Source organism: Pseudarthrobacter sp. MOO13 (assembly GCF_058267655.1).
Window position 1 is genome coordinate 340,997 of the sequence record NZ_CM177848.1, and the last position, 56,040, is coordinate 397,036.

The 56,040-nt window shown below is 67.6% G+C and carries 53 protein-coding genes and 3 pseudogenes (2 of these 56 only partly in view); 31 read left to right on the plus strand and 25 right to left on the minus strand.

Annotation, left to right across the window (positions count from 1 at the left end):
• From AC4EEO_RS01475 to AC4EEO_RS01500, 6 genes are all read right to left on the minus strand, one after another.
• On the minus strand, positions 1-30 hold the 5' end (the start) of the coding sequence (locus AC4EEO_RS01475; protein ID WP_491339712.1) for a DUF3100 domain-containing protein. 1,347 nt of this gene lie to the left of the window's left edge; 30 of the gene's 1,377 nt are visible here — the first part of the coding sequence; the start codon lies at positions 28-30; the stop codon falls past the left edge of the window.
• A complete protein-coding gene (locus AC4EEO_RS01480) occupies positions 27-1,256 on the minus strand; it encodes a M20 family metallopeptidase (protein ID WP_491339713.1) in 1,230 nt (409 codons plus the stop codon). The genes AC4EEO_RS01475 and AC4EEO_RS01480 overlap by 4 nt, the downstream gene beginning before the upstream one ends.
• Before the next feature lie 7 nt (positions 1,257-1,263).
• A complete protein-coding gene (locus AC4EEO_RS01485; RefSeq protein WP_491339714.1) occupies positions 1,264-2,811 on the minus strand; it encodes an aldehyde dehydrogenase family protein in 1,548 nt (515 codons plus the stop codon).
• A gap of 37 nt (positions 2,812-2,848) precedes the next feature.
• On the minus strand, positions 2,849-3,760 hold the full coding sequence (locus tag AC4EEO_RS01490) for an NAD(P)-dependent oxidoreductase (protein ID WP_491339715.1): 912 nt from the start codon (positions 3,758-3,760) through the stop codon (positions 2,849-2,851).
• 61 nt (positions 3,761-3,821) lie between these two features.
• Positions 3,822-4,685 carry a MurR/RpiR family transcriptional regulator gene (locus tag AC4EEO_RS01495; RefSeq protein ID WP_051083420.1) on the minus strand — a complete coding sequence of 288 codons (864 nt, stop codon included), beginning with the start codon at positions 4,683-4,685 and terminating at the stop codon, positions 3,822-3,824.
• Between the two features lie 215 nt (positions 4,686-4,900).
• Complete coding sequence (locus tag AC4EEO_RS01500) at positions 4,901-5,359, minus strand: hypothetical protein (RefSeq protein ID WP_491339716.1); 459 nt, start codon at positions 5,357-5,359, stop codon at positions 4,901-4,903.
• Positions 5,360-5,587: 228 nt separating this feature from the next.
• Here AC4EEO_RS01500 and AC4EEO_RS01505 point away from each other — a divergent pair, with 228 nt between their 5' ends.
• Both AC4EEO_RS01505 and AC4EEO_RS01510 read left to right on the plus strand, forming a co-directional pair.
• Positions 5,588-7,213: an HNH endonuclease signature motif containing protein gene (locus AC4EEO_RS01505; RefSeq protein ID WP_491339717.1), complete on the plus strand. Its 1,626-nt coding sequence runs from the start codon at positions 5,588-5,590 to the stop codon at positions 7,211-7,213.
• 274 nt (positions 7,214-7,487) lie between these two features.
• A complete protein-coding gene (locus AC4EEO_RS01510; RefSeq protein WP_491330664.1) occupies positions 7,488-8,528 on the plus strand; it encodes a hypothetical protein in 1,041 nt (346 codons plus the stop codon).
• 75 nt (positions 8,529-8,603) lie between these two features.
• Here AC4EEO_RS01510 and AC4EEO_RS01515 read toward each other — a convergent pair whose 3' ends face one another.
• Entirely contained in the window at positions 8,604-9,077 is a 474-nt protein-coding gene (locus tag AC4EEO_RS01515) for a GNAT family N-acetyltransferase (RefSeq protein WP_491330663.1), read from the minus strand.
• A gap of 189 nt (positions 9,078-9,266) precedes the next feature.
• Here AC4EEO_RS01515 and AC4EEO_RS01520 point away from each other — a divergent pair, with 189 nt between their 5' ends.
• On the plus strand, positions 9,267-10,244 hold the full coding sequence (locus tag AC4EEO_RS01520; RefSeq protein WP_491339718.1) for a patatin-like phospholipase family protein: 978 nt from the start codon (positions 9,267-9,269) through the stop codon (positions 10,242-10,244).
• 73 nt (positions 10,245-10,317) lie between these two features.
• On the opposite strand, the gene AC4EEO_RS01525 is transcribed toward AC4EEO_RS01520, so the two are convergent.
• Positions 10,318-10,842 (minus strand): flavodoxin domain-containing protein, encoded by a 525-nt coding sequence (locus AC4EEO_RS01525; protein WP_018760947.1) that lies wholly within the window; start codon positions 10,840-10,842, stop codon positions 10,318-10,320.
• Between the two features lie 97 nt (positions 10,843-10,939).
• Between AC4EEO_RS01525 and AC4EEO_RS01530 the strand changes: the two genes are divergently transcribed.
• Positions 10,940-11,284, plus strand: a complete 345-nt coding sequence (locus AC4EEO_RS01530) for a hypothetical protein (RefSeq protein WP_491339719.1) — start codon at positions 10,940-10,942, stop codon at positions 11,282-11,284.
• Positions 11,285-11,341: 57 nt separating this feature from the next.
• Here AC4EEO_RS01530 and AC4EEO_RS01535 read toward each other — a convergent pair whose 3' ends face one another.
• Positions 11,342-11,701 (minus strand): VOC family protein, encoded by a 360-nt coding sequence (locus AC4EEO_RS01535; protein WP_491339720.1) that lies wholly within the window; start codon positions 11,699-11,701, stop codon positions 11,342-11,344.
• A gap of 47 nt (positions 11,702-11,748) precedes the next feature.
• Between AC4EEO_RS01535 and AC4EEO_RS01540 the strand changes: the two genes are divergently transcribed.
• Entirely contained in the window at positions 11,749-12,054 is a 306-nt protein-coding gene (locus AC4EEO_RS01540; RefSeq protein WP_109045674.1) for a hypothetical protein, read from the plus strand.
• Here AC4EEO_RS01540 and AC4EEO_RS01545 read toward each other — a convergent pair.
• A complete protein-coding gene (locus tag AC4EEO_RS01545; RefSeq protein WP_491339721.1) occupies positions 12,051-12,785 on the minus strand; it encodes an EAL domain-containing protein in 735 nt (244 codons plus the stop codon). The two genes, AC4EEO_RS01540 and AC4EEO_RS01545, sit on opposite strands and share 4 nt — an antisense overlap.
• Before the next feature lie 176 nt (positions 12,786-12,961).
• Between AC4EEO_RS01545 and AC4EEO_RS01550 the strand changes: the two genes are divergently transcribed.
• The 3 genes from AC4EEO_RS01550 to AC4EEO_RS01560 all read left to right on the plus strand — a co-directional run bounded on the left by AC4EEO_RS01550 (position 12,962) and on the right by AC4EEO_RS01560 (position 15,725).
• On the plus strand, positions 12,962-13,276 hold the full coding sequence (locus tag AC4EEO_RS01550) for an ArsR/SmtB family transcription factor (protein WP_491339722.1): 315 nt from the start codon (positions 12,962-12,964) through the stop codon (positions 13,274-13,276).
• On the plus strand, positions 13,273-13,680 hold the full coding sequence (locus AC4EEO_RS01555) for an SRPBCC family protein (protein ID WP_018760952.1): 408 nt from the start codon (positions 13,273-13,275) through the stop codon (positions 13,678-13,680). Before AC4EEO_RS01550 ends, AC4EEO_RS01555 begins: the two co-directional genes overlap by 4 nt.
• A gap of 101 nt (positions 13,681-13,781) precedes the next feature.
• On the plus strand, positions 13,782-15,725 hold the full coding sequence (locus AC4EEO_RS01560; RefSeq protein WP_491339723.1) for an ATP-binding protein: 1,944 nt from the start codon (positions 13,782-13,784) through the stop codon (positions 15,723-15,725).
• A gap of 74 nt (positions 15,726-15,799) precedes the next feature.
• Here AC4EEO_RS01560 and AC4EEO_RS01565 read toward each other — a convergent pair whose 3' ends face one another.
• From AC4EEO_RS01565 to AC4EEO_RS01600, 8 genes are all read right to left on the minus strand, one after another.
• Positions 15,800-16,477 (minus strand): response regulator, encoded by a 678-nt coding sequence (locus AC4EEO_RS01565; RefSeq protein WP_491339724.1) that lies wholly within the window; start codon positions 16,475-16,477, stop codon positions 15,800-15,802.
• Positions 16,474-19,194, minus strand: a complete 2,721-nt coding sequence (locus tag AC4EEO_RS01570; RefSeq protein WP_491339725.1) for a DUF4118 domain-containing protein — start codon at positions 19,192-19,194, stop codon at positions 16,474-16,476. Before AC4EEO_RS01570 ends, AC4EEO_RS01565 begins: the two co-directional genes overlap by 4 nt.
• A gap of 30 nt (positions 19,195-19,224) precedes the next feature.
• Positions 19,225-19,836 (minus strand): K(+)-transporting ATPase subunit C, encoded by a 612-nt coding sequence (gene kdpC / locus AC4EEO_RS01575; protein WP_018760956.1) that lies wholly within the window; start codon positions 19,834-19,836, stop codon positions 19,225-19,227.
• An 8-nt stretch (positions 19,837-19,844) separates the two neighbouring features.
• The gene (gene kdpB, locus AC4EEO_RS01580; RefSeq protein ID WP_491339726.1) at positions 19,845-21,980 is read right to left on the minus strand and encodes a potassium-transporting ATPase subunit KdpB; all 2,136 of its coding nucleotides are present in this window, start codon (positions 21,978-21,980) and stop codon (positions 19,845-19,847) included.
• Complete coding sequence (gene kdpA / locus AC4EEO_RS01585; protein ID WP_109045682.1) at positions 21,977-23,644, minus strand: potassium-transporting ATPase subunit KdpA; 1,668 nt, start codon at positions 23,642-23,644, stop codon at positions 21,977-21,979. The genes kdpB and kdpA overlap by 4 nt, the downstream gene beginning before the upstream one ends.
• A 7-nt stretch (positions 23,645-23,651) precedes the next feature.
• The gene (locus AC4EEO_RS01590) at positions 23,652-23,750 is read right to left on the minus strand and encodes a potassium-transporting ATPase subunit F (protein ID WP_018760959.1); all 99 of its coding nucleotides are present in this window, start codon (positions 23,748-23,750) and stop codon (positions 23,652-23,654) included.
• Positions 23,751-24,295: 545 nt separating this feature from the next.
• Positions 24,296-26,116 (minus strand): DUF5671 domain-containing protein, encoded by a 1,821-nt coding sequence (locus AC4EEO_RS01595; protein WP_491330650.1) that lies wholly within the window; start codon positions 26,114-26,116, stop codon positions 24,296-24,298.
• On the minus strand, positions 26,053-26,517 hold the full coding sequence (locus AC4EEO_RS01600) for an LpqB family beta-propeller domain-containing protein (RefSeq protein WP_018760962.1): 465 nt from the start codon (positions 26,515-26,517) through the stop codon (positions 26,053-26,055). Before AC4EEO_RS01600 ends, AC4EEO_RS01595 begins: the two co-directional genes overlap by 64 nt.
• Positions 26,518-26,677: 160 nt before the next feature.
• Between AC4EEO_RS01600 and AC4EEO_RS01605 the strand changes: the two genes are divergently transcribed.
• The 12 genes from AC4EEO_RS01605 (at position 26,678) to AC4EEO_RS01660 (ending at position 39,741) form a co-directional block, all read left to right on the plus strand.
• A complete protein-coding gene (locus tag AC4EEO_RS01605; RefSeq protein ID WP_018760963.1) occupies positions 26,678-27,283 on the plus strand; it encodes a helix-turn-helix domain-containing protein in 606 nt (201 codons plus the stop codon).
• Between the two features lie 164 nt (positions 27,284-27,447).
• Positions 27,448-28,779, plus strand: a complete 1,332-nt coding sequence (locus tag AC4EEO_RS01610) for an MFS transporter (RefSeq protein ID WP_109045684.1) — start codon at positions 27,448-27,450, stop codon at positions 28,777-28,779.
• Between the two features lie 11 nt (positions 28,780-28,790).
• On the plus strand, positions 28,791-30,188 hold the full coding sequence (locus tag AC4EEO_RS01615; protein WP_109045685.1) for an FAD-dependent oxidoreductase: 1,398 nt from the start codon (positions 28,791-28,793) through the stop codon (positions 30,186-30,188).
• Positions 30,185-31,444: a CaiB/BaiF CoA transferase family protein gene (locus AC4EEO_RS01620; protein WP_133831770.1), complete on the plus strand. Its 1,260-nt coding sequence runs from the start codon at positions 30,185-30,187 to the stop codon at positions 31,442-31,444. The genes AC4EEO_RS01615 and AC4EEO_RS01620 overlap by 4 nt, the downstream gene beginning before the upstream one ends.
• Entirely contained in the window at positions 31,441-32,274 is an 834-nt protein-coding gene (locus tag AC4EEO_RS01625) for an enoyl-CoA hydratase-related protein (protein ID WP_018760967.1), read from the plus strand. Before AC4EEO_RS01620 ends, AC4EEO_RS01625 begins: the two co-directional genes overlap by 4 nt.
• 13 nt (positions 32,275-32,287) lie before the next feature.
• Complete coding sequence (locus tag AC4EEO_RS01630; RefSeq protein WP_240617778.1) at positions 32,288-33,241, plus strand: dihydrodipicolinate synthase family protein; 954 nt, start codon at positions 32,288-32,290, stop codon at positions 33,239-33,241.
• Positions 33,241-34,041, plus strand: a complete 801-nt coding sequence (locus tag AC4EEO_RS01635; protein WP_018760969.1) for an SDR family oxidoreductase — start codon at positions 33,241-33,243, stop codon at positions 34,039-34,041. Before AC4EEO_RS01630 ends, AC4EEO_RS01635 begins: the two co-directional genes overlap by 1 nt.
• A 22-nt stretch (positions 34,042-34,063) precedes the next feature.
• A complete protein-coding gene (locus AC4EEO_RS01640; protein WP_133831769.1) occupies positions 34,064-35,536 on the plus strand; it encodes an aldehyde dehydrogenase family protein in 1,473 nt (490 codons plus the stop codon).
• 4 nt (positions 35,537-35,540) lie between these two features.
• A complete protein-coding gene (gene fdxA, locus AC4EEO_RS01645; protein ID WP_026264379.1) occupies positions 35,541-35,861 on the plus strand; it encodes a ferredoxin in 321 nt (106 codons plus the stop codon).
• A gap of 270 nt (positions 35,862-36,131) precedes the next feature.
• On the plus strand, positions 36,132-37,502 hold the full coding sequence (locus AC4EEO_RS01650) for an MFS transporter (protein WP_491330648.1): 1,371 nt from the start codon (positions 36,132-36,134) through the stop codon (positions 37,500-37,502).
• 84 nt (positions 37,503-37,586) lie between these two features.
• Entirely contained in the window at positions 37,587-38,843 is a 1,257-nt protein-coding gene (locus AC4EEO_RS01655) for an aminopeptidase P family protein (RefSeq protein ID WP_133831767.1), read from the plus strand.
• Positions 38,844-38,904: 61 nt separating this feature from the next.
• Positions 38,905-39,741, plus strand: coding sequence for an IclR family transcriptional regulator (locus AC4EEO_RS01660; RefSeq protein ID WP_018760974.1), 837 nt, complete (start codon positions 38,905-38,907; stop codon positions 39,739-39,741).
• A gap of 52 nt (positions 39,742-39,793) precedes the next feature.
• Here AC4EEO_RS01660 and AC4EEO_RS01665 read toward each other — a convergent pair whose 3' ends face one another.
• Positions 39,794-40,543, minus strand: coding sequence for a VOC family protein (locus tag AC4EEO_RS01665; protein WP_133831765.1), 750 nt, complete (start codon positions 40,541-40,543; stop codon positions 39,794-39,796).
• Positions 40,544-40,932: 389 nt separating this feature from the next.
• On the opposite strand from AC4EEO_RS01665, the pseudogene AC4EEO_RS01670 reads away from it, so the two are divergent.
• A pseudogene (locus tag AC4EEO_RS01670) lies at positions 40,933-41,495 on the plus strand (dihydrofolate reductase family protein).
• A 71-nt stretch (positions 41,496-41,566) separates the two neighbouring features.
• On the opposite strand, the gene AC4EEO_RS01675 reads toward AC4EEO_RS01670, so the two are convergent.
• A complete protein-coding gene (locus AC4EEO_RS01675) occupies positions 41,567-43,177 on the minus strand; it encodes a PucR family transcriptional regulator (protein ID WP_491339727.1) in 1,611 nt (536 codons plus the stop codon).
• 106 nt (positions 43,178-43,283) lie between these two features.
• Here AC4EEO_RS01675 and AC4EEO_RS01680 point away from each other — a divergent pair, with 106 nt between their 5' ends.
• The 3 genes and pseudogenes from AC4EEO_RS01680 to AC4EEO_RS01690 all read left to right on the plus strand — a co-directional run.
• On the plus strand, positions 43,284-44,834 hold the full coding sequence (locus AC4EEO_RS01680) for a purine-cytosine permease family protein (RefSeq protein WP_491339728.1): 1,551 nt from the start codon (positions 43,284-43,286) through the stop codon (positions 44,832-44,834).
• Between the two features lie 63 nt (positions 44,835-44,897).
• Positions 44,898-45,845, plus strand: a complete 948-nt coding sequence (locus AC4EEO_RS01685) for a polysaccharide deacetylase family protein (RefSeq protein ID WP_491339729.1) — start codon at positions 44,898-44,900, stop codon at positions 45,843-45,845.
• A 55-nt stretch (positions 45,846-45,900) separates the two neighbouring features.
• A pseudogene (locus AC4EEO_RS01690) lies at positions 45,901-46,746 on the plus strand (amidohydrolase); the annotation flags it as partial.
• Here the strand turns inward: AC4EEO_RS01690 and AC4EEO_RS01695 are convergent.
• On the minus strand, positions 46,639-47,475 hold the full coding sequence (locus tag AC4EEO_RS01695) for a helix-turn-helix transcriptional regulator (protein ID WP_109045697.1): 837 nt from the start codon (positions 47,473-47,475) through the stop codon (positions 46,639-46,641). The pseudogene AC4EEO_RS01690 and the gene AC4EEO_RS01695 sit on opposite strands and share 108 nt — an antisense overlap.
• 85 nt (positions 47,476-47,560) lie before the next feature.
• Here AC4EEO_RS01695 and ilvD point away from each other — a divergent pair.
• Positions 47,561-49,421 (plus strand): annotated as a pseudogene (gene ilvD / locus AC4EEO_RS01700) (dihydroxy-acid dehydratase).
• 75 nt (positions 49,422-49,496) lie between these two features.
• Here the strand turns inward: ilvD and AC4EEO_RS01705 are convergent.
• Positions 49,497-49,775 (minus strand): hypothetical protein, encoded by a 279-nt coding sequence (locus AC4EEO_RS01705; RefSeq protein WP_491339730.1) that lies wholly within the window; start codon positions 49,773-49,775, stop codon positions 49,497-49,499.
• Here AC4EEO_RS01705 and AC4EEO_RS01710 point away from each other — a divergent pair.
• The 6 genes from AC4EEO_RS01710 (at position 49,774) to AC4EEO_RS01735 (ending at position 53,817) form a co-directional block, all read left to right on the plus strand.
• Complete coding sequence (locus tag AC4EEO_RS01710) at positions 49,774-50,292, plus strand: hypothetical protein (RefSeq protein ID WP_231369844.1); 519 nt, start codon at positions 49,774-49,776, stop codon at positions 50,290-50,292. The two genes, AC4EEO_RS01705 and AC4EEO_RS01710, sit on opposite strands and share 2 nt — an antisense overlap.
• Before the next feature lie 85 nt (positions 50,293-50,377).
• Positions 50,378-51,196 (plus strand): oxygenase MpaB family protein, encoded by an 819-nt coding sequence (locus tag AC4EEO_RS01715; protein ID WP_018760984.1) that lies wholly within the window; start codon positions 50,378-50,380, stop codon positions 51,194-51,196.
• Positions 51,189-52,085 carry a DUF817 domain-containing protein gene (locus tag AC4EEO_RS01720; protein WP_133831757.1) on the plus strand — a complete coding sequence of 299 codons (897 nt, stop codon included), beginning with the start codon at positions 51,189-51,191 and terminating at the stop codon, positions 52,083-52,085. The genes AC4EEO_RS01715 and AC4EEO_RS01720 overlap by 8 nt, the downstream gene beginning before the upstream one ends.
• A 163-nt stretch (positions 52,086-52,248) precedes the next feature.
• Entirely contained in the window at positions 52,249-52,923 is a 675-nt protein-coding gene (locus AC4EEO_RS01725; protein ID WP_491339731.1) for an MFS transporter, read from the plus strand.
• A complete protein-coding gene (locus AC4EEO_RS01730; protein ID WP_491339732.1) occupies positions 52,872-53,381 on the plus strand; it encodes an MFS transporter in 510 nt (169 codons plus the stop codon). The genes AC4EEO_RS01725 and AC4EEO_RS01730 overlap by 52 nt, the downstream gene beginning before the upstream one ends.
• A gap of 40 nt (positions 53,382-53,421) precedes the next feature.
• On the plus strand, positions 53,422-53,817 hold the full coding sequence (locus AC4EEO_RS01735) for a (R)-mandelonitrile lyase (protein WP_491339733.1): 396 nt from the start codon (positions 53,422-53,424) through the stop codon (positions 53,815-53,817).
• A 79-nt stretch (positions 53,818-53,896) separates the two neighbouring features.
• On the opposite strand, the gene AC4EEO_RS01740 is transcribed toward AC4EEO_RS01735, so the two are convergent.
• The 3 genes from AC4EEO_RS01740 to AC4EEO_RS01750 all read right to left on the minus strand — a co-directional run.
• Complete coding sequence (locus AC4EEO_RS01740) at positions 53,897-54,319, minus strand: universal stress protein (protein WP_026264383.1); 423 nt, start codon at positions 54,317-54,319, stop codon at positions 53,897-53,899.
• Positions 54,320-54,432: 113 nt separating this feature from the next.
• Entirely contained in the window at positions 54,433-55,812 is a 1,380-nt protein-coding gene (locus tag AC4EEO_RS01745) for an LLM class flavin-dependent oxidoreductase (RefSeq protein ID WP_491339734.1), read from the minus strand.
• Between the two features lie 61 nt (positions 55,813-55,873).
• Positions 55,874-56,040: the 3' end of an ABC transporter ATP-binding protein gene (locus AC4EEO_RS01750; RefSeq protein WP_491339735.1), read on the minus strand. The gene runs 604 nt beyond the window's last position; 167 of the gene's 771 nt are visible here — the last part of the coding sequence; the start codon falls outside the window, past its right edge — the gene reads right to left on this strand; its stop codon occupies positions 55,874-55,876.

Here is a 56,040-nt window from a genome sequence, read left to right on the forward strand (position 1 = left end):
ATCGGTCCGGGCTGTTGTGACAGTGCTCATGATGCGCCTTCCTGGGTGAAAGTACGACGGCGGTACGCCGCTTGGGTGAAGCGTTGACGTTGGGAGGGGGTTGAGGCAGCCGCGGCAACGGTCCAGGCCAGCGCGGTGCCGGCCTCGAACATCACCCCGTACGCCTGCGGAGTGTCCGCCAGTGCGGCGAACGCGTGCGAATGGATGGGAACGTCCGCACCGGGAATGCTCAGCCACGGGTGCAGGGACGGGATGACCTGGGAGATGTTGCCCATGTCCGTGGAACCGCCGCTCAGGCCTGCCGCAGGGGAGGTGTCCTTGCCGAACGCGTCCATCGCCGCCGTCCAGTGCGCGGCGAGGTCGTCATCCTGGATCAGCGGTTCGTACAGCGGTTCGGTGTCCTCGAACGCCAGCGTGGTGCCGGTGGCCAGCGCCGCCCCTTCGAAGGAGCGCCGCACCCGCACCAACAGCGCCTCGAACTCGGGCAGGGTGAAGGCCCGGCACTCGAACTCCACCACGGCTTTCTCCGGAATGATGTTGGTGACGTGGCCGGCCTCCGCCACAAAACAGGCGATCCGGTGGTCGGACGGGATCTGTTGGCGCAGCAGCCCGATCGCCACTTGGCTCAGCACCGCCGCATCGGCGGCGTTCACGCCCAGGTGCGGGGCCGCAGCCGCGTGAGCGGCCTTGCCGGTGAACGTCGCCTTGTAACGGCCCACGGCTTGGGCGCTGGTCCCGGCCGGGTTGTAGGTGACCCCGTCCTGGACCGGGTGGACCATCAAAGCCAGCCCCACGCCGTCGAACGCTCCCTGCTCCAGCATCAGCGCCTTGCCGCCGCCGTGCTCCTCCGCGGGGGTGCCGATGGCCTTGAGCGTGATGCCCAGCTCATCCACGTACGGCTGCAGCGCAAGGGCCGCGGCCACCGACGCGCCGGCGATCAGGTTGTGCCCGCAGGCGTGCCCGATTCCCGGCAGCGCGTCGTATTCCACGCAGAGCGCCACGGTCAGGTCGCCGCTGCCGGCGGTCGCCGTGAAGGCGGTGGGCAGCCCGGCGCTGCCGTGCTCCACCTCGAAGCCGCCCTCAGCCAGCAGCGTGGTGATGGCCTCGGCAGACTTCACTTCCTCGAAGGAGAGTTCCTTGAAGCCGTGGATGTCCTTGGCCAGCGCCTCAACGCGCGGTTTCCAGCGTTCGACGCCGTCCGCCAAGGCAGTGCGCAGCGCACCTGCAGCGGGGGTTGTTGTGTCAGTCGTATGCACGGGTCTCCTAGTAGGACAGTGACGGGAAGGGGGATCCGGCGGCGCGCGTTGGCACCCACACGGCCTTGGTCTGGGTGTACTCGTCCAGCACGCCCGGGCCGGAAGAACGTCCGTGGCCGGAATCGCCGAAACCGCCGAAGGGGACTGCCACGTGGATGGTCTTGTAGGAGTTGATCCAGAACGTGCCGGCCTTGACCTCGCGGGCCACGTGGTGGGCGCGGGACACATCCGAGGTCCACACCGCTCCGGCCAGGCCAAAGCTGGTGTTGTTGGCGCGGGCGATGGCCTCGGCCTCGGTATCGAATGCGTCCGCGCCCACCACGGGGCCGAACACTTCGGTGGTTTCCAGCCGGTTCGCCGGGGTGACGCCGTCCAGCAGCGTGGGCATGACCCAGTGGCCGCCTTTCAGCGCCGAGCCGCTCAACGCCTCCGGCAACGCTGACCCGGTCAGGCGACGGCCGCCGTCGTCCATTCCCGCCTCGATCAGGCCGGTAACGGTGGCAAACTGCTGCGCGGTGATGATGGGGCCCACCTCGGTGTCTGCGCTGAGCGGATCACCCACCCGCAGCAGGGCGGCCTTGGCGGCGACCATCTCCACGAACTGGGCGTGCACTCTGCGCTCCACCAGGAGCCGCGACCCGGCCACGCAGGACTGGCCCGCACCCGAGAAGATGGCGGAGATGGCGCCGTCCGCGGCGCGGTCCAGGTCGGCGTCGGCGAAGACGATATTGGCGCTCTTGCCGCCGAGCTCCAGCAGGGCCGGGATACCCGCCTGGGCTGCGGCCACGGCGACACGGCGCCCGGTGGGGACCGAACCGATGAAGCTGACTTTGCCCACCCGCGGGTCGGTGGTGAGTGCCGCGCCCACGGTCTGGCCCAGGCCCGCGGCGACGTTGAAGACGCCCGCCGGCAGGCCCGCTTCATGGGCGATCTGGGCCAGCCGGACCGACGACGCCGGGGTGAATTCGCTGGGCTTGATGATCACCGCGTTGCCAGCGGCCAATGGGGCGGCAGAGTTCCAGCCGGCGGTGAACAGCGGTGCGTTCCAGGGCGTGATGGCGACGACGACGCCCCACGGCACGCGCTCGGTGTACGTGTGCCAGTTGCCCGGAACGGGGATGGTCTGCCCGGTGAGCTTGTCCGCCCACCCGGCGTAGTACCCGAACATTTCGGCCACCTTGGCCGCCTCTGCCCGGGCGTCCCGGATGGGCTTGCCGGTGGTGGCGGACTCCAGGATGGCCAGTTCCTCAGCGTGCTGCTCCACGGCGCGGCTGACGTTCCGGAGGATGGCGGCCCGCTCGAAGCCGTTCAGCGCGCCCCAAACCCGGGCGCCCGCCGTCGAACTTTCCAGGATGGCGTTGGCACCCTCGGCGCCGGGGTCCGCGTAGGTGGCGAACGGCTCGCCGGTGGCCGCTGCGGTGAGCGTGATGCTGTCTCCGCTGCCGGTGGCGACGCGGCCGTCAACGAACGCGCCGAGGCCCGCCGGGAAGGCGGCGTCCAGGACCGACTTGGCGGTGGCCGTGGAGGAGGAGGTGGGTGCTGTGGTGATACTCAAGTTCTTGTTTCCTTTGGGGATGTTGACGCCGGTGGCTCTAGGCCGCGGAGTTGGAGGCCGGGGCGCCGGCCGGGGTGATGGCGGGGGCCACGGTGCGGGCGATCTCGGTGAAGTCAGCCCGTGGGCCAAGGACTGCCAGGGCGTCCTGCCACTGGTTGGCGACGGCGGCCAGGAGCGCGGGCTTCTCGCCGATCTGGGCGGCAACGTCCACGGCAAGGGCGGCGTCCCGGGCCATCAGGCCCATGGAGAAGCCCGAATCGTGCGTGCCGGTGAGGACCCAGTTGGGGTACATGGCGGCCGAGACTTTGCTGCCGCCGGAGGCTCCGCTGATGCTGGCCGCTGCCGTGGCGGGGTCGATGCCGTAGGCCTTGGCCACGCCCAGCGCCTCGCCCACGGAGGCGAGGTTCGCAGCGGCCAGGACGTTGTTGAGGAGCTTGACCACGTTGCCGCTGCCGGGGCCGCCGATGTGGCTGTAGTTGCCGCCGGTGAGCGCCAGCAGAACTGGTTCGGCGGCTTTCAGAGCGGCGTCCGTGGCCCCCACGAAGGCGCTGAGCGTTCCCGTTGCGGCGCCGTCGCGGCCACCGGAAACGGGGGCGTCGATGAATGCCGCACCGGCGGCCTCCGCGAGCTGGGCCATGTGCTTGCTGGTGGCGGGCTCGGAGGTGGTGGTGTCAATGATGGCGACCGTTCCCGGGCTGGCCAGAAGCTGCGGCACGGTGGTTTCGACGATGCCGGCAGCGGGCAGTGAAAGGACTGCGTAAGGTGTTCCGGCCAGGCTGGACAGGGTGTCCGTGGTGCCGATGCCGGTTTCTGCGGCTGCTTGGCGGGCGGCTTCCGAGGGGTCGAAGCCGGTGACGTCCCAGCCCGCCTTGTGCAGGGTGGCGGCCATGGCTCCGCCCATGGCGCCGAGGCCGATGACGGCGACGCGGTTGTTTTGTGGCTCGTTCATAGAGGTACTCCTGGTGGCTGTTGGTGGTTCTGCGTGCCGCGGTTTTGTATTTGCGGCGCAGCTAGTCGAGGTAGATGTCCAGGTCTTTCCAGAGCTGCTGGGTGCGGCGGATGGTGGCCCGGCTGCGCTCCGGATGTGCTGCCTCCATGCCCGCGAGCAGACCGTAGACCAGTGAGTTTGCGGCGGTGACGGACTGGAAGAAGGAGATGCCTTCGGAAGCGACCACCAGGAGGTGGTCCGCGGCGGTGGCCAGGCGGCCGCGGCGCAGGTCGCTGATGGCAACAACCGTTGCGCCTGCCTCTTTCGCGGCTTCGGCGGCGATGATGATCTGCTTGACGGAGCGCCACATGTTGATCACCACCAGGACATCACCGGGCCCAAGGCTGTTGGTGCTGGACGCCAAGTGGGGGCCGGCACGGTTTTCCAGGCTGATCGGGTAACCCATGGTGGAACCCAGGTGGGCCATGACGCTGGCGGGGCCGGCAAAGGAGCCGATGCCGACGACGGTGATGGACTTCGCTGACGCCAGCGCGGCGATGGCCGCCTCGGCTTCCTCGGGGGTATTCGAGTCCAGCGTCAGGCGGAGGTTTTCGATGTCGTGGGTGATGGCTTCGTACAGCGGGCTGCGGGTTTCGCCGTGCTCGGTAAGGGTGTCCTCGGTGGAGATCATCACCAGGTAGCGGGACCGGAGTTCCCGCTGCAGGTCAGGCCAGCCGCGGTAGCCCAGGTGTTGTGCCGTGCGGACCACGGAGGAGCTGTTCACGTCCGCGCGCTGGGCAATCTCGGCGATGTCCGCGTAGGAGGACAGCTGCGGGTTGCGGCGGATGACCTCCACCACGCGGCTCTGGGCCTTGGTCAGCGCAACGTCCGGCAGGGCATCACCAAGCCACGCGTGGGAGCTGATGCCGGAGCCGTTGCCGTCAATGTCGGCGGCGCGCCCGGGTGCCGGCTCTGCTGCTGACACTGCTGCCGGCTGGGGTGCCTGCCCTGGTGCCTGCTCTTCTGCCTGCTCTGTGGAAGCGCTGGGGTTCACGCTGGTGCCCGTCCTGTAACGCAGATCACTCTGCAAGTTCAATTGCATCTAATGTACTCTGCAATTTCGTTTGGCGAACAGTGTTTTGCGTTTCGGGGATGTAAAACCTAGCCTGTTGCGGCCCTTTCAACCGACAAGAGCCTCGCGTAGTTCAAGCACATGCTCGCGCCCTCGTTGGCCGGAACCCTGTTCCCGTCCACGCTTACGTGGTCCCCGTGGGTCAAGACCGAGCCGTCCGGCAAAACCGCAGCCTCCCCGTCCAGGCTGGTGCCCGCCGGAAAGATCAAGGTCCAGTCGGTGCCGTCCTTCCCGAGCAGGATGAGGCAGCCGGCGCCATCCCTGGACACCTGCCCCGCCACCGTGGCTTCCACCCGCGGCCCTGACGGTGCACTCTCGACCGTGAGTGCCTTGGTGCCCCCATCCGAGACGAGCAGCTTGGTGGTGAGCTCCCGCTGGACCGCGGGAGCGGGACTCGCGGCAGCCGGTTGCGCGGGATCCTGCGCTGAACAGGCCGCCAGCGCGAAAAGGGCTGCAACGGCCGTGCCGACGGTAATGATGTGCTTCATTTCTGTTCCCCCTACAGAAAGCTGAAATCCCAGCCTACGGCCCAGAACCCGTACCCGCAGGCTCCCTTCAGCACCTTGGCAAGGCGTACGACGGCGGGTGGGCACCCGCCGTCGCACGCCTCCGTGCTGCGCGGCTGCTTTGGTACCTCGCGGGCTGTCTGTTCCAGCCGGGGTGCAGGTTGTTGGCGTCACCCCAAAATGTCAGACCCTGCTGCGAAGATTTTGGTTATGGAAGCCGGTGTGGTGGCAGGTGCGGGAGGCAGGGCGGCAATCGCCTCTGCGGTCGCCTCTGTGGCCGGGCTGGTCCATGAATTGGAGCGGGTCGTGGCCGGAGGCAGCCCGGCTGGCGCAGGGCCCGATCCGTTGCGGGAGCTGTCCGAAGCCTCCCTTGAGGGACTGGAAGTGCTGGCCCGGATTGAGGCGGCAACAGCCGCGGCCAAGGTCAGGATGATCGCCGTCCACGCGGAGGCGGCAACCCTGTTGGAGGCACCCCCGGTCGGCGCATACAGGGAATCAGCCCAGGAAATGACAATGGTGGCGGAGATCGCCTGCGTACTCACCATCGGCGAACGCGCCGCATCGGCCCTGCTGGGGCAGGCCCACGCGCTGACCACCACGTTGCCGGCGGCTCTGGATGCGTTGCAGGCAGGCACCATTTCGTGGCAGCACGCCCGTGCCGTGGTCGACGAAACCACCGGGCTCGAACCCGCCCGTGCTGCGGCTTTGGTGGCCCATTTCTTCGACCCAGGGGACCCGAACCCTGCCCGCGGCGCAGCGCCCGGCGACCTCGTGCCGTCGCGCTTCCGGCGGAAGGCCCGGGCCTGGCGGGAGCGCACCTATCCGGACTCGTTGGAACAGCGGCACGCTATTGGCGTGGCGGACCGGCGGATGGAATACCGGCCGGACGTGGATGGCATGGCGTGGCTTTCCCTGTACCTTCCCGGCGATACGGCCTGCGCGGTGTGGAACAAGGCGTCCGCCGTGGCCCGCGGGTTGCAGGGCCCCGGGGAGGACCGCACCCTGACCCAGTTGCGTGCAGATGTCGCGGCCGCACTCCTGATGGGTGCCAGGGCTGGTGGCGCGGCTGTTGCCGGCTCGAACCCCGCGGCCGGCTCGAACCCCGGGGCTGCCTCGAAGCGTAATGCCGCCTCGAACCCCGGGGCTGGCGACGACGGCCACGATGCCCGCTCGTTCGATGCCGGCAACGGCCCCCATGCCGAGGACGGCAACCCTTACGCCGTTGACCTGAGCAGGATTCCCACACCAAAAGCAGACGTCCTGGTCACCGTGCCCGTCTTTTCCCTGCTGGGGCTCACGGATGAACCGGCCGACCTTGACGGGTTCGGTCCCATTCCGGCGTCCATGGCGCGCAGGCTCGTTGCGGACGGGGCTGGTTCGTTCTACCGGGTGCTGGTGGACCCGCGGGACGGGGCGCCGCTGGAGATCGGACGCACCAGCTACCGGCTGCCGGAAAGCATGAAGCGGTGGATCCGGATGCGTGACGGCAGGTGCACCTTCCCCGGCTGCAGCAACCACACCCAGGACAACGAAACAGACCACCTCACCGCCTGGCAACACGGTGGAGCCACTGGAATCAGCAACCTGGGGCAGCTGTGCCCCAAGCACCACCGCCTGAAACACGGCTCCACGTGGACGCCCACCCCGGCAACCATGAACGAGCCACCCGGATGGACTTCCCCTGCCGGCCGTCACTATCCGGCCGAACAACCTGACTGGCAGAAACCGCAATGGCCGCCCGGATTCCCGGCAGCGGAATGGATCGTTCCGCCGGGCTGCCCACCGGGTGGGGCCAGCCCCTTCGAGGAAATCATCGTGGCGTACCTCGCCTCGTGACGCCACGGCACAGAGTTAGAACACTGCTGCGGCGAAACTGCCGCGCCGACGCAGCGGCCGATGCAGCGAAGGGGGGGCGACGGCGGATGCGTGCCGCCGTTGTCCGTTCCGTGCCCGGCCCATGACCGTGCCCCAGCAATGTCCCGGCCAGTTCATCCCTACGCAACCACCACGTCCACCTCCGTTCTTTCGGGCGGACAAGCCTTGGCAGGCACCCACTGCCCGGCGGCTCGCGATACAAAGGGCGGAAGGCCCACCGTCCAAGGAGTACCCCGTGTTCGTAAGATCCACCCTGGCCACGCTTGCCGTCCTCGCCACCCTCGCCGGAGCAGCCGCAGCTCCCGCCCAAGCAGCCGACAACACAAGCGACAGCAGCCAGGCCTTCACCTTCGGCGTTATCGGCGACATTCCCTATGGTGCGGCCGAGATCGCAAAGTTCCCGTCGCACATCCGGGACCTCAACGCCGATGAGGACCTGAAGTTTGTAGCACACGTGGGCGACATCAAGAACGGCTCCTCCGTCTGCTCCAACGAGTACTTCTCCTACATCCGCTCCCAGTTCGACACCTTCACCCACCCGCTGGTCTACACGCCGGGCGACAACGAATGGGTGGACTGCCACCGAACCAACAACGGCGCCTACAACCCGCTGGAGCGCTTGGACAAGATCAGGGAGGTGTTCTTCAACGAACCTGGCAAGACGCTTGGCGCCACCATGCCCGTCAAGAGCCAGGCGAACCTGGGGCTGCCCGAGGACGTCCGCTTCACCAAGAACCGGGTGGCTTTCTCCGTTCTGAACGTCCAAGGCAGCAACAACTCGCTCCTGCCGTGGACGGGGTTGGGCAAGACCGCTCCCACGCCGGAACAGCTCGCCGAGGTGGAACACCGCACGGACGCCGTCCTGGCCCAGATCCACCAGACCTTCGCCGATGCCAAGCGCAGCAACGACCGGGCCGTGGTACTCATGCAGCAGGCGGACATGTTCGATCCCGCGCTGCTCGCCGACGCCGCCGCCGACCCCAAGACCGTGTCCGGCTTTCGGGAGGTCGTGCAGGCAATCGTGGACGAAACGAACCGCTTTGACGCCCCGGTCTACCTCGTCAACGGCGACAGCCACGTCTTCGCCCAGAACCAGCCCCTCGCCGCCGGCTCGCCCTGGCTGGATATCTACGGTTCGCCGGCCGCGGACAACCTGCAGCGCATTACCGTGGACGGCGCCAATAACGCCGTCGACTACCTCCGCGTCACCGTGTCAGGCAACAACGCCAAGGGTGCAGACGTCCTGAGCTGGGAAAAGGTCCCGTACAGCGGGTAGCACCACACTGAAGCGGACGACGGCGGGCGCCCACCCGCCGTCGTCCGCTTTCCTGTGTGCCGGAAACCGGCCGTCCTAGAGCCGGAGCGCCATGAACACGCTGTGGGGATCCAGCACATAGCCGGCGAATGGTGCGCACTCGGTGAATCCGTGGCGGGCATAGAGGCGTCGGGCCGGGGCGAAGTAGTCCTCGGTCCCGGTTTCCAGGTAGACGCGCTCCAGGTTCCGGGACCGCGCGTCGGCGAGGATGTGCCGAAGCATGAGGCTGGCGATGCCTCGTCCCCGAGCCGATGTGGTGGTGCGCATGGACTTGATCTCGCCCTTCCCGGCTGCGCCCGGTGTGGAGCCCAGGAGCTTGAGTGCCCCGCAGCCCAGCAGTGCACCCTGCTCGCGGGCGGTCCAGAACGTGATGGATGGGGCGGAGAGCGCGGAATGGTCCAGCGCATGCACGCTTTCTGGAGGCGAGGTGGCGAACATGTCCGCCAGGTGCTCGCTCAGGAGCCGGTGGACGTCGTCGCGCTCGGGGCTGTCCCGCTCTATGGAAATCATCACTTCAAAGGTACCGGTTGCCTGCGGCGCCGCGGTGTGCGACTATTCGGGGGATCGTGATCCGAATGCAGGAGGTGAGACCCATGAATGCAGTATCCGCAATGGGTGCTCCCTCGCAGTCCACGATCGCGCGGCTGAACTAGCCGCCACCGGGAGCGCCGCACAGGCTATTCGCGAAAGGCGACTCCCATGAATACAACACCTTCCTCCCAACCACGCCCCTCCCAGGGTTCACTTCCCGGCCGCGCACTGGTCCTTGGCGGGGGCGGATCAACGGGCAATGCCTGGCTGATCGGCGTCCTGGCGGGCCTCGCCGATGCCGGATTGGACGTGACCCGGGCCGACCGGGTCATCGGTACCTCCGCCGGATCCACGGCCGCAGCCCAAATCGCCGGGGCACCCCCGGCCGAACTATATGCTGCCATCCTGGACGCGCCTTTGCCGCCACAACGCCGCCCTCCAGCCGGCCACGCCCCTGCCATGCCGGTGTCCGACCACCTGGAACGGACCGGCAGGATCATTGCCGCCGCCGAGGATGCGGCCGACATGCGCCGCCGGATGGGTGCGGTTGCCCTGGAAATGGCGGCTGCCCGGAACCCTTCAACGGCGACCGCTCCGGTGCAGGACAGTTCTGCCCAAGAGAGTTCAGCCCAGGGCGGTTCCCTCCGGGAGCAGTGGCGCGCAACAGTTGCAACGCGGCTCCCCACGCTCGAATGGCCGCAGCACGAGCTGCTGATGACCGCGGTTGATGCCCACAGTGGCGAACCGGTGGTGTTCCACCGGCACAGCGGCGTGGACTTGGTGGACGCCGTGGCCGCCAGCTGCGCCAGCGGCTTCGCGTACGGGATCGGGAACCGCAGCTATATCGACGGCGGCTACCGGCGCAACGAGAACGCCGACCTGGCGGCCGGGTGCGGGCGGGTGCTGGTCCTCTCGCCCTTCGGGGGCAGGACACGGATGCCGCTGGAGTGGAACATGCAGCTCGCAGCGCAGGCCGATGAGCTGCGGGCCACCGGCAGCGTGGTGGAAACGGTCTTCCCGGACGTCGGCTCGGAACACATGTTCGGTGCCAACGCCATGGACCTGCGGCTGCGCCCCGCAGCCGCCCAGGCTGGCTACACCCAAGGAACGGCCCTTGCCGGGCGGCTTGCCGCCTTCTGGAGCTGACGCCTCCGGGGACGCGTTCGACGGCGGGTGCGCGTTCGACGGCGGGTGGGCGCCCGGCGTCGAACGTGCCCCGCTACAGCGTGGCCAGGAAATCCTCCGCGAACCTCTTCACGCCGTCCCATTCGGTGTAGACGTAGTCCCGGGACGTATCGGTGTCCAGGGAGCCCTTGTCGCCGGCGATCTTCTTCATGATGAGGCGCTTGATGAACCCGTAGTGCGTGTACAGCAGGGCGCCCCCGAACAGCGCCACATGGGCCGGCCGCCAACCGGTTTGCTCCTCGAACTCCCGGACGTAGCTCTCGGCGTTTTCGGCATCCCCGTGCGCGGCCAGGCTGACGGAGAACAGGGCGGATGGGAGCCGCTCCAGGGTTTCCCGGTTCTTCCGGACAAAGTCCTGGACGTATTCCTCGTGCTTGCCCATGTGCACCGATGCCCCCACCAGGACCGCGTCACACCCGGGCGGGATCGAGTCGCCTGCCTGCTTGATGTCCGCAACGCGGGCCTGGTGCCCATGCGCCTGGATGACGTCCCCAATGAACTCGGCGATCCTGGCCGTCTGGCCCTCGGTGGTCCCGTACGGGATGTAGATGCTGCCCATCGTTGGCCTCCTGGTGGTGTCCGGACCGGGTCCTGTATTACCTTGCCGAATTCCCGGTCCGTGGCGTAGGGCCCAACGTCCCGGAAGTTTTTGGCGCATGAGCCTTTGGCACTTCTCAGAGGGGATGACAAAAGGAGCGAAGAATGTCGGAGGCGGTCAAAATTATGAATTCGCCATAACTGGCGAGGTCACGTCATTGGTCCCGATTTTGCTGCCCTGCCAGGCCTCAGGCCGGGCAGGACGGCGGGACTGGCTAAAAAAGCAAAGGAGCGTATGGTGGCCGTTAACGCGAGAGAAGGGCGTGGTTCCGGTGTCTGGAAAATCAAAAGGCGGAGCGGCCAAAAAGGTCGGCAAGTCGATCCTTGAGAAACGTGCCGAGAAAAAGGCGAAAACCGAAAGCAGTGAGCTTCACGTTATAAAGCAGCGCAAGAACCACCGTTGACTGGGCTGCCGGCCAGGACTCCTAGCCCGGCTGGCTGCCTGTAGGCCGCCAGGGACGCTACTCCGGACCCTTGTCGATGACGCAGAACCGGTTGCCGTCCGGATCCTCAAGCACCACGAAGTCCGGGTCCTCCGGGTACAGATCCCAGTCCACGCGCTTGGCGCCGAGGGAGACCAGCCGCTCCACCTCCGCGGCCTGATCGTCCGCGTACAGGTCCAGATGGATCCGCGGGTAAGCCTGGACAGATGTTTCGCTGAGCATGAGGGACAGGTGGGCGCCGGGGCCCGACGACGGTTCGAGGGTCACCCAGGTGTCGTCACCAGGTTCCCGGGGGACATAGCCGAGGGCTTCATGCCAGAAGGTGGTAGCGGCGGCGACGTCGTTGACGCCGAGGACGATGGTGCCGATGGTCAACATCCGCCCAGCCTAAACCGGCCGGGGCAGGTCCGGCTAGACTCGCCTGCATGGGGGAAAACAACACATCCGGGGAAGAACGACCATCCAAACGCGCCAAACTGCCCGCCGTCGTCGTGCCCTGCCTCGGTCTGGCGGCAGTGCTGGTCGGCTGCCTCGTCGCGTACCTTAACCGCGACTTCACGGGCTGGGTTGCCTACGCTCCCTTGAGCAACCAGCCTTTCAGCGCCAACGGGGCTGCGTTCATCACGCAAGGCACGCAGGCGGGCCTGGCTGTTGCCGGCGTGGGACTGCTGGTGCTCTCTTTCTGGGCAGGCATGGTTGCGGGCCGTCGGGCTGGCTCCGTCCGCCGTTAGCGGGGGAAGACCGCCAGGCCCTGCACGCCGCCAGCGGTGGCAACGGGGACGTGGATCTCGGGAAGTTGCTCGAACGCCGGTTTGGCGAACCAATAGCCCTGGAGCAGGCGGACGCCGGCTGCCTGCAAAACCCGGTATTCCGCCTCCGTTTCGATGCCCTCGGCGAGCACGGTGATGTTGAGGTCCCCGGCGATGGCCACGATGCCGGCGACCACTGCCTGCCGTGCGGGACTGCCGTCGATGCCGCGGATGAGCTTCATGTCGATCTTGATCAGGTCCGGCTGGAAGTCGACCAAGAGTCCCAGGCCTGCATGGCCGGCCCCGAAGTCGTCGATCGCCGTGATGAAGCCGTGCTTGCGGTATTCGGTGATGATATTGGTCAGGTGGGCGGTGTCTGTGACTTCTTCGTTCTCCGTGAACTCGAACATGATCGAGGACAACGGGAAGTCGGCTTTCGCAGCCGCAAGCAGTGTCGCGCGGAGGCAGGCGGCCGGTTCGTAGACCGCGTTGGGCATGAAATTGATGGAGAGCATCAGGTCCTCGCCGGCCGGGAAGAGCCGCGCCGCCAGTTCGATGGCCTTGACGCGGCAGTCCTGGTCGAAGCGGTACTTCTGCTCCGGGGAAACCCTCCGCAGGACCTCGTACGCGCCTTCGCCCGCCACGCCCCGGACCAGCGCCTCATAGCCCCACACCCTGCCGGCAACAGCGTCATAGATCGGCTGGAAAGCCATGCTGAAGTCGAAATCAAGCCGTGAAGATGTGGTGCAGCCGTCGCATGCCAAAGTTGGGGTCCTCTCGAATGGTTACTCAAGAGTAGGACACGGCCGGGCAGGTGCGCGGGATAATCATTTCGCTGTTCACCCAACATCAGGTGATGCGTCGGATAATTCCGACATATACTGCCATTGTGCTTCCTGATGTTTTTGCCGCCGTCTCCAACCCGGCGCGGCGCGTCATCCTCGACGAGCTCCGGGAAGGGCCCCGAACAGCGGGTGAACTCACGGGGCTTCTGGACCTCAGCCGGCCCGCCGCCTCCGAGCACCTGGCAGTCCTGCGCGAGGCAGGCCTTGTCCGGGAAGAGCGCCAGGGCAGGAACAGGGTGTACCACCTGCAGCCTGCCGCCCTCACCGAGATCGGCGGCTGGGTGAAGCACTTTGAGCACTACTGGAACCAGCGGCTGGATGCGCTGGCCGACCTTCTGGACGAGGAGAAACCGTCATGACAGATAACGCCATCCGGCTCGAACGCCGCTTCCCGCATCCCGCAGCGGCGGTCTGGGCCGCACTGACTACCCCCGAATTGCTGGCACGGTGGTGGGCGCCGGGCAACATCGCACCCGCCGTGGGCCACCGCTTCACCATGGACATGGACTCCTGGGGCCGGCAGCAGTGCGAGGTACTCGCCGTGGACCCGGGCACGTCCATCAGCTTCCTTTTCGCCGAAGGCCAGCTGGACACCACCATCACCTGGCGCCTGGAGCCCATTGACGGCGGCACGATCCTCCATTTCGAGCACGCCGGCTTCCGCCTCGATACCCCCATGGGCCGCCATGCGATCGAAGGCATGGGCAACGGCTGGCCGGGCCTGCTGGCAAGGATTGACGGGCTGCTCGCCGAGGTCTCCTGAGATCGGCGCATACCTGCTACGCTCCACGTAGTTGGCCCGTCGATGAGCCTTCAGGCGGCCACCAGCCACCAGCAGATTCACGTGTAAGCGGGGTATCCAGCATGGCCGTCGCGGAAATCCAGGTGGACCAGCGCGTGATCGGAATCGACTCCCGGCGGTTCGCCTCGGTGGAGAAGGCGCTGGTGGAGCTGATCACCAACAGCGACGACAGCTACGCGCGCCTGGAAAAGGCCGGCGGCCAGGTCACCGGCAGGATCGTGGTGGGCTATGAGCGCCACCACGCCGGCGCGGTCCTGACGGTCAGCGACCAGGCGGAAGGAATGTCCTTCGAGCAGGCCGGCCGGATCCTTAGCTACGGCGGCGCACACAGCCCCCTGGCCCGCGGCGAGGGCGCCGGTCGCGGGTACTTCGGGCGCGGACTGAAACAGGCCATCTTCGGACTGGGCCACGGCTGGATCGAAACCATCCAGGGCGGCAGGTTCACCCGCATCGACGTCTTCCGTGGCGAGAACGGCGGCTACCTCTACGACGACGACGGCGCCGACCGCGAGGCCTTCCCTGCGGATTACGCCCGGCTGGGAATAGGCGACGGCGGGATCCCTGCCGACGTACGGAACGGCACCAAGGTGACCATCGTCGTCGACAATCCCCGTGCCACGATCACGCAGCAGGCGACCCTGCTGCAGCTGCTCGCGGACAACATCTACCTGCGCGACGTGCTGGGCCGCCGCAACGTGGAACTGGTGCGCGGGACTGCGGGCACCGACGGCTACAGCAGGGACGCCATCCGCTTCGAAGAACCCCCGGCTGCCACGCTCATCGGCCCGGACCGTCCCGGAACCTTCACCGTTGACGGCGTTGAATATGCCTTCAACGTCACGCTCAAGCGGGCCAACGGCGTTGAACTGGCCATGAAGGGCGACGAGCGCACCGCCGGCCTGGTGGTGGAATCCGGTATGGCCGTCTTGGACTGCCAGATGTTCGACTACGAAAACCAGGTGGGCACGGAGTACCTTTTCGGCACTGTCAGGTGCCCGGTGCTGACTGAAATGCTGGGCCGGGGCAAAGCAATCATCAGCGACGAACGCGAGGGGCTGAACCCCAAAGATCCGTTCGTTGCCGCCTTTTCCGCCGCCGTGAGCTGGATGATCGCCGGGGCCGTGCAGGCGGAGAAGGAAAAACTCACCCACCTGGAACGCGCCACCACCTCCGGACGCACTGCCGAAATGATCGAACGCCTGCTGCAGCACATGAGCGCTGCCGCCGTCCTAGACCTGGGCCTGGACACCGGACCAGTCCGCGACGCCGGGACCGGGGAACCGGCGTCCGCGGCGCTGCGGTTCACCACGCCGTTCTACTACCGCCCGCCGGGGCATCCGTTCCACGTGGCCCTGCTGCTGGATCCCGGCCAGCTCCCCGCCGGCGGGCTTCTGGAATTCGATGTGGACCTGCCGCCATCGATCCGCCTGGTCCCGGTCCCGGTGTCCCTTCCCGTTTCCGGTGTGCAGGACACAACCCGGCTTGAATGGACGGCTACCGGGGACCGGCCCGGAGACCAAGGGGAAATCTCCGTGCGTGCCGGGGATTACTGGGCACTCAGCGAAATCGTCATCGCCGAACATGCCTCACGTCGAAGCGCGGACCAGCCGCCGCACCCTGCAGTCCCCGGTTCCGGTACCCCGCCGGGCGCGCGCCAGCAGGCCCACCGTCCCGGCCGGGACCATGGCGTTGACCTCTTCACCGGCTACGACTTCCGCAACCTCCACAACACCACCGACCGGGCCGTTTACAGCGAGGCGGAGCGCAAAGTCATCATCAACACCGCCGCGCCCACCGTGCAGCTGTACGTCGATGGCCGCGGCCGGTTCCGTGACTCCGCCCGGCTGTTGCTGGCCGAGTTGTTCCTCGACGTGATCGCGGAGGAACTGGCGCGGCGCCGGGTGGAGCAGAACGGGCACGCCGGCGACCTTGACGCCTTCCGGAAAGCCAAGCGCAGCATCATCGGCCGCTACGGCAGTGAGGTCCACCGGACGTTCCTGGGGTGACAGTACGTTGCTGGGGTGACTCCACGCAGGTCGGGTGGCACCACGCAGGTCGGGTGGCACCCCCCAGTGCCGCTTCAGGGCTGGAACCGGTAGCCGATGCCCGCCTCGGTCAGCAGGTGGCGGGGGTTTCCGGTGTCCGGCTCGAGTTTGCGGCGCAGCTGTGCCATAAAGACGCGCAGGTAGTTTGAGTCCTTGGCATAGGCCGGGCCCCACACATCGGTCAGGAGCTGCCGGTGGCTGATCAACTTTTCCGGGTTCCGCACCAGGATCTCCAGGATCTTCCACTCGATGGGCGTCAGCCGGACATCCGCTCCCTCCCGGCTCACCCGGTGCTTGGCCAGGTCCACCGTGAAGTTCTCCGTGACCACCACCGGCTCCGGTGCCTGCAGGTCCGCGGACCGGCGCAGCAACGCCCGCAGCCGGGCCAGCAGTTCGTCCGGTCCGAACGGCTTCGTCAGGTAGTCGTCGGCGCCGGCATCCAGGGCTTCAACCTTGTCCTCCGAGGTATGCCGGGCCGAGAGCACCAGGACCGGGACACGGCTCCATTCCCGCAGTTCCTTGATCACGGTGACGCCGTCGATGTCCGGCAGCCCAAGGTCCAGGATCACCAGGGCCAACGGATTCTGGGTGGCGGCCAGCAGCGCTGACCTCCCGTCAACGGCAGTGGTGACCGCATAGCCGCTGGTTTCGAGGGCAAGCTTCAGGATCCGCAGCAGGTGCGGGTCATCATCCACTACCAGGACGCCCGTCACTGCTGATCCGCCGTTGATGCCTGGAAGGGGGCCTGGTGGATCCGCCGGGCCAGGAACGACTGGGGCACCACGGGCGCCTGTCCGCGGGGTCCGTCGTCGGGAAAGCCGGTGGAAAGCGGCAGCCTGATCACCATGGTCAGTCCTCCACCCGGGGTCTCCTCCGCGGTCAGCGTGCCGCCCATCGCCTCGGTAAATCCCTTAGCCACGGCCAGGCCCAGGCCCACGCCGGTGGTCTGCGGAATGTCATCCAGCCGCTGGAACGGACGGAACATCTCCACCACTCTCTCTGCCGGAACGCCTTGGCCGTGGTCGATGATACTGATCTCTCCGGCCGGCTGCCCCTTCAGCGTTGTGTTGCTCAGGCCGCCGGCGCCGCCCACCACGGCAATATCGGAACCCGGCGCGTACTTGACCGCGTTCTCCACCACATTGGCGATCACCCGCTCCAGCATCCCGGGGTCCGCCTCGATCTCAGGCATATTCGGCGGCAGTTCCACCCGAACCCTGCCCGCGGGGACGGACCGGAGGGCGCTGGGGATGACCTCGGACCAGCGCACGGGCCGCAGGAGTGGCTCGGCCCCGGGGGAGCTGAGCCGGGACATATCCAGCAGGTTCCCCACCAGCAGGTCCAGCCGGTCCGAACATTCATCAATGGTCTGCAACAGCTCGTGCTCCTGCTCCGGGGCGTAGTGCCGGTCCTTCTGCAACAACATGCCCACCGAAAGCTTGATGCCGGCCAGGGGAGTGCGGAGGTCGTGGGAAACCGCGCGGAGGATGGACGTGCGCATGGTGTTGCCCTCGGCCAGGCGCAACACTTCACGGCGGCTGTCCGCCAGTTGCTGCCGCTCCAGTTGGGCGGCAAGGTGGACGCCGAACGCCGCCAGCAGGCGCCGGTCTCCGGCGGGAAGCGCTCGGCCGAACAACACCAGCCGTGTGGCGGGATCGATGTTCTCCGTCGTTTCGGTGCCAAAATCCGCGGCCCCGGAATTCCCTGCGCCGGAACCTCGGGCGCCACCACCCCCGCTGCCAAAATCCGGGATTCCGGTCTCGCCCGGTCCTGGCACCTCGCCGGCGCCGGCAACCAGCCGCCAGCCCGCCGTCGTCCGCTCATTGCCGTCCGGGCCGCTGCCGTACAAAGCTGCCCCGCGGACGCTGAAGACGTCGAGGGCCTGCTGGAGCAGGTCCTTCACGCCATCCTCGGACCGGACGGCGCCGCGGGTGAGGTCGGAGAGCGTGGTGGCCTCGGCGCGGGCGCGTGAGGCCTCCTTGGAGCGCCGCGCGGAGAGGTCCACCACCACGGCGACGGCGGCGGAAACCCCGACGAAGACCAGCAGGGAGAAGAAATTGTGGGGATCGCTGATGGTCAGGGTGCCCACGGGAGGCGTCGAGAAGTAGTTGACCAGCAGGCTGCTCCACAGGGCGGCGAGCACCGCCGGCCACAGACCGCCCACCAGGGCCACCGTGACCGATCCGGTCAGCTGCACCAGGATGGCGGTGGACACACCGGGGTCCGGGTCCAATGCCAGCAGGAGCTGCAGGACCACCGGCAGCACCGCGGCGAGGATGAAGCCCACCGTGACGCGGACTCGGCCCAGGTCCCGTTCTCGCCGTGGACCGGCTCCCCGGCCGCCCAGGGGATGGGACACCATGTGCACGTCGATGTCCCCGGAATCGCGGACCACCCGCGTGCCGATGCCCCCGCCCAACAGGCCGCCCACCGTGCCCGCGAACTTGCCCCGCCGTGAAATGCCCACCACGATCTGTGTGGCGTTGACGCTGCGCGCAAAATCGAGCAGGGCCGCGGCCGGATCCTCACCGGCCACAATGTGGTAACTGCCGCCCAGGTCCTGGATTAAGCGGCGCTGGGCTTCCAGGGACTGCGGGGACTCATGGACCACCCCGTCCGCCGCACGGACATGGACCGCCAGCAGATCCCCGCCGTTGACCCGGTTAAGGATCCTGGCCCCGCGCCGGATCAGGATCTCGCCCTCCGGTCCGCCGGTCAGGCCAATCACCACCCGCTCCCGCGCCGGCCAGGTCGCCTGGATGTCGTTGTCCGCCCGGTACCGGGCCAGGCCCTCATCAACCCTGTCCGCCAGCCACAACAGGGCCAGTTCCCGCAACGCGGTCAGGTTTCCCAGCCGGAAATAGTTGGCCAGGGCGGCGTCCACCTTGTCAGGGGCGTAAATCTTTCCTTCACCCAGGCGCTGGCGCAGCAGTTCGGGGGAGATGTCCACCAGGTGGATCTGGTCTGCGCGGCGCACCACCTCGTCGGGCACCGTCTCGGCCTGCCGGACCTCCGTGATGGTGCCCACCACGTCGCCCAGCGAGGCCAGGTGCTGGATGTTGACGGTGGAGAGGACGTTGATGCCCGCGTTGAGGAGCTCGTCAACGTCCTCCCAGCGTTTACCGTGCCGGCTTCCCGGAACATTTGAGTGGGCATATTCGTCCACCACCGCAGTGGCCGGGGCGCGGTGCAGGACCCCGTCCAGGTCCATTTCCTCGAATTCGGTGCCGCGGTAGGGCAGCCGCCGGGGCGGGATGGTTTCCAGGCCTGCCATGAGGGCGCGGGTTTCGGCCCGGCCGTGGTCAAGGGCGAACGCGATAACCACGTCCTCGCCCCGGTTGGCCAGCCGGTGGGCCTCCTCGAGCATCTCGTAGGTCTTGCCGACCCCGGGCGCCGCCCCGAGGAAGATCCGCAGCGTTCCACGTGCCATGCAACTATTCTTCCACTCCGGCAACGCCGCTCAGGACCGCGGCGGTCCGGCCGCCGCCACGTCGAGGTTGAGCGCCGTGACGTTGACGGTGGGCTGGCCCAGGAACGCTGCAAGGCCACTGCTGGTGTTCTTGTCCACCAGGGCCTGGACCGCCTCGGTGCCCAACTGGTGCGCGGCGGCAACCCGCGGTACCTGGAGCCGGGCGTACTCGGGGGAGATGCCGGGATCCAGCCCCGACCCGCTGGCGGTGACGGCGTCCGCGGGGACGTCGGACGGCTGCACGCCCTCGGCCTCCGCCACGGCGGCACGGTTGGCGTTGACGGCATCGGTCAGCTTGGCATCGTTCGGGCCCAGGTTGGAGGCCGACGACGACGCCGGGTCCCAGCCGACGGCGGAGGGGCGGGCGTGGAACCAGGCGGGGTCCTGCGTGCCGTCGTCGTCCTTCACCTGGGCGATCAGCGCCGATGCCGCGGGCGCGCCGGCACCGTCGCGGAGGATGGAGCCATTCGCCTGGTACGGGGCAACCAGCTGCCCGACGCCAAAGACGGCGGCCGGGTAGGCGAGGCCAAGCACCACGGTGGCGAGGAACAGGAAACGGATGGCCGTTCCCGACTGTCGGAGATAACCGGTGAGCGCATTCATGGGGATTCCTAGCCGATGCCGGGGATGAGGGAGATGAGGAGGTCGATGATTTTGATGCCGATAAACGGGGCAATAAGGCCGCCGAGTCCGTACACCAGCAGGTTCCGGCCCAGGGCCTGGCTGGCCGAGATGGCGCGGTACTTGACCCCGCGCAGCGCGAGCGGCACCAAGGCGATGATGATCAACGCGTTGAAGATCACGGCCGACAGGATGGCGGAGGACGGCGTGGCCAGGCCCATGATGTTCAGCAGCCCAAGCCCGGGGAACGTCGCCGTGAACAGCGCCGGGACGATCGCGAAGTACTTGGCGACGTCGTTGGCCACCGAGAAGGTGGTGAGCGCGCCGCGGGTGATCAGCAGTTGCTTGCCGATTCCCACGATGTTGATCAGCTTGGTGGGGTCCGAATCGAGGTCCACCATATTCGCGGCTTCCTTGGCTGCCGGCGTGCCGGAGTTCATGGCCACGCCCACGTCCGCCGCCGCCAGCGCAGGGGCATCGTTGGTGCCATCCCCGGTCATCGCCACCAGGCGGCCCGCGGCCTGTTCCTTCTTGATCACCGCCAGCTTGTCCTCCGGGGTGGCCTCGGCCAGGTAGTCGTCCACCCCGGCCTCGGCGGCGATCGCCTTGGCGGTGACCGGATTGTCGCCGGTGACCATCACGGTCCGGATCCCCATTTTGCGCAGCTCCGCGAACCTGGCCTGCATGCCCGGTTTCACCACGTCCGCCAAATGGATGGTCCCCAGGACCCGTGCGCCGGCGGCATCGGCCGTGGCAACCAGCAGGGGAGTGCCACCCTGCGACGAAATATCCTGCACCTGGCGTTCCACCTCCCCGGGCATGCGGGCGCCCAGATCGGCGGCGAAACTGCCAACGGTGGAGGCCGCGCCCTTCCTGATCATCCGGCCGCCAAGGTCCAGCCCGCTCATGCGCGTCGTGGCCGAAAACGGGACCACCGCCAACGGCTCCGCGCCCGATTCCAGGGCGGCCAGGTCCGGGCCCAGCGCGCCGTGTTCGGCCGCGAGGTCCACAATGGACCGGCCTTCCGGGGTTTCGTCCGCCAGGCTGGAGAGCCGCGCGGCTTCAATCAGTTCGGCCCGGTCCACGCCCGCTGCCGGGTGGAAGTGGACGGCACGGCGGTTGCCGAACGTGATGGTTCCTGTCTTGTCCAGCAGCAAGGACGTGATGTCACCTGCCGTCTCCACGGCACGCCCGGACGTGGCCAGGACGTTGTGCTGGACCAGCCGGTCCATGCCCGCGATGCCGATGGCCGGGACCAGCGCGCCGATGGTGGTGGGGATCAGGCACACCAGCAGTGCCACCAGGACAATGGGCGACGGCGCTGCGCCGGCGAGGGCGGCAAACGGGGCCAGCGTCATGGTGACGACCAGGAAGACGATGGTCAGCGACACCAGCAGCACGTGCAGCGCGATCTCATTGGGTGTCTTCTGCCGGACAGCGCCCTCGACGAGCTGGATCATCCTGTCGATGAAGGTCTGGCCCGGTTCGGCCGTGATCCGGACCACGATCCGGTCGGAGAGCACGCGGGTTCCGCCGGTGACCGAGGAACGGTCCCCGCCTGATTCCCTGATCACCGGCGCGGATTCACCGGTGATGGTGGACTCGTCCACGCTGGCCAGGCCTTCGATGATCTCGCCGTCGGAGGGGATCACATCACCGGCCTCGCACACCACCACGTCGTTCAGGCGCAGTTCCGTGCCCGGTACTTCCTTGGTGGTTCCGTCCGGCAGCCTCAGCCGGGCCTGGACTCCCTTGCGGCCGGCGCGGAGGCTGTCAGCCTGCGCCTTGCCGCGGCCCTCGGCGATGGCTTCGGAGAGGGTTCCGAACAGGACCGTGAGCCAGAGCCAGGCGGTGACGGTGATGCCGAAGACGGACGGCCGGAACACGGAGATACCCGTGCAGAGCGCGGCCCCCACCAGGACGGTGAACATGACGGGCGAGTGGATCATCTGCCCCGGGGCCAGCTTGCGGACCGCGAGCGGCAGGGCCGCTGCAACCACGGCCGGCGTGAGTTTGGCGGGTGCCTTAGTGTGGTGCTTGTGCGCGCCGGGGGTGCCGAGCGGATTTCCGTCGGCAAAGGTTTGGGTTTCCGCCCCGGGGGCGGTGTCCATGGTGGACCGGGTCATTTCAGGAGTCCTTCTGCGAGGGGTCCCAGGGCGAGTGCGGGAAAGTAGCTCAGGGCGGTCAGGATGACCGTCACGCCCAGCAGCAGTGTGCCGAACAGCGGGCCGTGGGTGGGGACGGTGCCGGTGGATGCGGGAATCCGGGCCTGCCGGGCCAGGGAACCTGCCAGGGCAAGAACCAGGACGATGGGCAGGAACCGGCCCAGCAGCATGGCCGCGCCAAGCATCGTCGAAAGATAGGGGCCGGAAGTGGTGATGCCGCCGAATGCTGAACCGTTGTTGTTGGCACCGGAGGTGAAGGCGTAGAGGACCTCGCTGAACTGGTGCGGTCCCGTGGCCGGAGCATTGGCCATGGCATCCGGGAGCAGGACGGTGATCCCGGCCAGGGTGAGCACCAGCAGCGGTGTCACCAGGATGTACAGGGCCGCAAGCTTCATCTGGGTGGGGCCGATCTTCTTGCCCAGGTATTCGGGGGTGCGGCCCACCATCAGGCCGCCGATGAACACGGAAATGATGGACAGGATGAGCAACCCGTAGAGCCCTGACCCTGTGCCGCCCGGCGCCACTTCGCCGAGCATCATGTTGACCATTGCCACGCCACCGGCCAAAGGCGGCAAGGAATCGTGGGCTACATTCACCGCGCCCGTGGAGGTGAGGGTGGTGGAGGCGGCGAAGATCGCGCTCGACGCCGGGCCGAAGCGGCTCTCGAACCCTTCGCCGAGTCCGCCGGCGGCGGCCGTCGCGGTCCCCTGCGCGGTGGCTACTGCCCAGCCGGTCAGCGCGGTGGATGCCAGCCACAGCGTGGCCATGACGCCGGCTATCGTGTGCCCCTGCTTCTGGTCGCCCACCATCCTGCCGAAGGCATACGGCAGCGCCGAGGGGATCAGCAGGATCAGGAACACCTGGAAGAGGCTGACCAGCGCGTTCGGGTTTTCGAACGGGTGGGCCGAGTTGGCGTTGAAGTAGCCGCCGCCGTTGGTACCGAGGACTTTGATGGCTTCCTGGGATGCCACCGGGCCGCCCGGGACCACCTGTGAGACTCCGGTGGCGCTGTTGGTGACGTCCGTGGGGGCGAAGTTCTGCACCACACCGCCGAGAACCATCACCAGGGCGGCGAGGGTAGCCAGTGGCAGCAGGACCCGGAATGACGTCCTGGCCAGGTCCACCCAGAAGTTCCCCAGCCTGTCCGTCCTGGTTCGGGCTATGCCGCGGATGAGGGCGACGGCCACCACGATGCCCACTGCTGCCGAGAGGAAGTTCTGGACGGCGAGCAAGAGCATCTGGACGGCAATGCCGATTGTGGATTCGGGTGCATAGGTTTGCCAGTTGGTGTTGGTGACGAAGGAGATGGCGGTATTCATGGCCACCCACGGGTCCACTCCGGGCAGCGCCGGGCTGCCGGGAAACAGGCCTTGTGCCCGTTGGAGGGCGAACACCGCCAGTATGGAGACGGCGGAGAACACCAGGACGCTGCGCAGGTATGTTGGCCACGCCTGTTCGCTGCCGGCGTCCACGCCGGCGAGCCGGTAGAACAGCCGTTCCGGGCGGCTCGAAGCGGTGCCGTCGAAGACGCGCGCGAGGTAGAGGCCCAGTGGTTTGTGGACTGCGGCAAGGGCCAGCACCAGGGCCGCCACCTGGATGAGGAAGGAAGGAGCGTTAAAGGCCACCGGCCGTTCACCACTTCCCGGGCTTGATCAGGGCGGCGAGCAGGTAGCCGAACAGGCCAAGCCCTGCCAGCAGCAGGATCAGCCACATGAGTGCGTCCCCGTTCACTGCCAGTCCTCCGCCTTCTCCTGGCGGGCCGCGGCGGTCAGCAGGTGACCGATCCACATGACGAATCCCATGCAGGCCGCGAAGATTCCAATTACAGCCACGTCGGCCATCAGGTTCCTTTCACTGTTGCCCCGGAAGCGGGGCCTGGTTCCAGTGAATAGCCCGCTGTGGCGATGTAAGGCGGGCCTAACGGATCCTTAACGGCAGGGCCGTGAATCTTAACGCGGATTTAATGCGCGCGGACGCCCCGGAAGGAAGGCGGGGTGGCGTAGGGGCTCAGGGCCAGTCGGCGCGGGTGAACCGGACCTGGCTGTGCAGCGTGAGGAGGAGGTCGGATGACCATTCGGGGACGGTAGTATCTGCGTCTACCTCAGGCACGGACGCCTGCTGCGCATCCTGGTTTGCGGTGCCTTGAGGATCTTCAACTGAGCTTTTCACGCGTCCCCCTCGACAAGCCTGTATGCACACCCTAGGAGCCCTCCAATGGCATGGGAAGAGGGTTAGTCCACAGCCGGGATAAACTGCGCAAATCTTGAGGATCTCCGCTACTGGGAACCCGGAACGGCGGCCCTGCGCCGAGGTTCCACACTTATCGGCGCCCGCGAATCGGCGCCCGCCAGCGGGATGATTTCCATCCTGCCGGCGGGGCCGGCAAGCACCAGGACGTGCCGTGCCGCCACGCTGCCCAGCATTTCCGCCGCCTCCGCCGTGAGCTCCTCCAGGGAGGGCGGAAGTGCGGACGACGGCGTGGGGCCGGGACCGCCGTCGTCCGTCCGCAGCCAGGTGGTCACCTTGGCTCCGCCAATGGCGGCAGCGATGCCGCGGGCCAGGGCCTCGGGGTCCACGGTGCCTGGCGGATAGCCGCTGACCAAGGTGATGTGCTCGATCACCCGCTTGCCCGCCGGGGCCGCGGCGGCGAGCAGTGTCCGGTCATGCCGCCACAATGCAAAGTGGTATCCCGCCACGAGCCCGGCCGCCACCAGGAGGCCCAAGGGGGCGCGGATCCGGTCCAGGACGCTCCCGGCCGTGATGTCACTGAGCAGGAACTCGAAGAGCCGGTAGCCAATCACCAGCAGCGTGATCAGGGCAACGACGGCACTGACTCCGAAGAACGCCACCAGGTAGACGCGCCGCCCGGGCGGGATCTGGTCTGCCGTCCGGGGCTGGTGCCGCGGCTTCCACGCCAGCCACCAGACCGGGCCGCCCACTGCCAGCGAGCTGATGCCGCCAAGGAGCAGGGTGCGGGTGGCGCCGCCCGCCAGCGGCGAGACGGCGGCAGCCAGCAGTGCGTTGACCACCACGCCTACCCCGGAGGCTGCTGCCGCCAGGGCAACGGCGGATGTCACCAGGAGGCTGGCACGCCGGGTCGGGGTGGAACGCCGGACGGAGGCCGTGCGGTGGTAGCGCCAGATCACGGCTCCGATGACGGCGGCCGCGATGGCCGGGGCCAGCGGCTCCAGGAGGACAGCCAGGGGATCGGTCCGGTCAAAGGCCAGCCGCAGCACGACGAACACGGCCACGCCCAGGCCACCCAGGGCGGTGATGCCGGCAACGAAGATGCCGACGGCGATGATGGCAACGTCCACCAGGCCGGTCCGGAAACGCCGGCCGCCCTCGTGGAACCAGTGCCACCACCACACCAGTGCTCCGCCGGCCGCCCACAGCAGTGAACGCAGGACATCGAACCACCAGGGTTCAAAGGACGCTGCTGCCGTGAAACCGCGGAGGGCAATGTCCAGCAGCGCGCTCAACGCCGCAATCGCCGCGCCGGCGCCCAGCACCAGGCCAAAAACGGAGCCGACGACGGCCCGCACGTCCTCGAGGTGGGACGAGGGCTTGCGGGGGTGCTTCCACATCCACCGGTGCCACACCCAGATGGCCGTCCAGACCAGTCCGTTGGCCAGCGGGGACGGCCACTGGCTGTCCCTCGCACCAATGAAGGAGGAGGCGAGGTCCAGCAGGGAGGTGGTGGCGATGATGAGCGAGACGGCGTACATCCCGGTCAGGTAGAAGCCCCAGCCCGCAGCGGTGCGCTCGGCTTCGTCGTCGAGGCGCCGCCACACGAGCCACCACAGCAGCAGGGCCAGCGGCCCGCCGATCAGGGTGAAGGCGAGGGAGAGGGCAAGCCCGGCCACATCACCGGAAACCAGAGTGGTTGCCGTCCGGAAGAGCCGCTCGAGGAGTCCGCCCAGGCCCGAGGCGGCAATGACCACCAAGGCAAAAAGCAGGCCGTACACGATCAGCCGGCGGAGGGTTGCCAGGCCTCCGGCCGGGACGGGGGCAACGATTCCTGCCGGGGTGCTCACGGCTTCGCCGGAACTGCCGTGCAGGCCATCAGGGGATACGGCGCCTGGTCGATCATCCATTGTCCATTCACCTTCAGGAGCGAGAAGGCGTCCTCCATTTCATACTCGGACGGACCGAACGGGCCGCCCCGGGGGGACTGGACGATCGAAACCCGTACGGTGGCCGAATCGGTCCGCTCCGTCGTCGAAATCAACACGATGCGGGCCGGACGGGGTTCGCCGGAATAGGAGCCGTAGCACCTGCTCCGGGCACCCGGCGTGAGGAAGGTTTCCGCGGTGGGTATGTCGCCGTCGATCACGGCCCTGCTGTACCGCTGGACCACTCCGGCGGGGCTGGCCTGGTCAAGTGGGGCCGGCTCACCGCGGGTGAACACCACTGCCAGTGCAACCACCACCAGCACGGCCACCACACCCACCAGCGCGAGGAGGATCCGGTCCGGTCTTCGTGCTGCGTCGTCCATGGCACGAGTATGGATCCGTGCAGCCGCTTTCACCTGTGCCTTTAGGCCCGTTCCCTTGGGGGTTCAGGGCCAATATTCAACATAATTAAGAAAAAGCGTTGACTGGGCAGAAATCTTCACTATAGTTGTGTGAGTTAGCTCACCGAGTGAAAGACAATCGATGACCACCGAGAGTAGCACCACCGCACCTCCAGCCACCAGCGAACTGCTGGCCACGGTTGGAAACAAGGTGCGGGCCATGCGCAAGGAGAAGGGCATGACCCTCGCCAAGCTCTCGGACATCACCGGACTCAGCCAGGCGATCGTCAGCCAGATCGAACGCGGCATGGCCAACCCGTCCTTCACGACCCTTGCCCAGCTGGCCCATGGACTCGACATTCCCGTGGGAAGGTTCTTCATTGGCCAGGAACAATCAAAATCCCCCGTCGTGCGCAGGTCGGCACGGCGCAACCTGAAAAACGTCACCCGCGAATCCGTGGGCGAAGCAGTCCATGAACTGCTCACCCCGGACCGCGACGGCACCATCGAAGCGCAATGGATCAGTACGCCCCCAGGGCACGACACCAGCGCGACACCTTTTACCCACAGCGGGGAAGAGTTCTGCTACATCATTTCGGGCCGCAAGGACGTCTACTTGGACGGCGTCTGCTACAGCCTGGAAGAGGGCGACTCCATCACCTACCCGGCAGAGACCCCGCACTGGTACAAGAACAGCTACGAAGAGGTATGCGTAGCCATCTGGGTGAACGCACCACACAAGTGGTAGGCATACCGGTCCCCGCCGGCGCCGACGTCCACCCTTAACTGCCCGGACCCCCCCACGTGGCCCCGGACAATCCTTGCCACCTTCGCAGCATGCGCCTCCTCCAACAGGCGCCGCTGCGTCATACCCTCCTGCGCCGTTCCCGGCGCCAGCGTAAGGACACTTCCATGCTCGACATCCAAGCTACGGACAACGCAGTCCCGTCACCCCGTTCCACCATCTCATCCCCCCGCAACCGCGAAAAGTTCACGCCCGAAGTCCGCAAGGGACTCCTGGGCCTTGGCCTGGGCAACGCCCTGGAATGGTACGACTGGATGGTCTTCGGCCTCCTGTCCGCCTTCATCGGCCCCAACTTCTTTCCCAATGACGAGCCGCTCTCGGCCACCCTGAACGCACTGGCCGTGTTCGCCGTCGGATTCGCCTTCCGGCCGCTGGGCGGCATCCTGCTCGGCACGCTGGCAGACCGCATCGGCCGCCGCCGCGTGATGCTGCTGTCCATCATGCTGATGGCCGGCACCACCCTGGTCATCGCCATCACGCCCAGCTACGCCACCATCGGCGCCTGGTCCGGCATCATCCTGGTTGCCTGCCGCATCCTGCAGGGCATCTCCACAGGCATCGAGGCGCCGCTCTCCACCTCCCACGCGGTGGAACTCGCCCCGGAAGGCCGCGAAGGCTACGTGGCCGGCATCATGTCCTTCTACGTCAACATCGGCATCCTGCTCGCGTCCCTGGTCAGCTTCGTCTGCAGCCTGGTGATCGGCGGCGCGGCCATGGGGGAGTGGGGTTGGCGTGTCCCGTTCATCATCGGCGCCGTGTTCGGCTTCGTGGTGCTCTACCTCCGCCGTTCCCTGCCTGAAACCCTGAAGGCCGAGGAAATGGCCGCCACCACGGCAAAGTCCGTCTGGTCCGGAGTCGGCAAGCACTGGCTCTCCGTCCTGGCCATCGTGTTCGTGGTCGGCGCTGCCCAGGCCTACAACTACGCCTGGAACGTGGGCCTGCCCAGCGCAGCACGCAGCGGTTTCAAGGAAGATCCCACCGCGGTCTTCGCCCTCACCACCATCCTGGGCGCCATCCTGGTGGTGGGCAGCTGGATCATCGGCAAGCTCGCCGACGGCCGGTCCATGTCCCGGTGGTTCCTGGTGACGCGGGTCCTGGCCATTCCCTCCGTCTTCCTGATGCTCCTGTACGTACAGCCCGGCATCGGCGGTTTCGCGGCCGTGCTGCTCGGCGGCTCGATCGTGCTGGTCCTCAACATGACCCTCTACAACGTGGTCAGCTCGTCCCTGATGCCCAAGAACATCCGCGGCACCGGCGTGGCCCTGGGCTATGGCATCGGTGTGGCCGTCTTCGGCGGCACCGCCTCCTACCTCCTGGTGTGGTTGCAGTCCCTGAACCTCACCTGGGTGTTCCCGGTCTACGTGGCCGCCCTCTCCGTCCTCAGCATCGTTTTCTACCTCGCCGCCCGCCGCTCCAACGGCATCTTCGTCGGAAAGTAAGGATTTCCTCCATGAACAACCCACCTACCTTTGCCGCGCCCAAAACCGGGTCCCTGGAACTGTCCACCACTACCGCGGACCTCACCGCCCCGGTGATCTCCCGCTCCGACGTCCTGGTGGTAGGCGGTGGTCCCGCCGGCGTCGCCGCCGCCGTCACCGCGGCCCGCTCCGGGGCCAAGGTCACCCTCCTGGAGCGCTACTCCTCACTGGGCGGCCTCGCCTCCGGCGGCATGGTGCTGGTGCTGGACGACATGATCAACGGCCAGGACATCACGGTCACCGGGATCGTCTCCGAGTACGTGGAGCGGCTCCAGAAACTGGGCCTGGCCATCGTCCCGCCGGCCGAAGACCGCCGCACCTCAGAGGAACTCTGGAACAAGTGGGGCCGCTACGGCACCTTCGACTTCCACTCCCACACCACCCCCAAGCCCATCTGCTATGCCGCCGCATTCGACCCTGACGGCTGGAAGCGCGTCTCCAACGACCTGGTCCGCGAAGCCGGTGTGGACCTGCGGCTTCACTCCTGGTTCTCCCGCCCCATCGTGGACAACGGCGTGATCAAGGGCGTGGTCTGCGAAACCAAGCTTGGCCCGCAGGCCTTCACGGCGGACGTGGTCATCGACACCACCGGAGACATCGACGTCGCCTCCCGCGCCGGCGCCGCCTACGCCAAGGACAACTACCTCACCACCCTGGTGTTCCGGCTGGGCAACGTGGACACCGCGGCCGCGGAGGCCTTCGAACAGGCCAACCCCAAGGAAGCCCGCGCCATCAACCGCAAGATCAAGCGCCTCCTCGGCGGCGCCTGGGAACTGTGGTGGCTCAAGACCCCCATCGAAGGCGTGGTCTGGTGCAACGCCCCGCACATGACCGGCTACGACGGCGTGGACCCGGCGGACATGACCGCCGCCGAATTCGCCGCCCGCGACAAGATCTCCGAAGCCGTGGACTACGTCCGTGCCAACCTCCCCGGATTCGAAAAGTGCTACATGCTGGACGTCGCCTCCCAGATGGGCGTCCGCCAGACCCGCCTGCTGCAAGGCGAATACGTCATGACCAAGGAGGACGTCACCTCCCGCCGGCATTTCCAGGACAGCGTGGCCCGCGGCCGGGACTACTACTACCCGTACCGCTCGCTGCTGCCCAAGGAAGTGGACCAGCTGCTGGTGGCCGGCCGCCACTACTCCGCCACCCCCGAGGCGCAGAAGATGTCGCGCGAAATTCCGCCGTGCATGGCCATGGGCCAGGCCGTCGGCGTCGCAGCAGCGCTCGCCGTCCAGTCCGGCGTGCTGGTCCGCGACGTCGCGGCAGCGGACATCCAGCAGGGCATGCGCCGGCACGGCGCGGACCCCGGCGACGTCCCGTCGTCGAACGCCACCATCGATGCCGACGCGGCGGTGCCGGCATGAGCATGGCAACGGCAGAACGCCCGACGACGGCACCCGCCGCTGCCTCGCCCCTCACCGGGGGCGCGCGGCCGGCCACCCCGCTTCCGCTGGACGGCATCAAGATCGTGGACTTCACCCAGGTGTTCATGGGCCCCTCCTGCACCCAGTTGCTGGGCGACTACGGCGCCGACATCATCAAGGTGGAACGCCCCGGCGCCGGTGACATCTCCCGCAACTCGTTCCCGGACAAGGACGGCCAGGACAACCCGATCTTCCTGTCCATCAACCGGAACAAGCGGAGCGTCTCCATCGACACCCGCACCGAGGAGGGCCGCAATGTCCTGCACGCCATCATGGCGGACGCGGACGTGGTGGTCAGCAACTTCCGCTCCGGGGTCATGGAACGGATGGGCTTCGGCTACGAGGAGCTCAAGGCGGACAACCCCGGCATCATCTGGGCCTCCGGAACCGGGTTCGGCCCCGTAGGACCGTATTCGCACAAGGGCGGCCAGGACGCGATCGCGCAGGCGTACTCCGGCGTGATGTGGCGGCGGGAATCGGAGGACCAGAAACCGGCCATCTACCCCACCACCCTGTGCGACTACATCACCGGCATGCACTTGATGCAGGGCATCCTGCTGGCGCTGCGGACCCGGGAAACCACCGGAACCGGGCAAAAAGTGGAGGTGACCATGTACGACTCCATGCTGCACCTGCAGATGCAGGAGGCGTGCATGCAGCTCAACCGCGGTTACGAGGTCAACTGGGGCGCCATGCCCCTGAGCGGCGTCTTTGAAACCACCGACGGCGCCGTGTGCATGGTGGGCGGCTTCACCCCGGACCCGCTGGCACGGATCTCCGATGCCCTGGGCCTGGACGAGGACCTCACCGAACGCCCTGGATTCGCAACGCTGGAACAGCAGTTCAAGAACAAGCCCGCGCTGCAGGCGATCTTCCGCGAACACTTCGCCGCCAACACCACCGAGTACTGGACCGGCAAGCTGGAGGAACAGGGGCTGCTCAACGCTCCCGTCCACACCCTGGAACAGGCGCTCGCCGACGCCCAGACCGAGGCCAACGGGATGATCGTGGAGGCCGAACACCCTGGGGTGGGGACGGTGAAGATGCTGAACGCTCCCATCCGGCTCTCCGCCACCCCGCCGAGCGTCCGCCGGGCGGCGCCCCGCCTGGGCGAACACAATGTGGAAGTGCTGCTGGAGAACGGCTTCGACGAAGCCACCATCAAGCGGCTGCAGGAACTCGGGGTGCTCCGGTGACGGCGGTTGCAGCGGAGCCGCAGGCACCGGCGGAGGCCTCCGCCCCGGTTGACCAGGTCACCCTGGCCATCGAGGACCAGGTGGCCACCGTGGTGATCGACCGGCAGCACGTCCTCAACGCCGTGGACGGCACGGCCCAGGCCAGGCTCAACGCCATCTGGGAGCAGCTTGAGGCCGATCCGGACGTCCGCGCAGTGGTCATCACCGGCGCCGGCCCCCGGGCGTTCTGCGTGGGTGCGGACATGTCCGCGTCCGCCGTGGACAAGACGGGCCTGGAATACTGGGCCGGCCTGGACCCCAACGGTTTCGGCGGCCTGAGCCTGCGGACCACGCTGGATATCCCCGTGATTGCCAAGGTGAACGGCTACGCACTGGGCGGCGGCATGGAAATTGTCCTGGGCGCGGACATCGTGGTGGCAGCGGACAGCGCAAAGTTCGGCTTGACGGAGCCGCGAGTCGGGCGGTTGGCGCTCGACGGCGGCATCCACCAGCTGGTGCGCCGCGTTCCCTACACCCAGGCGATGGGCCTGCTGCTCACCGGCCGGAAGGCTGACGCGGCAGAAATGCAGGCCATGGGCCTGGTCAACGAGGTGGTCCCGGCGGACGAGCTCGACGCCGCCGTGCAGCGCTGGGTGGACCAGGTCCTGGCCTGCGCTCCCACCTCGGTCCGGGCCGTGAAGCAGATGGTCACGCAGACCGGGCACCTCACCGCCAAGGAAGCCCGCGGCCTGCGGCTGCCGGCCCTGATGGCAGCCCTGGACAGCGAAGACTCCGCCGAAGGCGTCCGCGCCTTCCAGGAAAAGCGGAAACCGGCGTGGCCCGGCAGATAGGGAAAGCCGCCAGATGAACAACAAACCAAGGGAGAACCCGATGCGGGAGTCATTGACGCCGGGCGTGTGGGGCGTCGTTGCCACACCGTTCCAGGGCAGCACGCTGGATCTGGACCTGGACAGCCTCTCGGACCTCGTGGAGCGCTACGAAACCATCGGCGCCACGGGCCTGACCGTCCTGGGCGTCTTCGGGGAGGCCGCCGCGCTGACCCCGGAGGAACGCCGCCAGGTCCTCGAAATCGCCGTCGAATGCACGGAACTGCCCCTGGTGGTGGGCGTAACAGCGTTGGCCACCAGGCCGGCCATCGAGGAAATCCGCGCCGCCCAGGAGGTTGCCGGGCAGCGGCTGGCCGCTGTGATGGTGCAGGCCAACTCGGCGAAGCCCGAGGTGGTCAGCGCCCACCTGGACGCCATCCACCGCGCCACCGGAGCCAAGGTGGTGCTGCAGGATTATCCGCTGGCCAGCGGCGTCGCCATCTCCACCGCCGCCCTGGTTGATGTGGTCGCGGCAAGCCCCTGCGTCATCGCCATCAAGGCTGAGGCGCCGCCCACCAGTGTGGCCATCGCCGAGCTCCACGCCGGTACCGGGGTTTCGGTATTCGGCGGACTCGGCGGCCAGGGGCTGCTGGACGAGCTCCTGGCAGGCGCCGCCGGTGCCATGACCGGGTTCTCCTACCCCGAGGCCTTGATTGCCTGCGTCCGCGCCTGGCGGGAGCAGGGGTATGCGGCGGCCGCCGGGCAACTGGTGCCCTACCTGCCGCTGATCAACTTCGAGCAGCAGGCCAAGGTGGCCCTGGCCATCCGCAAGGAATGCCTGCGCGAGCGGGGCTGGATCAAGGACCCGGGCGTCCGTGCCCCGGCGGCCGGCTTTCCCGAGAACCTGCGGCATGCCATGGAGGTCCATCTCCGCGAAGCCGCCATGGCCCTGGACTTGAACCGGGCGCTCGCCCCGGCGGGGAGGAACTGATGGAGCTGGGAATTGCCGGCAAGACGGCGCTGGTGGCCGCCTCCACGGGGGGACTGGGACTCGCCGTGGCCCGCGCCCTCGCCGCGGAAGGCGCCAAGGTGGCCATCGTGGGCCGCCGCGGCGTCCGTGCCAAGGAGATCGTGGACGAGCTGCAGGAGGCGTTCGGCGGCCTGCCGGGCTTTGCGGCCATCGCCGTCGAGGCTGACCTCACCGGTGCCGAGGGTGTTGACGCCGCGGTGACGCAGGCCGAGGCCGGCCTGGGGCCGATCGACATCCTGGTCCTGAACGGCCCCGGCCCCCGGCCCGGAGCCGCCGCAACACTGGGCAGCGAGGACATCGCCGCGGCGTTCGACCTCCTGGTCAAGCCGCACCATGCCCTGGTCTCCCGCACCCTCCCGGCCATGCGGGAACGGCGGTGGGGGCGGATCCTTGCCATTGGCTCCAGCGGTGTCGCAGCACCGCTGCCCAACCTGGCCGTCTCCAATACCGGCCGCGCAGCCCTTGCCGGCTACCTCAAAACGCTCGCCGCCGAGGTAGCCCTGGACGGGGTCACCGTGAACCTGCTCCTGCCCGGCAGGATCGCCACGGACCGCGTCACCGAACTGGACCAGGCAGCGGCAAAGCGCCGCGGCACCACGCTGGAGGACATCCGGCTGGAATCCCGCAAAACCATCCCCGCCCGCCGTTACGGCGAGCCCGCCGAATTCGGTGCGGCCGCCGCCTTCCTCTGCAGCGCCCCGGCGTCGTACATCACCGGTGTGGCGCTGCGGTGCGACGGCGGCCTCATCCGCAGCCTCTAGCCCCAACTTCCAAAGGAATGCCATGACCTCCACCGCCCTGGACCCCAACACCACCGCACTGGATCGCAGCAAAACCGCCCAGCACCTCATCAACGGGCAATGGCTGGGAACCGCGGAAACCCGCCGCACCAACCCCGCACGCCCGGACGAACTGGCAGCACTCTCGCCCAGCGGCACCGCGGAGGACGTTGACGCCGCCATCACCGCCGCCGCGGCAGCGCAGCCTGCCTGGGCCGCCCTGCCGGCACCTTCCCGCGGGGCCATCCTGATCACTGCAGGCAACCTGCTGATCGAACGGCAGTCCGCGATCGCCGAGGACCTGGTCCGGGAGGAGGGCAAGACCCTGGCCGAGGCCAAAGGCGAGGTGAAGCGTGCCTCGGACGTGCTGCGTTTCTTTGGCTCGCTGGGCTGGGCCGCCACCGGAGAGGTGCTGCCCAGCGGACTGCCGGACACCACCATCACCACCCGGCGCGAACCGCTGGGCGTGGTTGGCCTGATCACCCCCTGGAACTTTCCCATCGCCATTCCGGCCTGGAAGACGGCGCCAGCCCTGATCAGCGGCAATGCCGTGGTGATCAAGCCCGCCGAACTCACCCCGCTGTCTGCCACCCACCTGGCCCGTGCCCTGCAGGACGCAGGATTGCCGGCGGGCGTGTTCAACCTGGTGCACGGTAAAGGCCGGGTGGTGGGCGATGCGCTGGCCCGCGACCCGCGCATCGCCGGGATGTCCTTCACCGGGTCAACCAGCGTGGGCCTGGGACTGCAGGAGATCCTGAACGGCCGGCGTGCCCGCGTCCAGCTGGAGATGGGCGGCAAGAACGGCGTCCTGGTCCTGGACGACGCGGACCCAGCCAAGGCTGCACAGGTGGTTGCTGCCGGCGCGTTCGGCCTTACCGGCCAGGCTTGCACCGCCACGTCGAGGGTGTACGTCACCCCCGGTATCCGTGCGGCATTCCTCGACGCCTTGGTGGCGGAGGCGGCAAAGTACACCCCAGGAGACGGCCTGGAATCCGCCATGGGGGCCGTGGTGAGCGCCCAGCAGTTCGAGCAGGACCAGGCGGCGGTGCGCGGCGCCGTTGAGCGTGGCGCCACGCTCCTGCACGGAAAGTACGACGGCGATTCCTCCGAGGCGCTGTTCTTCCCTGCCGCCGTGCTCACTGGCCTTGACTTCGACGATCCTGCGGTGACGGAGGAGATCTTCGGCCCGGTGGTTGCAGTCCTTGAGGTCCCCGATTATGAGGCCGGCCTCGCAGGGATCAACGATTCCCGCTACGGCCTCACCGCCGGCATCTGCACGGACTCCCTGGCCTTGGCCACCGACTTCGCCGCCAGGGCCCAGGCAGGGGTCATCAAGGTCAACCGACCCACCGCCGGGCTGGACCTGAACGTGCCGTTCGGCGGGGTCAAGGATTCTTCCACCAACACGTTCCGCGAGCAGGGCAGGTCCGCCCTGGAGTTCTTTACCTGGGGCAAAACCGTCTACACGGGCGTGTAGTCCCATGACATACGTGATCGCCCAGCCGTGCGTGGATGTGAAGGACAAAGCGTGCATCCAGGAGTGCCCCGTGGACTGCATCTACGAGGGCGACCGGTCACTCTATATCCATCCGTTCGAATGCGTGGACTGCGGTGCGTGCGATCCGGTCTGCCCGGTGGAGGCCATCTACTATGCGGAGGACGTGCCGGACGAATGGGCAGACTACGTCCGCGCCAACGTGGAGTTCTTCCGTGAACTGGGCTCGCCACAGGGCGCCTCCGCACTGGGAAACCTGCATCGGGACCATCCCGTCGTTGCTGCCGAGCCCGTCCCGGCACGCTAGGGACCCAACCCTTTCAATGGCCGCCAAGCCTTCGCTTGGCGGCCATTACTGCGTTAATGCCCACATTTCGCGCTTGTTACAACTATGTTGCTCTATATGCAACGCCAGTCAGAACGGATGAAGCGAAGGCGTGATTGCCCGCCGGACGTTCTGCGCTGGTTTTAATCATGAAGCAGATACAGAAACCTCTTGACTGTGTCGCTCGTCACCACCTATGTTGAAACAACCACGTTGCAAGCAATGCAACTCATACTTTCTGATGGTGGTTCCATGAGTACCAATTCCAACTCCTACGGAGCAGGAGCCGTTGCCGCTGACGCCAACGGCCCCGCCGTGGCAGGCCAGGGTGCCGGCAGCCCCGTGGCAAGCAAGGACGTTCGACGCCGGGTGGTCACGGCCAGTTTCATCGGCAACTTCGTCGAATGGTTCGACTACGCCGTCTACGGCTACCTCGCGGCCGTCATTTCGTCCGTCTTCTTCCCCGAGGCCGACCGCCAGACTGCGCTGCTGGCCACGTTCGCGGTGTTCGCGATTTCCTTCTTCGTCCGGCCCCTGGGCGGCTTCTTCTGGGGCCACATCGGCGACAAGCTGGGCAGGCGCAAGGCACTGTCCCTCTCGATCGTCATCATGTCCGTCTCCACCTTCTGCATCGCCCTCATTCCCGGCTACGGAACCATCGGCATGCTGGCCCCGGTCCTGCTCCTGCTGGTGAGGGTCGTCCAGGGCTTCTCGGCAGCGGGCGAATACGCCGGGGCGTCGGCGTTCCTGGTGGAATACGCGCCGGCCAACCGCCGCGGCCTGTACGCTGCGGTCGTGCCCGCCAGCACGGCCGCGGGCCTGCTCCTGGGCTCGCTGATCGCGGCCCTCCTCAGCTCGGTACTCAGCACCGGGCAGCTGCACGACTGGGGCTGGCGGTTGCCGTTCCTCCTGGCCGCCCCCATGGGGCTGATCGGGCGCTACATCCGCACCAAGCTCGAGGACACTCCCGCCTTCCGCGCCCTGGCAGAGCAGGAAGAGTCCGCCCCCAAGGCGCCGGCGCTGGACATGTTCCGGACCTACCGGAAGCAGCTGCTCATCGCCTGCGGAGCGGTGCTGCTCAACGCCGTCGGCTTCTACGTCATCCTCAGTTACATGCCCACCTACCTGTCCGAGGAACTGGGCTTCGGCCCCACCGAATCGTTCCTGGCCACCACCATCGCCCTGGCCAGCTACATCGGCTTCATCTTCCTCACCGGCATGGCCTCGGACCGGTTCGGCCGCAAGCGGATGCTGATCACCGCCTCTGTGCTGTTCATGCTCCTCACCGTCCCGGCGTTCATGCTGCTGGATACCGGCAACTTCCTGGTGATCGTCCTGGTCCAGATCCTGCTGGGCGGCATGCTCACCCTCAACGACGGCACCCTGCCCAGCTTCCTGGCCGAACTGTTCCCCACCAAGGTCCGGTACAGCGGCTTCGCCGTCAGCTTCAACCTGTCCAACGCGATCTTCGGAGGGACCGCGCCGTTCATGGCCACCCTGCTGATCGGCCTGACCCAGAGCAAGCTGGCCCCCGGCTGGTACCTCGTGGCCGCGTCCGCCGTGTCCCTCGCCGCAGTCCTGTTCGCCGCCGAAACCTCGCGCAAGCCGCTCAAGCACCTCTGATCCTGCAGAGGCCCCGGAACTTTCTTCCTTCCTACCCACCCATGTGCGGCCAAATACCTGCCCGCAATATCGAAAGGCACACCCGTGACCATCACCACCGACAACGCCTCATCCATCGCCGAACTCGAGCGCCTCAAGGTCCTGCACAACGGCACCAAGGGCAAGCTCACGTTCTCTGACGCAGAGTTCGAGCGCCGCCTCGGCGGCCTGCGCCAGATCATGGCCGCCAAGGAGCTGGACGCGGTCATCCTCACCAGCTACCACGGCATCAAGTACTACTCCGACTTCCTCTACACCACGTTCGGCCGCAACTACGCCTTGGTTGTCACCGCGGACGACTCGGTCACCGTCACCGCAAACATCGACGCCGGCATGCCATGGCGCACCTCCTACGGCGAGAACATCGTCTACACCGACTGGCGACGCGACAACTTCTACTTCGGCCTCCAGGAGGCACTGCGCCAGCGCGGCGTCAAGGCCACCCGGCTGGGCGTCGAGGACGACTTCCTCCCAGGCCTGACCCGCGAAAAGATCGCCGCAGCGTTCCCCGGCGCCACGCTCCTGGATGTCTCCCAGGACGCCATGCGCCAGCGCATGATCAAGTCCGCCGAGGAAATCGAGGTCATCAAGCACGGTGCCCGCATCGGCGACCTCGGCGGCGAGGCCATCCGCAACGCCATCCGCGAAGGCATCACCGAGTACGAGGTGGCCCTGATCGGCACCGAAGCCATGGTGCACGAGATCGCCCGGACCTTCCCCGACCGCGAAGTCCGCGACACCTGGGTGTGGTTCCAGTCGGGCATCAACACCGACGGCGCCCACAACTGGGCCACCACCCGGAAGCTGCAGCAGGGCGACATCCTCTCCCTGAACTGCTTCCCCATGACCTCCGGCTACTACACGGCCCTGGAGCGCACCCTCTTCCTGGGCCAGCCGGACGAGCGCTCCCTGGAGCTGTGGAACATCAACGTGGAGGTGCACCGCCGCGGCCTGGAACTCATCAAGCCCGGCGCCGTCTGCAAGGACATCGCCGCCGAACTCAACGAGATCTACATCAGCCACGGCCTGCTGGCCAACCGCACCTTCGGCTACGGCCACTCCTTCGGCGTCCTCAGCCACTACTACGGCCGGGAGGCCGGCCTGGAACTGCGCGAAGACATCGACACCGTCCTGGAACCCGGCATGGTGGTCTCCATGGAACCGATGATCACCGTTGCGGACGGCCAGCCGGGCGCGGGCGGCTACCGCGAGCACGACATCCTGGTCATCGGCGAGGACAACACGGTGGAGAACATCACCAAGTTCCCCTTCGGCCCGGAACACAACATCGTCCAGGCCTAACCATCACCACAGCGAAGCGGCGCCATGCACATGGCGCCGCTTCTGCCGTCCATGAGGAAAGATGGTGTCCACCATGACTCCTGCAACGACTTCCGACAGCAACGGCACAGGCACCAGCACCAACGGCGGGACGGACGCCAAAGGCGCTTCCGTCGTCGTCAATGCCATCGCTGTCCTGCGCACCTTTACCGCAGACGAACCCTTGCTGGGGGTTACGGAAATCGCCAACCGGGTGGGCATGCACAAAAGCAGTGTCTCCCGGATCCTGGCCACCTTCGAGCAGGAGAACCTGGTGGAACGGGACCCGGAAACCAAGCGGTTCCGGCTGGGGCTGGGGCTGATCGCCGTCGCCGGGCCGCTGCTGGCCGAGATGGAGGAACGGCGCGTTGCGTACCCCGTGCTGCGGCAACTGGCGGAGCAGACCGGCGAAACCAGTGCGCTCATGCTCTGGAACGGGGACGAAGCCATTTGCGTGGAGCAGATCGCCAGCCACCACCAGATCAAGCACACCACGCCGCTGGGCGCCCGGTACCGGGACGCCATGAGCGCTTCCGTCCAGGTGTTCCTGTCCACGCTGCCGGCCGAGCGGGTGCGTGAATTGCTGCGGAGCGGAGCCATCACCTTTCCCGGAATGGACGACGCCGGCCTGATGGCTTACGAGGCCCGGCTCCAGGACGTGGCGCGGCGGGGCTGGGCGGGCAACTACGGTGAATCGTCCATGGATGAAGTGGGCGTGGCGGCCCCGGTCCGCGACCATCGTGGCGACGTGGTAGCGGCCGTCCTGATTCCGGCCCCGCGCTTCCGGGTATCGAAGGAGCAGTTCGAGCGTCTGGCTGAAGCCTGCGTTGCCGCCGCCGCCAAGGTGACCACCCGTCTGGGCGGCCGTCCGGCAAGCTGATCCGGCATGTTCAGGTGGCCGGGTGTTCAGGTGGCCAGGACGAATACCTGGTTCACGCTGTGACCGCGCTGACTGCGACGACGCCACCCCACGGGTCGCTGATCACCGCGCTCCGGAATCCCGGGGTGTTCGAGGGTGCCATGAGGATGCCGCCCCCTAACGCAACGGCCCGGTCGGCAGTGGAGTCTGCACTGGCCACCGCGAAGTTCACACTCCAGTTCGGCGGAACGTCCACGCCCTCCGTTGAGGTGGCCACTGCCACCATTCGGTCTCGCAGAAGCCATAGTGAGAAGGCTGCGTCAGGCGATGGCTTCAGCTCCCACGCGAACATTGACCTGTAGAAATCCCCGGCTTTTCCAAGATCCGGGGTATGCAGGGAACTCATCGCCCAGCAGTTCGGCTGGTCGGCAAGCTCAACGCCGTCATTTTCGCCTGCCTGCCGCAGGCAGAACAGCACGCCGGAGGAATCGGCAACAAGCGCCGTGGGGGCTTGGGCGTCCAGGAGCATCAGCCGCCGGCCCCCAACCTGTTCAGCGCGTGCCGATGCCTCGGCGACGTCCTCCACCCGGATGTGCGTCAGCCAGCCCGCAGGCGACTGTGGCGGGGCCTGTCCCACACCGGCCACCAGGCGTCCGTTGAGGCGCGCCCGGTAGTAGTCACCGTCAATGCCGGACGTGGGAATTGCCTCGTCGAAGCTCCAGCCGAAAAGTTGGCCGTAGAACTCTTTGGCTGCCCGGGGGTCCGGTTGCCACGTGTCCACCCAGCAGGGTGCACCTACCGACGATGTATCCCGCTTGGCCATAGTGCGCCCCCTCGAATCCGGCTGGGCCGCCGGACGCGTGGCGCCGGCCCCCAAGAGCAATGCACGGCAAGCATACGTCCGAAGCCGGAGACGTGGCGGGAGGTGGATGCGGGGCCGGTCGGGCTTTGCCCTTATCAGCCCGGCTCCGCTCGGCGGCCCGACCTCCGCGAATGCGGCCCGGACCTCTGTGATGGGTCCAGGATCGCCGGACAACCAAGCGTCCATGTCCACAAACACTGCATCCGGAAGATGGCCGCTGTCGTATGCCGAATGTCTCATGATATGGACGCAAAGGAGCGCGGCCCCGGGCTTCTTCACGGCCTGTCCGGGCGCTCGTCGGAGCCGTGCCGGTCTGTACAACCAGCACCGGCCCGCGGGAAACTGGCGCCATGGGCAAACTAACCTTCGCCATGAACGTCAGCCTGGACGGCTATGCCGCAGCTCGCGGGGACGACCTCGGCTGGAGCATGCCGGACGATGAACTGTTCCAATGGTGGTCCGACCGCGTGTCGGCGACGGGCCTGGCCCTGTACGGACGCAGGCTGTGGGAGGCGATGAGCTCCCACTGGCCCACCGCGGACCAGGAGCCTGGTGCCACGCCGGCGGAGATTGAGTTCGCGCAACGCTGGCGGGACATGCCGAAGGTGGTGTTCTCCTCCAAGCCCCGCCCGGTCAACTGGAATACCCGCCTTGTCACCGGCGATGCAGTTCCGGAGATCGCGCGGCTCAAGGCAGGGGAGGGCGGTCCGATTGATATCGTCGGTGCCACGCTCGCCGCGGGGCCATGCGGGCCGGACTGATCGACGAGTACGTGATGGTCACCCATCCGGTCCTGGTGGGCGGCGGGACGCCCTTCTTTACCTCCCTGGACCATTGGGTGCAGCTGAAGCTTGTGGAGACCAGGGCCTTTCCCGGTGGCGCGGTCCTGGCCCGGTACGACGTTCGTCGCTGAGCAGGCCAAGACTCAAAGCGGCCTGCCTCCGCGCTTGGGGATAGGGCGGCAAATTTACCGGGACGGGCCTCTCAGGGGAGCCCCGCCATCCGGGCAGCGAGATGCAATGCCGCCAGCCGCCCCGTCCCGCGGGGATCGCCACCGCACAGCTCAAAGATCCGCTGAAGCCGGTGGTGCATGGACTGCCGTTCCAAGTGCAGTTCGCGCGCCGATTGCGCGGTGTTGCAGCCCGAGTCCAGCCATACCCGCAAAGTCTCCAGCAACTGGGACTGCCGCTGCGCGTCATGCTCCAGGACCGCCCGCAGCTGCCGGTTCACGAACGCCTCCCGCGCTGAGGCATCCAGGCAGGTCAGGGACAGGCTTTCGACGGCGGAATCCTCCGCGTCCACCACCACCAGGCCGCGGGCCGGATACTGTCGGCGTGCCGAGGCGTTCCGCCGCCGGATCTGGCGCACCTCCAAGGCCCGCCGCGCCTCGGCCAGCGACCAGGAAGCCTCAGCCACACCGCCGGCCAGGGGCCCCACGGCAATCACCGCGTCGGGGTCCCCCGCCAAGCCCTGCAACGATTCCAGCAGCTGCCGCCGCTCACCGGCGGTATCGGTGCAGGGCCGGCCGATCATCACCACCAGTTCGGCGTCGTCCAGGTACGCGGCACAGGGAATCTGTCGCGAACTCAGGAAGGTTTCGACGGCGCCGCGCACCTCCTGCGGTGACGCCGCATGGATGGCGGCCACCACTGCCGGGGAATCCGCGGGAAAGCCGGCCGCGGGAGCCAGCTGCTCGAGCCGCCACTCCGGGGCGGAGTTGAGCACGGCCCGCATCAGTTCGGCGCCGGCCAGGGCATGCAGTCCGGGCGGAGTGTGCTGCAGCAGCGCCAGCCCGAGGATGTCCACGGCGCGTTCCCCGGCCACCTGCGCCAGGGCCACGTCCGCGGCCTCCGGCACCCGTACCTCAAGCCGGCCCATCAGGACGCCGCGCACGGGAATGTCAACGCTGACCACCGTTTTGCCGGGCCGCCCGGCCCCGCCGGCAGGGCTGCCGTGAGCACCCGGGCCGGAGCCGTCGTCGTCCGCCGGCCCCTCCCCGGCGTCCGCGTCCACCCCGCTGCTCCACCCCTCGGGGACGGCGCTGCCCATGGTCACTCCCCACGGGGAGGTGAGGTGCACGGCGGAACCCGTGATGCCCGCCAGTACGGCCAGGATCTTGTCCAGCGAGGCCCCGTGGGCCAGCTCCGCCGCCATGGCACGGGTTGCGGCGTCGGCCTGCTGCAGGTGCCCCACCGACTCGCTGACCAGCATGGAATTGATGGCCTGCATGACGCCCACAAAGGGCACCACCTTCCGCAGCTCGACCACCGGAAGGCCGTATGCCTCGGCCGTCCGCAGCATGTCCGCAGGGATTTCCGGGAGGGCGCCCCCCGTCTCGATGGCGAGCGCCGCGATACCCCGCTGGGCCAGTTCACGGACGTAGTCCTCGCGTTTGGCGGGGGTGGCCGTGGCCAGGGTGATCCCGCCGCAGAGCAGCAGCTCGCCGCCGCGGAGCAGGGGAGCGATGTCCAGCACCTCGCTGGAGTGGACCCAGCGCACCGGCTGCGCATCGGCCACCACGCCCAGGGGATGGAGCACGGGATCCGCGGCCGCAAGGGCGGGGTGGGCGAGTATTTCGCCAAGAAACACTGACACGACATTCCGTAACGTAGTAGGGGAATCTGTTCGACAGATTGTATCTTGTTCCTTGTGATGGGGGCCACATAGCCTTTGAGTACTTATCCACCTCACGGAGGCCCCCATGGAAGAAAAGCTTTCACCACCAACGCACGGGCACGCGGCCCCTGCCGGCCAGGACCACAACGTCGTGGACCACGAAGCCTGGCTGCAGCCCATCCCCGAATCAGCGCGCACACGCAAGGTATCCGGCCAGTTCTGGATCTGGGCGGGCGCCAACCTGGCTCCCATCAACTGGGTGCTGGGGGCACTCGGGATCCAGCTGGGGCTCGGGCTGGCGGACACCGTCACCGTCCTGGTCCTGGGCAACCTGATCGGCATGCTCCTCTTTGGCTGCTTCGTCCTCCTGGGCCAGAAGACCGGAGCCACCGGCATGGTCCTGGCCCGGGCCGCTTTCGGCCGCCGCGGCAATTACCTGCCGGCCGCCATCCAGGCCCTGCTGGTCATCGGCTGGTGCGCGGTGAACACCTGGATCATCCTCGACCTGGTCATGGCACTCTTCGGAACCCTCGGCTGGGTTGACCCTGAAGCCCCCAACTACGCCTGGAAGATCGGCGTCGCCACCTTCATCATGGCCCTGCAGGTGGCTATCGCCTGGTTCGGCTACAAAGCCATCGCGGCCTTCGAAAAATGGACGGTACCGCCAACCATCCTCATCCTGGCCGTCATGTCCGCCGTCGCCTGGTTCGGCATGGACATCGACTGGGGCTACGCCGGACCGGCCGGCGCCATCCTGGAAGGCTCGGAACGGATCGCCGCCATGAGCGCCGTCATGACTGCCATCGGCATTGGCTGGGGTATCACCTGGTTCACCTACGCCGCGGACTACTCCCGGTTCGTCAGCACCAGCGTCCCCAAGAAGAAGGTCTACCTGGCCTCGGTCCTGGGCCAGTTCATTCCTGTGGTCTGGCTGGGTGTCTTGGGCGCCAGCCTGGCCACCAACTCCGGGGAGATCGATCCCGGCAAGCTGATCGTCCTCAACTTCGGCGCCATGGCTCTGCCGGTGCTGCTCATGGTGCTCCACGGCCCCATCGCCACCAATATCCTCAACATCTACACGTTCTCGGTCGCGACCCAGGCACTGGATATCTCCATCAGCCGCCGCAAGCTCAACCTGTTCGTCGGCGTCTTCTCGCTCGCCGCCGTCGTCTTCTTCATCTTCCAGGAGGACTTCGCCGCGGTGCTCGACGCCTGGCTGATCGGCCTGGTGGCCTGGGTGGCCGCTTGGGGCGGCATCATGCTGGTGCACTACTTCTGGCTGGACAAGCGCTGGCCGGGCGAGCCGGAGCGCCTGTTCGACGCCGTGGGAACCAAGCGGCTGCCCGGCGTCAACTGGGCCGGTGTCATCTCCCTCGTGGCCGGGATCTTCGCAACCTGGCTCTTCATGTACGGCCTGATCCCCATCATGCAGGGCCCCATCGCGGTGGCACTGGGCGGCTGGGACCTGTCCTGGCTGGCCGGCGGACTGACCAGCGCCGGGGTGTACGCCATCCTCGGGCCGCGGCAGCACATCCGGTACCTCGCAGTGAAGCCCCGGACGGCCACCGCCGTGAACCCCGCCCCCGGAGCAGGCGGCAAGGAAACGGACGCCGCCCCTGTCCTGCCCGCCCGCTAGGCCGCACAGCTTCCCATCCCCCAACACCTGGCGGGCGCCCTGCGCCCGCCGAAAGGATTTCCCGTGAACCAGCCCGCCATCGCGGACGCCCTGCATCCGGTCACCTGGCCCGACGGCGCCAAAGCCGCAGCCTCCTTCACCTTCGACGTGGACGCGGAGTCCTGCACGATCGCCCACGACCCCAGCTCCACCCGGCGCATGTCGCTGATGACCCACCAGTCGTACGGTCCCAAAGTCGCCGTACCGCGGCTCCTGAAAATCCTCGAGCGCCAGGACATCAAAGCCACCTTCTTCATCCCGGGCTTCACCGCCGAGTCCTACCCGGACGTGGTCCGGCGGATCGTTGACGGCGGGCATGAGGTGGGCCACCACGGCTACCTGCACGAACCGATGCAGGGCATCGACGCCGCCACCGAGGCCGGCTACCTTGACCGCGGCCTCGAAGCCCTGGCGAAGGTGGCCGGGGTCCGGCCGGTGGGGTACCGGGCACCGTGGTGGGAACTGAACTGGCACTCCCCGGGCCTCCTCGCGGACCGCGGCTTCCTCTACGATTCCAGCCTGCTCGACGGCGATGCCCCCTACCGCTTCGCCGTCGCCGCCGATGATCCCAGGGACATCGTGGAGATCCCCGTGGACTGGACCCTTGATGACTGGGAGCAGTACGCCTTCTACCCCGGTGTGACCGGCAGCGGCGTCATCGAAAGCCCGGCGAAGGTCCTGGAAATGTGGACCCTCGAGGCGCAGGCCCACCACTCCCAGGGCAGCTGCTTCGTCCTGACCAACCATCCGTTCATTTCCGGCCGGCCGTCCAAGGCCGTGGCCCTTGAACAGCTGATCGAGCGGGTGAAGGCGATGGACGGCATGTGGGTTGCCACGATGGAACAGATTGCCCGGCACACCAAGGCCTCGGTCACGGAGGTCCACACGCACGCGCGGATTGACGTACCGGTCTTCCCGGGCGCGGGTGCGCAATTCCGGCCGGCCGTGGTGCGGCAGGGGGTCCTGGCCTAGAGTGGCCGAAAAAGGGCCGGCGCCGCCGGCCGGAAGGAGTGCCGGAATGGACCTCATGGCCAGCCTTCAGGACAGCATCGGGCAGGAACTTGCCTGGCAGATTCCGCTGTACGAGCAGTTCCACCGGCATCCGGAGCTGGGCCTCGCCGAACACGAAACGTCCGCCGCCGCAGCGGACAACCTGGTCCGCTCGGGCTTCGACGTCCGGCGCTTCGGGGGGACCGGCGTCGTGGGCGTCCTCGCCAACGGCGCCGGTCCCTGCGTGCTGGCGCGGGCGGACATGGATGCCCTGCCGGTTGCTGAGGCCACCGGGGCGCCCTTCGCCTCCACCGTCCCGGGCGTCATGCACGCCTGCGGCCACGACCTGCATGTGGTGGCCCTGCTGGGCGCGGTACGGTACCTTGCCGGCCACCGGGACGGATGGCGTGGCACCTACGTTGTCCTGTTCCAGCCGGCGGAGGAGACAGCGGCGGGGTCCCGGGCAATGCTCGACGACGGCCTGGCCGCCGGAATCCCGCGGCCGGACGTTGCGCTTGCCCAGCACGTCATGCCCACCGAGGCGGGAACCATCGGTACCACGCCGGGTCCCATCCTCTCGGCCGGAGATTCGGTGCGGATCACCGTGCACGGCCGGGGCGCCCACGGATCCATGCCGCACAAGTCGGTCGATCCGGTGGTGCTGGTATTCCAGCCAACCACTCACCGTTCTTCCTGCCCGCCGTGGATCCCACCCTGCGCGTGGCTACGCAGGCGCAGGCTGCTGCGGCCCTCGCGTACTTGGGCGCCGGGCTTCCTAACCGTTTCGAGCCAGCAGGGACTTCATCTGCGCGGCCGCGTCGCTGCCCGGTGCAGGGGTGTACACCACGATGTGGAGGTCCGGCCGGTCGGACGGGGACACCTGGTGATGTTCCAACTGGAGCACACCCACGGCCGGGTGGTGGAAAAGGCGCTCGCGGGATTCGAAGCCCAGGATGTCGTACAGGTCCCAGCCCTGCCGGAATTCCGGGCTGGCTTCCTTCAGCCGTTCCACCTGGTACTGGATGTCCGGATCACCGAGCCGCTGCCCGGCTTCGGCGCGGAATTCGGCAAGGAACCGCTTGCTGGTGGTTTCCCAGTCCGGCAGGAGGTTGCGGACGTAGGGATCGGTGAACACCAGCCAGAGGAGGTTGCGGTCCGCCGGGGCCACCGTGGCGATGTTCGGAAACAGGGCGGCATAGGCCGTATTCCAGCCGGCCACGCCCCAGTCCGGAAACAGCGCGAAGCTCGGATTGGGGTCCAGTGCATCGAGCAGGCGCTGGATATGGGGCGGGGCGGAATCGGCTGCGGGGCCGGCAGGGGCCGCTGCTGCGTAACCGCCCAAGGACAGGACGTAGCCCACGCCGGTTGCCGAGAGATGCAGGGCCCGGCTGACCGCCTCCAGCACCTGCCGGGACGGGCTGATGTCCCTGCCCTGCTCCAGCCAGGTGTACCAGGTGACGCTGACGCCGGAAAGGAACGCCACCTCTTCGCGGCGCAGTCCCCGGTCGCGCGCCCGGCCGATCGGCGGCAGGCCGTAATCCGCCCGGAGCGCCTGGTCCCGGCGGGCGCGGAGGAAGAGGCCGAGTTCTTTGCGGCGCCCTGGTTCAGTCACCAGAAAATACTATTACTCTGGTACTCCTGCTACTAGTAGTAAGAGCGTCTTCCGCATGGAGGGCCATGCCCGCAGGATGGTAAGCATGCCTGCACTTCGCTCTAAAACTGTCACCCACGGCCGCAACATGGCCGGAGCCCGCGCACTGCTGCGCGCCTCCGGCGTCGCCAACGCGGATATCGGCAAGCCGATCATCGCCGTGGCCAACTCCTTCACCGAATTCGTCCCCGGCCATACCCACCTTGCCCCCGTGGGCAGGATCGTCTCCGATGCGATCCTCGCCGCCGGTGCCGTGCCGCGCGAGTTCAACACCATTGCCGTGGATGACGGCATCGCCATGGGCCACAGCGGCATGCTGTACTCGCTGCCGTCCCGCGACCTGATCGCCGATTCCGTGGAGTACATGGTCAACGCGCACTGCGCCGACGCCCTGGTCTGCATCTCCAACTGCGACAAGATCACCCCGGGCATGCTCATGGCGGCCCTGCGCCTGAACATCCCCGTGGTCTTCGTCTCGGGCGGCCCGATGGAAGCCGGCCGAGTCACCCTCACCGACGGCTCCGTCCGGTCACTGGACCTGGTGAACGCGATTGCCGACGCCGTGGACGAGTCCATCTCGGATGCCGACATCAACCTCATCGAGGAGAATGCCTGCCCCACCTGCGGTTCCTGCTCGGGCATGTTCACCGCCAACTCGATGAACTGCCTCACCGAGGCCATCGGCCTGTCCCTGCCGGGCAACGGCTCCGTACTGGCCACCCATACCGCCCGCAAGGCGCTGTACGAGAAGGCCGGCGCCACCGTCGTCGAGCTGGTCAAGCGCTACTACGACGGCGACGACGAGTCCGTGCTGCCGCGCTCCATCGCCACTGCCAAGGCCTTCGACAACGCCATGGCCCTGGACATCTCCATGGGCGGCTCCACCAACACCATCCTGCACCTGCTGGCCGCCGCCCAGGAGGCAGGCGTGGACTACGGCCTGGCCGAGATGGACGCCAAATCCCGCCAGGTGCCCTGCCTGGCCAAGGTGGCACCCAACGTTGCCAAGGACAAGACCTACTACATGGAGGACGTGCACCGTGCCGGCGGCATCCCGGCCCTGCTGGGCGAGCTGAACCGCGGCGGACTCCTGCACAAGGACGTCCACTCCGTCCACTCCAATGACCTGGACGGCTGGCTGGATGACTGGGACATCCGCGGCGGAAAGGCCACCGAAGAAGCGAAGGCACTCTGGCACGCGGCCCCCGGCGGCGTCCGCTCCTCCACCGCGTTCTCGCAGTCGAACGAGTGGACTTCCCTGGACACGGACGCGGCGGAAGGCTGCATCCGCTCCGTGGAGCACGCGTACTCCAAGGACGGCGGCCTGGCCGTGCTCCACGGCAATGTGGCTGTCGACGGCGCCGTGGTGAAGACCGCAGGCGTTGACGAGTCCATCTGGGTCTTCTCCGGCCCGGCCGTGGTGTGCGAATCCCAGGATGAAGCCGTGGAGAAGATCCTGAACAAGACCGTCAAGGAAGGCGACGTGGTGGTCATCCGCTACGAAGGCCCCCGCGGCGGTCCCGGCATGCAGGAAATGCTCTACCCAACGTCGTTCCTCAAGGGCCGCGGCCTGGGCAAGAAGTGCGCCCTCATCACCGACGGCCGTTTCTCCGGCGGCACGTCCGGCCTGTCGATCGGCCACATTTCGCCGGAGGCTGCCGTCCGGCGGCGCCATCGCCCTGGTGGAGGACGGCGACATCATCAGCATCGACATCACGCAGCGCTCCATGCAGCTGGAGGTCTCTGACGAGGTCCTGGCCGAGCGCCGCGAGAACCTGGAGGTCAACGGCGGCTACAAGCCCAAGGACCGGGACCGCCAGGTTTCCGCTGCCCTGCGCGCCTACGCCGCCATGGCCCTCTCGGCGGACAAGGGCGCCGTCCGGGACGTGTCGCTGCTGGAGCGGTAACGCTGGTTCCTGGCGGGGGAAGGGCAGGTCCATTGGCCCTCCTCTGCCAGGGAATACGGCGCCACACTTGAAGGGTCATCGTCGGGCCCGGGGAGGTGTGGTGCGCAGGTTTGAACCGTCCCTCGCGACAGCCGCCCTCGTGATGGTGCTGCTGGCGGGCTGCTCTCCGCAGCCGGCAAGTCCACAGCCATCGCGGTCCTCCGCTGCTGCCTCCGCACCGGCGACCGGAGCGCCCGCCCCGCCGACGCCGTCGGACGTTCCGTCCTCACCGCCCGCAGAAACAGCGCCCGGCGCTCCCGCGGTCAGTTCCGCCGCGGCGGCCTGGACCACGTTTACGACGGCGGATGGCAGCATGGCGTTCGACCTTCCCGCCGACTGGCGCGTCAAGGACCCTGCGGGTGAACTGGCCGAGGGTGGCGGGGCATTCGCCGAGGTCCGGAACCAGGCCGGAAAGATAATGGCCACGCTGAGGACCAACATGGCCACCGGATCCACCTGCACCGAAAGGTACCCCTACGAAATCCTGGACACGGTGGACGTCCCAGCGCTTGTCCAGGGCGGAGAGGTGCCGCAGTTCGTGTTCGAATCCCGTGCGAATGCCCCGACCCCCGGCCTGTACAGCACCCCGGCTGCCGGTTACGGCATCACCTCGGGCCCAGCGGCCAGCGGACCGGACGCGTGCCCCATCTTCCAGTTCTTCAGGTGGCCCCCAAACGCTGCCATGTTCGGGGCGTCCTACGACCCCAACAACAACGCGACGCCAGGGGACCCGTCGCTCCCGTACCTGGACCTCGCCCGGAAGTACCGGGGCACGTCCGAGTATTCGGATATCAGGAAGATGATCACCTCGCTGCGGCCGGTGCAGCACTAGCCGGACGCTGTTGGCAGGGGGGCGCCCGGCCAATGGGGGACCAACGCCCCGCCCTGCCGTCCTGCCCCTCCGGTACCCTTTTCACATGGTGCAGGAAGTGGCCGATTACCGGGCGGAAGGCATCCTGCTCGCCGGGGCGGGACGGGCCATCCTGCTGCAGCTTGCCAATCCCGCCATCGGCCGCGGGGTGGCGGCACACAGCATCTTCACCGAGCGTCCCGTCAACCGGCTCAAGGGCACGCTCACCTATGTTTACGCCGTCGTGTACGGAACCGATGAGCAGGTGCATGAGGTGCGCCGCAGGGTGAACCGGGCCCATGCCCCCGTGCGGCGCATTCCCGACGAATCGTCCGCCGGGTACAGCGCCTTCGATCCCGCGCTGCAGCTCTGGGTGGCGGCCACGCTCTACGACACAGCACTCACCGTCATCGAGAAGATCTACGGCCCGCTCGATGAAGCCGCCGCGGACGCCATGTATCGGGACTATGCACGGCTCGGTACGGCGCTGCAGGTCCCGCCGGCCATGTGGCCCGCGGACCGGGCAGCGTTCGGCCGCTACTGGCAGGAGCAGCTCGCCGCCCTGCGGGTGGAAGCCGAAGGCGCCCAGGTTGGCCGTGGCCTGCTGTACCCGGAAAACACCGCCTTCTGGTACCGGGCCATGATGCCCTCGGCCCGCTTCCTGACCGCCGGGCTGCTGCCGGGCCAGCTGCGGAAGGACTTCGGCCTCGCCTGGAGCGACCGTCACGAGCGGCGCTTCAACCTGACCATGCGCGTCCTGGCGGTGGCCTACCCCAAACTTCCACGGGGAACCCGGCACTGGTTCAAGGACTACTGCCTGGGCGAGCTCGACAAGGACCTGCACGGGAACGGCCGGCTGCAGCAGCGCCAGGGGAGCCGTGCGTAGTTCCACCCCCGTCGAGCAGAGGATCGACGACTACGCCCGCCGCTTCCTGGCCACGGCCCCGGCCCGCGGCGCCAAGGCACGGCTCACCGAGTTCGCCGTTTTCGGCCTCAAGCAGGGCTGGGCCTGCATCTTCGGAGCCGCGCTCCTGGCCGTGCTCATGGCCGCCCGGCTGTGGTACCCGGACGATGCGGTGCTGGCGCGGAACGACTTCCTGACGCTCGCCGCCGTCGTCATCCAGGTCCTCATGGTCGCGTTCAAACTGGAAACCCTGAGGGAGCTGCGCGTCATCGTCCTGTTCCACCTGGTGGGGACCGTGATGGAACTGTTCAAGACGGACGTCGGCTCCTGGTCCTACGAGGCCGAGGGCGTCCTCCGGATCGGGGCTGTACCGCTCTTCAGCGGCTTCATGTATGCCGCCGTGGGCTCGTACATGGTGCGTGTCTACCGGCTCTTCGACCTCAGGTTCGCTGCCTACCCGAGGCGCTGGATCACTGCCATCCTCGCCGGCGCCATCTACGCCAACTTCTTCACCCACCACTACATCTGGGATCTGCGCTGGGTGCTGCTGGCCGCCGTCGTGGTTGTCTATGGCCGCTGCGTGATGCACTTCCGTGTCTTCCGCAAGGAGTTCCGCATGCCGCTGGTGGTTTCCTTCCTGCTGGTGGCACTGTTCATCTGGATCGCCGAGAACATTGCCACCTGGTCCGGGGCCTGGCTCTACCCCAGCCAGGCCGCAGGCTGGCATCCGGTGGGCCTGGAGAAACTCGTGGCCTGGTTCCTGCTGATGCTCATCTCCGTGGTGCTGGTGGCCTGGGTCTACAAGCCCCGGCCGCCGGAACCACGAGGCATACGACGCAGGGACATTCCGTCGGCTGCACTGCCGCGCTAAAGGGGGTCTGCCAAGACCCGTTTCAGCAGGGCCCTCGCTAGGGCTTCGGGACCACGCTTTGATGGACTGTATGCCTCCCGAAACCACAACCAGCAGTACCAGGGCGCCGCAACAAACCTCTGGCAGCGAGCATCGCCAGGCCCACTGGGGAGGCGTCTTTGCGATGTCGCTGTGCGTCTTCGCCCTGATCGCCTCGGAGTTCATGCCGGTCAGCCTGCTCACACCAATGGCAGCGGACCTCCAGGTCTCCGAAGGGATGGTGGGGCAGGGCATCGCGGTCTCCGGCCTGTTCGCGGTCCTCACCAGCCTGTCCGTCTCCCGCCTGGCCGGCAGCCTTAACCGCAAGGCCCTGCTGCTGGGCCTCACGGCGTTGATGGCGGTCTCCGGGGCACTGGTGGCCCTGGCGCCGGGATACCTGCTCTTCATGATCGGCCGCGCCCTCATCGGCGTGGTGATCGGGGGATTCTGGTCCCTCTCCGCGGCCACCGCCATGCGGCTGGTCCCGCCCCACCAGGTGCCGCGCGCCCTGGCGATCTTCAATGGCGGCAATGCCCTCGCCACCGTCCTGGCCGCCCCGCTGGGCAGCTGGCTGGGGGCCGTCATGGGCTGGCGGGCGGCCTTCTTCTGCCTGGTTCCACTGGCCGCCGTTGCCTTGGCCTGGCAGTGGTTCAGCCTTCCGTCCATGACGGTGGAAAGCCGCGGGAAGCCGGCAGCGTCCTGGCGATCTTCGCCGCGTTCCAGAACCGCCCGGTGGCCTGGGGCATGGCCGCATGCGGTTCCTTCTTCATGGGACAGTTCGTCCTGTTCACCTACATCCGCCCGTTCCTGGAACGGGTGACGCGGGTTGATGCGGCTACGGTGTCCCTGGTCCTGCTGGTGCTGGGCGTGGCAGGCTTTGCCGGCACCATGCTGATCGGCCGGTTCCTGGGGCAACGCCTGTACCGGACGCTCGCCACCATTCCCGCGCTCATGGCCGTCATTGCGGCGCTGCTCGTGCCGGCGGGCGGCTGGTTCGCCGCCGTCGTGGTTCTTTTGGGTTCGTGGGGCTTGCTGTCAACGGCCGCGCCGGTGGGCTGGTGGAGCTGGGTCGCCGAGGCCATGCCGCACGACGCCGAGGCAGGCGGCGGCTTGATGGTGGCCGTAGTCCAGACCTCGATCGCCATTGGCTCAACCCTGGGCGGCCTCCTGTTCGACTCCGCCGGTTACGGCGGCACCTTCGTTGCCAGCGCAACGGTCCTGTCCGCCGCCGGCGTCCTGGCCTTCGTGACTGCCAAGGCCACGCACCGGATGGCGTGACCAACAGATTTCCAGCCAACCGAATCAACAGGAGGAGACCATGAAGTTCACCAAGAGCGGCGGCCAGACCGGCGCCGGGTCAAAGGAATGGTTCACGGGGACGGTGCAGATCGACGGGATCCGCAATCCCGATGAACAGTCGGCCATCGGCTGCGCCCATGTCCGTTTCGCCCCGGGTGCCCGCACCGCGTGGCACCACCACCCGAAGGGCCAGACCCTCTACGTCACCGACGGCATCGGGCTGGTGGCCCGCCGCGGCGGCGAGGTCCAGGAAATCCGTCCGGGCGACGTCGTCTACATCGAGCCCGGCGAGGAACACTGGCACGGGGCCACTCCCGAGCGGTTCATGGCGCACGTGGCCATGCAGGAAGCTGATGCGGACGGCCAGGTGGTCACCTGGCTCGACCACGTCACTGACGAGGAATACGGGGCCTAGCTCCCGTCCCGGACAGGAAAAAGAGCGGACGACGCCGGAAGAATCCGGCGCCGTCCGCTCTCCTCGTCACGGGGAAGGGTCAGTCGTCGTAGGTGTTGGCGATGTAGACATCGCACGGGGCGTTGTGCGCCACGCTGTTGGCGACACTGCCCAGGAGCCGGCCGATACCGCGCATCCTGCGGTTACCCACCACGATCAACCGGGCGTCCAGGCGGATCGCTTCCTTGATCAGGGAATCGGCGGGCTTGCCCCGGGCAGCGAAGTGGGTGACCTCCACCCCGGGCCGGGAGTTGGCCAGGTCCTTCGCCACGATCTCCGAGCTGTCCGCATTGGAAATCCTGACCTTGTCCGAACCCACGCCGAAAGTTTCGGCGGTTTCGCTTTCAAACCCGGTCACCACGTGCAGTGATGCTCCCAGCGATTCCGCCAGGCCCAAGGCCACTTCCGCTGCCTTCCGTGCCGACGGGCTCGCGTCCACGCCTACAACCACTACTCCACTCATCCTGCACTCCTTCGTTAGTCCTGGCGCATTGTCCACCTGCCAGTCTAGGGAGTACCCCCGTCATGCTTCGGTATCACACAGTTGCTGCCGCAAACGCCGCCGCCGCCTGCCCATCAAAACGCCGAACCGATCGAGGCCAGTTCAGGGGCGGCAGCTCCGGCGTACCGGTTCTCCGGACGCGCCAACCCATAGTGCTCCCGCAGGGTCCGTCCGGTGTACTCGGTGCGGAACAGTCCGCGCTCCTGGAGGATGGGCACCACCTGGTCCACAAAGGTTTCCAGCCCGGAGGGGAGCACCGGCGGCATGATGTTGAAGCCGTCCGCCGCGCCGCCGTCGAACCATTCCTGGATGGCGTCTGCCACCTGCTCGGGCGTGCCGGTGAAGGTGCGGTGTCCGCGGCCGCCGCCCAGCCGGCCGATCAGCTGCCTCACCGTGAGCTGCTCGCGGCGGGCCAGTTGCACGATCAAGGTGTAGCGGCTCTTGGCCCCCTCGATCTCATCCTCGCTGGGCAGGTTGGCCGGCAGTTGGCGGTCCAGGGGCAGGTCCTCCGGGTCCACGCGGAGGGTCCTGGCCAGCTGGATCCGGGCGTACTCCGGCTTGATCAGCCGGTCCAGTTCGCGCTCCAGCTCCAGGGCCTGCTCCTCGGTGGCACCGATGACCGGGACAATGCCCGGCAGGATCTTGATGGTTTCCGGGTCGCGGCCGGCGGCTGCGGTGCGGGCCTTGAGGTCGCGGTAGAAGTCCTGCGCGTCGGCCAGGGTCTGGTGTGCGGTGAAGACGGCATCCGCATAACGGGCGGCGAGGTCCTTGCCGTCCTCGGACGAACCGGCCTGGACAACCAAGGGATGGCCCTGCGGCGACCGGGGAACATTGAGGGGGCCGCGGACTTTGAAGTGCGTGCCCTGGTGGTCGATGGTGCGGATCTTGTCCGCGTCGCCCCATACGCCGCCGGTCTTGTCTGCCAGCACGGCGTCGTCCTGCCAGCTGTCCCAGAGTTTCTGCGCCACCTCGATGAATTCGGCGGCACGCTCGTACCGGACGGCGTGGGCGGGCTGATCGTCCACGCCGAAGTTCCGGGCGGCGTCGGGGCCGGCTGTGGTTACCACGTTCCAGCCGGCGCGGCCGCCGCTGGCCCAGTCCACCGAGGCGAAACGGCGGGCCAGGTTGAACGGCTCGTTGTAGGTGGTGGAGGCGGTGGCGATCAGCCCGATGCGTTCGGTGGCGCCCGCGATGGCCGTGAGCAGCACCGTGGGCTCCAGCTTGCCGCCCGGGCGGCGGCCCACCTCGCCGAACAGGACGGGGGAGTCGGCAAAGAAGATCGAATCGAGCTTGCCGCGCTCGGCTGTTTGGGCGAGCTTTTGGTAGTGCCCAATGTTCGTGCCCGCGTGCGGGTCGCTTTCCGGCAACCGCCAGGATGCTTCGTGGTGGCCAGTGCTCATCAGGAAGGCGTTGAGGTGAAGCTGGCGGTCGGTGGGCTGGTTGTTGGCAGTCATGGCTGTTTCCTTGCTGAATGGAGGGAAGGGGCGTGGGTTTCGGCAGGCGCAGCCACCGGGGTCAGTGGCCCGCCGTTGCTTCGACGCCGAGTGCGGCCAGGAGATCGCGGCGGAGGGCCTCGTGTCCGGCGGCGTCTGCGGAGGTGCGGATGGGTTCCGGCACGGGCCGGACCGTGGCGATCCGGCCATGGTCCAGGACCACGATCCGGTCAGCAAGCGCAATGGCCT

Bases quoted from the DNA above. Each gene is read 5' to 3' on its own strand.
- AC4EEO_RS01490 (WP_491339715.1), bottom strand. From the start codon at position 3,760: ATGAACGAGCCACAAAACAACCGCGTCGCCGTCATCGGCCTCGGCGCC.
- AC4EEO_RS01500 (WP_491339716.1), bottom strand. From the start codon at position 5,359: ATGAAGCACATCATTACCGTCGGCACGGCCGTTGCAGCCCTTTTCGCG.
- AC4EEO_RS01505 (WP_491339717.1), top strand. From the start codon at position 5,588: ATGGAAGCCGGTGTGGTGGCAGGTGCGGGAGGCAGGGCGGCAATCGCC.
- AC4EEO_RS01515 (WP_491330663.1), bottom strand. From the start codon at position 9,077: ATGATTTCCATAGAGCGGGACAGCCCCGAGCGCGACGACGTCCACCGG.
- AC4EEO_RS01520 (WP_491339718.1), top strand. From the start codon at position 9,267: ATGAATACAACACCTTCCTCCCAACCACGCCCCTCCCAGGGTTCACTT.
- AC4EEO_RS01525 (WP_018760947.1), bottom strand. From the start codon at position 10,842: ATGGGCAGCATCTACATCCCGTACGGGACCACCGAGGGCCAGACGGCC.
- AC4EEO_RS01530 (WP_491339719.1), top strand. From the start codon at position 10,940: ATGAGCCTTTGGCACTTCTCAGAGGGGATGACAAAAGGAGCGAAGAAT.
- AC4EEO_RS01535 (WP_491339720.1), bottom strand. From the start codon at position 11,701: ATGTTGACCATCGGCACCATCGTCCTCGGCGTCAACGACGTCGCCGCC.
- AC4EEO_RS01540 (WP_109045674.1), top strand. From the start codon at position 11,749: ATGGGGGAAAACAACACATCCGGGGAAGAACGACCATCCAAACGCGCC.
- AC4EEO_RS01545 (WP_491339721.1), bottom strand. From the start codon at position 12,785: ATGGCTTTCCAGCCGATCTATGACGCTGTTGCCGGCAGGGTGTGGGGC.
- AC4EEO_RS01555 (WP_018760952.1), top strand. From the start codon at position 13,273: ATGACAGATAACGCCATCCGGCTCGAACGCCGCTTCCCGCATCCCGCA.
- AC4EEO_RS01560 (WP_491339723.1), top strand. From the start codon at position 13,782: ATGGCCGTCGCGGAAATCCAGGTGGACCAGCGCGTGATCGGAATCGAC.
- AC4EEO_RS01570 (WP_491339725.1), bottom strand. From the start codon at position 19,194: ATGGCACGTGGAACGCTGCGGATCTTCCTCGGGGCGGCGCCCGGGGTC.
- kdpC (WP_018760956.1), bottom strand. From the start codon at position 19,836: ATGAATGCGCTCACCGGTTATCTCCGACAGTCGGGAACGGCCATCCGT.
- kdpB (WP_491339726.1), bottom strand. From the start codon at position 21,980: ATGACCCGGTCCACCATGGACACCGCCCCCGGGGCGGAAACCCAAACC.
- AC4EEO_RS01595 (WP_491330650.1), bottom strand. From the start codon at position 26,116: ATGGATGATCGACCAGGCGCCGTATCCCCTGATGGCCTGCACGGCAGT.
- AC4EEO_RS01600 (WP_018760962.1), bottom strand. From the start codon at position 26,517: ATGGACGACGCAGCACGAAGACCGGACCGGATCCTCCTCGCGCTGGTG.
- AC4EEO_RS01605 (WP_018760963.1), top strand. From the start codon at position 26,678: ATGACCACCGAGAGTAGCACCACCGCACCTCCAGCCACCAGCGAACTG.
- AC4EEO_RS01610 (WP_109045684.1), top strand. From the start codon at position 27,448: ATGCTCGACATCCAAGCTACGGACAACGCAGTCCCGTCACCCCGTTCC.
- AC4EEO_RS01615 (WP_109045685.1), top strand. From the start codon at position 28,791: ATGAACAACCCACCTACCTTTGCCGCGCCCAAAACCGGGTCCCTGGAA.
- AC4EEO_RS01620 (WP_133831770.1), top strand. From the start codon at position 30,185: ATGAGCATGGCAACGGCAGAACGCCCGACGACGGCACCCGCCGCTGCC.
- AC4EEO_RS01630 (WP_240617778.1), top strand. From the start codon at position 32,288: ATGAACAACAAACCAAGGGAGAACCCGATGCGGGAGTCATTGACGCCG.
- AC4EEO_RS01635 (WP_018760969.1), top strand. From the start codon at position 33,241: ATGGAGCTGGGAATTGCCGGCAAGACGGCGCTGGTGGCCGCCTCCACG.
- AC4EEO_RS01640 (WP_133831769.1), top strand. From the start codon at position 34,064: ATGACCTCCACCGCCCTGGACCCCAACACCACCGCACTGGATCGCAGC.
- fdxA (WP_026264379.1), top strand. From the start codon at position 35,541: ATGACATACGTGATCGCCCAGCCGTGCGTGGATGTGAAGGACAAAGCG.
- AC4EEO_RS01650 (WP_491330648.1), top strand. From the start codon at position 36,132: ATGAGTACCAATTCCAACTCCTACGGAGCAGGAGCCGTTGCCGCTGAC.
- AC4EEO_RS01660 (WP_018760974.1), top strand. From the start codon at position 38,905: ATGGTGTCCACCATGACTCCTGCAACGACTTCCGACAGCAACGGCACA.
- AC4EEO_RS01665 (WP_133831765.1), bottom strand. From the start codon at position 40,543: ATGGCCAAGCGGGATACATCGTCGGTAGGTGCACCCTGCTGGGTGGAC.
- AC4EEO_RS01680 (WP_491339728.1), top strand. From the start codon at position 43,284: ATGGAAGAAAAGCTTTCACCACCAACGCACGGGCACGCGGCCCCTGCC.
- AC4EEO_RS01710 (WP_231369844.1), top strand. From the start codon at position 49,774: ATGGCGTTCGACCTTCCCGCCGACTGGCGCGTCAAGGACCCTGCGGGT.
- AC4EEO_RS01705 (WP_491339730.1), bottom strand. From the start codon at position 49,775: ATGCTGCCATCCGCCGTCGTAAACGTGGTCCAGGCCGCCGCGGCGGAA.
- AC4EEO_RS01715 (WP_018760984.1), top strand. From the start codon at position 50,378: ATGGTGCAGGAAGTGGCCGATTACCGGGCGGAAGGCATCCTGCTCGCC.
- AC4EEO_RS01725 (WP_491339731.1), top strand. From the start codon at position 52,249: ATGTCGCTGTGCGTCTTCGCCCTGATCGCCTCGGAGTTCATGCCGGTC.
- AC4EEO_RS01730 (WP_491339732.1), top strand. From the start codon at position 52,872: ATGGGACAGTTCGTCCTGTTCACCTACATCCGCCCGTTCCTGGAACGG.
- AC4EEO_RS01735 (WP_491339733.1), top strand. From the start codon at position 53,422: ATGAAGTTCACCAAGAGCGGCGGCCAGACCGGCGCCGGGTCAAAGGAA.
- AC4EEO_RS01740 (WP_026264383.1), bottom strand. From the start codon at position 54,319: ATGAGTGGAGTAGTGGTTGTAGGCGTGGACGCGAGCCCGTCGGCACGG.
- AC4EEO_RS01745 (WP_491339734.1), bottom strand. From the start codon at position 55,812: ATGACTGCCAACAACCAGCCCACCGACCGCCAGCTTCACCTCAACGCC.